The organism is Streptomyces sp. NPDC002889 (assembly GCF_042888425.1).
Lineage (GTDB): Bacteria > Actinomycetota > Actinomycetes > Streptomycetales > Streptomycetaceae > Streptomyces.
In genome coordinates this window covers 1-56,986 of record NZ_JBIAPT010000013.1, presented here as the reverse complement: position 1 = coordinate 56,986, position 56,986 = coordinate 1, and the positions used below count along the sequence as shown (strand labels likewise).

The 56,986-nt window shown below is 70.2% G+C and carries 52 protein-coding genes (1 of these 52 cut by a window edge); 29 read left to right on the top strand and 23 right to left on the bottom strand.

All coding sequences use genetic code 11. The features are described from left to right. Positions 1-246, bottom strand: partial view of a serine/threonine-protein kinase gene (locus ACFYWI_RS20765; RefSeq protein WP_389234835.1) — the 5' portion only. 1,104 nt of this gene lie to the left of the window's left edge; the window shows 246 of its 1,350 coding nt (coding positions 1-246); its start codon is at positions 244-246; the stop codon falls past the left edge of the window. Positions 247-433: 187 nt separating this feature from the next. Here ACFYWI_RS20765 and ACFYWI_RS20760 point away from each other — a divergent pair, with 187 nt between their 5' ends. Then, a complete protein-coding gene (locus ACFYWI_RS20760; RefSeq protein WP_389234311.1) occupies positions 434-1,774 on the top strand; it encodes a M14 family metallopeptidase in 1,341 nt (446 codons plus the stop codon). Positions 1,775-1,847: 73 nt separating this feature from the next. Here ACFYWI_RS20760 and ACFYWI_RS20755 read toward each other — a convergent pair whose 3' ends face one another. The 3 genes from ACFYWI_RS20755 to ACFYWI_RS20745 are packed head-to-tail and all read right to left on the bottom strand — an operon-like array spanning position 1,848 to position 4,197. Then, a complete protein-coding gene (locus ACFYWI_RS20755) occupies positions 1,848-2,252 on the bottom strand; it encodes a RidA family protein (protein ID WP_389234308.1) in 405 nt (134 codons plus the stop codon). Next, the gene (locus ACFYWI_RS20750) at positions 2,249-3,010 is read right to left on the bottom strand and encodes an IclR family transcriptional regulator (RefSeq protein WP_389234305.1); all 762 of its coding nucleotides are present in this window, start codon (positions 3,008-3,010) and stop codon (positions 2,249-2,251) included. Before ACFYWI_RS20750 ends, ACFYWI_RS20755 begins: the two co-directional genes overlap by 4 nt. Next, on the bottom strand, positions 3,007-4,197 hold the full coding sequence (locus tag ACFYWI_RS20745; RefSeq protein ID WP_389234302.1) for a sugar kinase: 1,191 nt from the start codon (positions 4,195-4,197) through the stop codon (positions 3,007-3,009). The genes ACFYWI_RS20750 and ACFYWI_RS20745 overlap by 4 nt, the downstream gene beginning before the upstream one ends. A gap of 89 nt (positions 4,198-4,286) precedes the next feature. On the opposite strand from ACFYWI_RS20745, the gene ACFYWI_RS20740 reads away from it, so the two are divergent. Then, positions 4,287-5,579 (top strand): amino acid deaminase, encoded by a 1,293-nt coding sequence (locus tag ACFYWI_RS20740; RefSeq protein ID WP_389234299.1) that lies wholly within the window; start codon positions 4,287-4,289, stop codon positions 5,577-5,579. 10 nt (positions 5,580-5,589) lie between these two features. After that, a complete protein-coding gene (locus tag ACFYWI_RS20735; protein WP_389234296.1) occupies positions 5,590-7,227 on the top strand; it encodes an amidohydrolase family protein in 1,638 nt (545 codons plus the stop codon). On the opposite strand, the gene ACFYWI_RS20730 is transcribed toward ACFYWI_RS20735, so the two are convergent. Further along, positions 7,224-7,853, bottom strand: a complete 630-nt coding sequence (locus ACFYWI_RS20730) for an alpha-ketoglutarate-dependent dioxygenase AlkB (protein WP_389234293.1) — start codon at positions 7,851-7,853, stop codon at positions 7,224-7,226. The genes ACFYWI_RS20735 and ACFYWI_RS20730 overlap by 4 nt on opposite strands. A gap of 110 nt (positions 7,854-7,963) precedes the next feature. On the opposite strand from ACFYWI_RS20730, the gene ACFYWI_RS20725 reads away from it, so the two are divergent. The 4 genes from ACFYWI_RS20725 (at position 7,964) to ACFYWI_RS20710 (ending at position 9,746) form a co-directional block, all read left to right on the top strand. Next, positions 7,964-8,470: a DinB family protein gene (locus tag ACFYWI_RS20725; protein ID WP_389234290.1), complete on the top strand. Its 507-nt coding sequence runs from the start codon at positions 7,964-7,966 to the stop codon at positions 8,468-8,470. 99 nt (positions 8,471-8,569) lie between these two features. Then, positions 8,570-8,818, top strand: a complete 249-nt coding sequence (locus tag ACFYWI_RS20720) for a chaplin (RefSeq protein WP_389234287.1) — start codon at positions 8,570-8,572, stop codon at positions 8,816-8,818. Positions 8,819-9,087: 269 nt separating this feature from the next. Beyond that, positions 9,088-9,342, top strand: coding sequence for a hypothetical protein (locus ACFYWI_RS20715; protein WP_389234284.1), 255 nt, complete (start codon positions 9,088-9,090; stop codon positions 9,340-9,342). Between the two features lie 107 nt (positions 9,343-9,449). Next, entirely contained in the window at positions 9,450-9,746 is a 297-nt protein-coding gene (locus ACFYWI_RS20710; RefSeq protein WP_389234281.1) for a hypothetical protein, read from the top strand. A 112-nt stretch (positions 9,747-9,858) separates the two neighbouring features. Here the strand turns inward: ACFYWI_RS20710 and ACFYWI_RS20705 are convergent, their stop codons facing one another. Then, complete coding sequence (locus ACFYWI_RS20705; RefSeq protein ID WP_389234278.1) at positions 9,859-10,098, bottom strand: chaplin; 240 nt, start codon at positions 10,096-10,098, stop codon at positions 9,859-9,861. A 629-nt stretch (positions 10,099-10,727) separates the two neighbouring features. Here ACFYWI_RS20705 and ACFYWI_RS20700 point away from each other — a divergent pair. Beyond that, positions 10,728-10,964, top strand: a complete 237-nt coding sequence (locus ACFYWI_RS20700; RefSeq protein ID WP_389234275.1) for a chaplin — start codon at positions 10,728-10,730, stop codon at positions 10,962-10,964. A gap of 98 nt (positions 10,965-11,062) precedes the next feature. Here the strand turns inward: ACFYWI_RS20700 and ACFYWI_RS20695 are convergent, their stop codons facing one another. After that, a complete protein-coding gene (locus ACFYWI_RS20695; RefSeq protein WP_389234272.1) occupies positions 11,063-11,854 on the bottom strand; it encodes a putative protein N(5)-glutamine methyltransferase in 792 nt (263 codons plus the stop codon). A gap of 690 nt (positions 11,855-12,544) precedes the next feature. Between ACFYWI_RS20695 and ACFYWI_RS20690 the strand changes: the two genes are divergently transcribed. From ACFYWI_RS20690 to ACFYWI_RS20665, 6 genes are all read left to right on the top strand, one after another. Continuing rightward, on the top strand, positions 12,545-13,756 hold the full coding sequence (locus tag ACFYWI_RS20690; protein WP_389234269.1) for a pyridoxal phosphate-dependent aminotransferase: 1,212 nt from the start codon (positions 12,545-12,547) through the stop codon (positions 13,754-13,756). Positions 13,757-13,841: 85 nt separating this feature from the next. Then, complete coding sequence (locus ACFYWI_RS20685; RefSeq protein WP_389234266.1) at positions 13,842-14,237, top strand: hypothetical protein; 396 nt, start codon at positions 13,842-13,844, stop codon at positions 14,235-14,237. A gap of 204 nt (positions 14,238-14,441) precedes the next feature. Then, on the top strand, positions 14,442-15,485 hold the full coding sequence (locus ACFYWI_RS20680) for a hypothetical protein (RefSeq protein WP_389234832.1): 1,044 nt from the start codon (positions 14,442-14,444) through the stop codon (positions 15,483-15,485). 12 nt (positions 15,486-15,497) lie between these two features. After that, positions 15,498-16,682 (top strand): toxic anion resistance protein, encoded by a 1,185-nt coding sequence (locus ACFYWI_RS20675; RefSeq protein WP_389234263.1) that lies wholly within the window; start codon positions 15,498-15,500, stop codon positions 16,680-16,682. Continuing rightward, complete coding sequence (locus tag ACFYWI_RS20670) at positions 16,679-18,376, top strand: substrate-binding domain-containing protein (protein ID WP_389234260.1); 1,698 nt, start codon at positions 16,679-16,681, stop codon at positions 18,374-18,376. Before ACFYWI_RS20675 ends, ACFYWI_RS20670 begins: the two co-directional genes overlap by 4 nt. Beyond that, a complete protein-coding gene (locus tag ACFYWI_RS20665) occupies positions 18,363-18,977 on the top strand; it encodes a hypothetical protein (protein ID WP_389234257.1) in 615 nt (204 codons plus the stop codon). Before ACFYWI_RS20670 ends, ACFYWI_RS20665 begins: the two co-directional genes overlap by 14 nt. Positions 18,978-19,143: 166 nt before the next feature. On the opposite strand, the gene ACFYWI_RS20660 is transcribed toward ACFYWI_RS20665, so the two are convergent. Next, positions 19,144-20,967, bottom strand: a complete 1,824-nt coding sequence (locus tag ACFYWI_RS20660) for a phosphoenolpyruvate carboxykinase (GTP) (protein ID WP_389234254.1) — start codon at positions 20,965-20,967, stop codon at positions 19,144-19,146. Between the two features lie 195 nt (positions 20,968-21,162). Here ACFYWI_RS20660 and ACFYWI_RS20655 point away from each other — a divergent pair, with 195 nt between their 5' ends. Further along, on the top strand, positions 21,163-21,831 hold the full coding sequence (locus tag ACFYWI_RS20655; RefSeq protein WP_389234251.1) for a hemolysin III family protein: 669 nt from the start codon (positions 21,163-21,165) through the stop codon (positions 21,829-21,831). A 133-nt stretch (positions 21,832-21,964) separates the two neighbouring features. Here ACFYWI_RS20655 and ACFYWI_RS20650 read toward each other — a convergent pair whose 3' ends face one another. From ACFYWI_RS20650 to ACFYWI_RS20630, 5 genes are all read right to left on the bottom strand, one after another. Beyond that, positions 21,965-24,421, bottom strand: a complete 2,457-nt coding sequence (locus ACFYWI_RS20650; protein WP_389234248.1) for a galactose oxidase-like domain-containing protein — start codon at positions 24,419-24,421, stop codon at positions 21,965-21,967. Positions 24,422-24,517: 96 nt separating this feature from the next. Further along, positions 24,518-25,759, bottom strand: coding sequence for a glycosyltransferase (locus ACFYWI_RS20645; RefSeq protein ID WP_389234245.1), 1,242 nt, complete (start codon positions 25,757-25,759; stop codon positions 24,518-24,520). Next, positions 25,756-27,492, bottom strand: a complete 1,737-nt coding sequence (locus ACFYWI_RS20640) for an ArnT family glycosyltransferase (RefSeq protein ID WP_389234242.1) — start codon at positions 27,490-27,492, stop codon at positions 25,756-25,758. Before ACFYWI_RS20640 ends, ACFYWI_RS20645 begins: the two co-directional genes overlap by 4 nt. Beyond that, a complete protein-coding gene (locus ACFYWI_RS20635; RefSeq protein WP_389234239.1) occupies positions 27,489-28,709 on the bottom strand; it encodes a glycosyltransferase in 1,221 nt (406 codons plus the stop codon). The genes ACFYWI_RS20640 and ACFYWI_RS20635 overlap by 4 nt, the downstream gene beginning before the upstream one ends. A gap of 274 nt (positions 28,710-28,983) precedes the next feature. Further along, positions 28,984-31,002: a thioredoxin domain-containing protein gene (locus tag ACFYWI_RS20630; protein WP_389234236.1), complete on the bottom strand. Its 2,019-nt coding sequence runs from the start codon at positions 31,000-31,002 to the stop codon at positions 28,984-28,986. A 125-nt stretch (positions 31,003-31,127) separates the two neighbouring features. Between ACFYWI_RS20630 and ACFYWI_RS20625 the strand changes: the two genes are divergently transcribed. Further along, on the top strand, positions 31,128-34,334 hold the full coding sequence (locus ACFYWI_RS20625) for a tetratricopeptide repeat protein (protein ID WP_389234233.1): 3,207 nt from the start codon (positions 31,128-31,130) through the stop codon (positions 34,332-34,334). A 155-nt stretch (positions 34,335-34,489) separates the two neighbouring features. Here ACFYWI_RS20625 and ACFYWI_RS20620 read toward each other — a convergent pair whose 3' ends face one another. Next, positions 34,490-34,735, bottom strand: a complete 246-nt coding sequence (locus tag ACFYWI_RS20620) for a hypothetical protein (protein ID WP_389234230.1) — start codon at positions 34,733-34,735, stop codon at positions 34,490-34,492. Further along, the gene (gene mca / locus ACFYWI_RS20615; RefSeq protein ID WP_389234227.1) at positions 34,728-35,609 is read right to left on the bottom strand and encodes a mycothiol conjugate amidase Mca; all 882 of its coding nucleotides are present in this window, start codon (positions 35,607-35,609) and stop codon (positions 34,728-34,730) included. The genes ACFYWI_RS20620 and mca overlap by 8 nt, the downstream gene beginning before the upstream one ends. Positions 35,610-35,759: 150 nt before the next feature. On the opposite strand from mca, the gene ACFYWI_RS20610 reads away from it, so the two are divergent. Continuing rightward, a complete protein-coding gene (locus ACFYWI_RS20610; RefSeq protein ID WP_389234224.1) occupies positions 35,760-36,164 on the top strand; it encodes a DUF4307 domain-containing protein in 405 nt (134 codons plus the stop codon). Positions 36,165-36,341: 177 nt separating this feature from the next. Next, entirely contained in the window at positions 36,342-36,839 is a 498-nt protein-coding gene (gene greA, locus ACFYWI_RS20605; RefSeq protein WP_389234221.1) for a transcription elongation factor GreA, read from the top strand. Positions 36,840-36,927: 88 nt separating this feature from the next. Here greA and ACFYWI_RS20600 read toward each other — a convergent pair whose 3' ends face one another. The 3 genes from ACFYWI_RS20600 to ilvA form a co-directional block, all read right to left on the bottom strand. Then, positions 36,928-37,779: an ABC transporter permease gene (locus ACFYWI_RS20600; protein WP_389234218.1), complete on the bottom strand. Its 852-nt coding sequence runs from the start codon at positions 37,777-37,779 to the stop codon at positions 36,928-36,930. Further along, positions 37,776-38,804 (bottom strand): ATP-binding cassette domain-containing protein, encoded by a 1,029-nt coding sequence (locus ACFYWI_RS20595; RefSeq protein WP_389234215.1) that lies wholly within the window; start codon positions 38,802-38,804, stop codon positions 37,776-37,778. The genes ACFYWI_RS20600 and ACFYWI_RS20595 overlap by 4 nt, the downstream gene beginning before the upstream one ends. Positions 38,805-38,988: 184 nt before the next feature. After that, a complete protein-coding gene (ilvA, locus tag ACFYWI_RS20590) occupies positions 38,989-40,218 on the bottom strand; it encodes a threonine ammonia-lyase (protein WP_389234212.1) in 1,230 nt (409 codons plus the stop codon). 147 nt (positions 40,219-40,365) lie between these two features. On the opposite strand from ilvA, the gene ACFYWI_RS20585 reads away from it, so the two are divergent. The 4 genes from ACFYWI_RS20585 to ACFYWI_RS20570 all read left to right on the top strand — a co-directional run bounded on the left by ACFYWI_RS20585 (position 40,366) and on the right by ACFYWI_RS20570 (position 41,940). Then, complete coding sequence (locus tag ACFYWI_RS20585) at positions 40,366-40,881, top strand: MarR family winged helix-turn-helix transcriptional regulator (protein ID WP_389234209.1); 516 nt, start codon at positions 40,366-40,368, stop codon at positions 40,879-40,881. Positions 40,882-40,934: 53 nt separating this feature from the next. Next, positions 40,935-41,411 carry a sigma factor-like helix-turn-helix DNA-binding protein gene (locus ACFYWI_RS20580; protein ID WP_389234206.1) on the top strand — a complete coding sequence of 159 codons (477 nt, stop codon included), beginning with the start codon at positions 40,935-40,937 and terminating at the stop codon, positions 41,409-41,411. Continuing rightward, positions 41,408-41,659 (top strand): hypothetical protein, encoded by a 252-nt coding sequence (locus tag ACFYWI_RS20575; RefSeq protein ID WP_389234203.1) that lies wholly within the window; start codon positions 41,408-41,410, stop codon positions 41,657-41,659. Before ACFYWI_RS20580 ends, ACFYWI_RS20575 begins: the two co-directional genes overlap by 4 nt. Positions 41,660-41,748: 89 nt before the next feature. After that, the gene (locus ACFYWI_RS20570) at positions 41,749-41,940 is read left to right on the top strand and encodes a DUF1059 domain-containing protein (RefSeq protein WP_389234200.1); all 192 of its coding nucleotides are present in this window, start codon (positions 41,749-41,751) and stop codon (positions 41,938-41,940) included. Between the two features lie 110 nt (positions 41,941-42,050). On the opposite strand, the gene ACFYWI_RS20565 is transcribed toward ACFYWI_RS20570, so the two are convergent. Further along, a complete protein-coding gene (locus ACFYWI_RS20565) occupies positions 42,051-43,205 on the bottom strand; it encodes a cystathionine gamma-synthase (RefSeq protein ID WP_389234196.1) in 1,155 nt (384 codons plus the stop codon). Positions 43,206-43,315: 110 nt separating this feature from the next. Between ACFYWI_RS20565 and ACFYWI_RS20560 the strand changes: the two genes are divergently transcribed. The 4 genes from ACFYWI_RS20560 (at position 43,316) to ACFYWI_RS20545 (ending at position 47,091) form a co-directional block, all read left to right on the top strand. Then, positions 43,316-44,419 (top strand): hypothetical protein, encoded by a 1,104-nt coding sequence (locus tag ACFYWI_RS20560; protein WP_389234193.1) that lies wholly within the window; start codon positions 43,316-43,318, stop codon positions 44,417-44,419. A gap of 115 nt (positions 44,420-44,534) precedes the next feature. Then, positions 44,535-45,248: a peptide-methionine (S)-S-oxide reductase MsrA gene (msrA, locus tag ACFYWI_RS20555; RefSeq protein WP_389234190.1), complete on the top strand. Its 714-nt coding sequence runs from the start codon at positions 44,535-44,537 to the stop codon at positions 45,246-45,248. Positions 45,249-45,311: 63 nt separating this feature from the next. Next, complete coding sequence (locus ACFYWI_RS20550; RefSeq protein WP_389234187.1) at positions 45,312-46,463, top strand: serine hydrolase domain-containing protein; 1,152 nt, start codon at positions 45,312-45,314, stop codon at positions 46,461-46,463. A gap of 31 nt (positions 46,464-46,494) precedes the next feature. Beyond that, positions 46,495-47,091, top strand: coding sequence for a hypothetical protein (locus ACFYWI_RS20545; protein ID WP_389234184.1), 597 nt, complete (start codon positions 46,495-46,497; stop codon positions 47,089-47,091). Positions 47,092-47,506: 415 nt separating this feature from the next. Here the strand turns inward: ACFYWI_RS20545 and ACFYWI_RS20540 are convergent, their stop codons facing one another. Together ACFYWI_RS20540 and ACFYWI_RS20535 are read right to left on the bottom strand one after the other, a co-directional pair. After that, on the bottom strand, positions 47,507-48,142 hold the full coding sequence (locus tag ACFYWI_RS20540) for an alpha/beta hydrolase (protein ID WP_389234180.1): 636 nt from the start codon (positions 48,140-48,142) through the stop codon (positions 47,507-47,509). A gap of 37 nt (positions 48,143-48,179) precedes the next feature. After that, a complete protein-coding gene (locus ACFYWI_RS20535; RefSeq protein WP_389234177.1) occupies positions 48,180-48,884 on the bottom strand; it encodes an alpha/beta fold hydrolase in 705 nt (234 codons plus the stop codon). A gap of 404 nt (positions 48,885-49,288) precedes the next feature. Here ACFYWI_RS20535 and ACFYWI_RS20530 point away from each other — a divergent pair, with 404 nt between their 5' ends. Next, the gene (locus ACFYWI_RS20530) at positions 49,289-52,096 is read left to right on the top strand and encodes a SpoIIE family protein phosphatase (RefSeq protein WP_389234174.1); all 2,808 of its coding nucleotides are present in this window, start codon (positions 49,289-49,291) and stop codon (positions 52,094-52,096) included. Positions 52,097-52,627: 531 nt separating this feature from the next. After that, positions 52,628-52,990 carry a hypothetical protein gene (locus ACFYWI_RS20525; RefSeq protein ID WP_389234171.1) on the top strand — a complete coding sequence of 121 codons (363 nt, stop codon included), beginning with the start codon at positions 52,628-52,630 and terminating at the stop codon, positions 52,988-52,990. Between the two features lie 379 nt (positions 52,991-53,369). On the opposite strand, the gene ACFYWI_RS20520 is transcribed toward ACFYWI_RS20525, so the two are convergent. Then, positions 53,370-53,831 (bottom strand): ATP-binding protein, encoded by a 462-nt coding sequence (locus ACFYWI_RS20520; protein WP_389234168.1) that lies wholly within the window; start codon positions 53,829-53,831, stop codon positions 53,370-53,372. A gap of 459 nt (positions 53,832-54,290) precedes the next feature. Here ACFYWI_RS20520 and ACFYWI_RS20515 point away from each other — a divergent pair, with 459 nt between their 5' ends. Next, a complete protein-coding gene (locus ACFYWI_RS20515) occupies positions 54,291-55,886 on the top strand; it encodes a hypothetical protein (protein WP_389234165.1) in 1,596 nt (531 codons plus the stop codon). 279 nt (positions 55,887-56,165) lie between these two features. Here ACFYWI_RS20515 and ACFYWI_RS20510 read toward each other — a convergent pair. Continuing rightward, positions 56,166-56,986, bottom strand: an 821-nt coding sequence (locus ACFYWI_RS20510) for a tetratricopeptide repeat protein (protein ID WP_389234161.1), incomplete at its 5' end; no start/stop codon positions are given.

Here is a 56,986-nt window from a genome sequence, read left to right as displayed (position 1 = left end):
GCCCTGCGCGGTGAGCAGCGCGGAGAGCGTCGGCCCGGGGACGTACGCGGTGGCCAGCCACGGCGGATCGGCGTCCGGGTCGGCGTCGACGACCGGCGCGGTGTGGAATCCGCCGACCTTGCGAGCTGCGGCGACCTCGGCCCGGAAGCGCTCACGGAAGGCGGGATCGGCGGCGAGTTCGGGGCGGGCCACCTTCACGGCGACCGCGCGGCCGCCTCGCGAACGGGCGAGATGGACCGTGCCCATGCCGCCTTCGCCGAGCTTGCGCTCCACCACGTACGTGCCGATGCGTTCCACGGACGACAGTATGACCGGCTGGCCGAAGGGCCCTCTTGACCAGAACATGCCATGGCTCGACGATGTCCGCCAACAACCTGCACCACGCATGTCGCAAACTGAGCCAACCCCCACAACTCCCGACCCAGGAGACAGCATGCGACTTCGCATCCGCGCGAGCGGACGGAAGGCCGCCACCCTTGCGGCCTTGCTGGCGCTCGCCGTGGCCGCGCCCCTCACGGCCAATGCCTCGACCCCCGACCCGACGGCCCCGGCCGCCGCCACGTCCGACGACGAGCAAGTGACGCAGTATCAGATCCACGGCCCGGCCGACGTCGCCGCGCGCACCGCCATCGCCGCGACCGGCGTGTCGATCGACGAGGTCGACGACCACACCGTCGTCGTCAGCGCCAACGCGGCGCAGGCCAAACGGCTGCGCGCGCTCGGCCACACCCTCAGGGCACTGCCCGCCCCCGCGGCCCGCAGAGCGACGGGCGAGGTCACGCCGTTCGACTTCCCGTCGGCCGACTCCCGGTATCACAACTACGCGGAGATGACCGCGGAGATCAACCAGCGGATCGCCCAGTACCCGAGCATCATGAGCAAGCGGGTGATCGGCAAGTCGTACCAGGGCCGCGACATCGTCGCCATCAAGGTCAGCGACAACGTGGCCACGGACGAGAACGAGCCCGAGGTGCTCTTCACCCACCACCAGCACGCACGCGAGCACCTCACCGTCGAGATGGCGCTGTATCTGCTGCGCGAGCTCGGCGAGGACTACGGCACCGATTCACGGATCACCAATGCCGTGAACGGCCGCGAGATCTGGATCGTCCCCGACCTCAACCCCGACGGCGGCGAGTACGACATCGCCACCGGCTCGTACCGCAGCTGGCGCAAGAACCGGCAGCCCAACACGGGATCGTCGTACGTCGGCACGGACATGAACCGCAACTGGAACTACAAGTGGGGCTGCTGTGGCGGCTCTTCGGGCTCCACGAGCTCCGAGACCTATCGTGGCCGCACCCCGGAGTCCGCGCCCGAGGTGAAGGTGATCGCAGACTTCGTCCGCGGCCGGGTCGTCGGCGGCAAGCAGCAGATCAAGACCGGCATCGACTTCCACACCTACAGCGAGCTGGTCCTGTGGCCGTTCGGCTACACGACGGCCAACACCGCCCCGGGCCTGACCCAGGACGACCGGGACGCCTTCGCCACCGTCGGCCAGAAGATGGCCGCGAGCAACGGCTACACACCCGAGCAGTCGAGTGATCTCTACATCACCGACGGGTCGATCGACGACTGGCTGTGGGGCAACCAGAAGATCTTCGCCTACACGTTCGAGATGTTCCCGTCCAGCTTCGGCGGTGGCGGCTTCTACCCGCCCGACGAGGTGATCGAGCGCGAGACCAGCCGCAACCGGGACGCGGTGCTCCAGCTGCTGGAGAACTCGGATTGCATGTACCGGTCCATCGGCAAGGAGGCCCAGTACTGCGCCTGATGCGCCTCACCCGCACATGAAGGGGCGCCCGGCCACTGCCGGGCGCCCCTTCCGCGCAGGCGATCGGGCGGTGTCAGCCGAGGACGGCCAGGGCGTCGATCTCGATGAGAAGGCCGGCAGGCAGGCCGACGTAGACCGTCGTACGGGCGGCGGGCGCCACCGTCAGGTCCTTGAAGTAGTCGTTGTAGATCTCGTTCATCTCGGCGAAGTGGTCCACGTCGGTGAGATAGACACGGATCATCATCACGTCGTCCCAGCCCGCCCCGCCCTCCCCGAGGATCGCCTCGACGTTGGCGAGCGTCTGCAAGGTCTGCTCGCGCAGCGTGGGACCGGCCGGGGTCGGCGCCCGGCCCTCGACGGCCGGGAGGAAGCCGACCTGTCCGGCGACCTGGAGGATGTTGCCCTTGCGCACTCCGTGGGAGAACCTTGCGGGCGGTGCGGTGTGGGTGGCGGGCGTGATCGCGATCTTCTCGGTCATGGATCTTCCTTCGGAGGTGTGCTGCCTGAGTAATCACGGCTGATGGCGTCGGCCGTGCGGCGCACCAGCGGGAGGAGGGCGAGGAGTTCCTCGGCGGTGACGACGACATTGGGCGCCGAGACCGACATGGCGGCGACGACCCGCCCGTCCGCGCCCCGGACGGGGGCACCGATGCAGTTGATGGACTCCTCGTGGCCGCCGAGGTCGGTGGCCCACCCCTGTTCGCGTACGACGGCGAGCTCCTTGAGGAACGCGGCGGCGTTCGGGATGGAACGGGATGTGTACATGGGGTAGTCGAGCTTCTCGGCGAGGTTCCGCCGCTCGGGCTCGGGGAGGTCGGCGAGCAGCAGCTTGGCGACGGCCGCGACGGTGATCGCGACGGGCTTGCCGATCCGGGAGTACATCCGTACCGGGTAGCGGCTCTCGACCTTGTCGATGTACAGGACTTCGCTCTCCTCGTACACGGCGAGATGGACGGTGTGCCCGATCTGCTCGTTGAGCGCCACGAGATGGGGGTGGGCGATCTCCCGTACGTCGAGGTTCTCGACGGCCTCCTGGGCGAGGGCGAAGAGACGGGCCCCCAGGCGGTAGCGCTGGTCCTGCTGACGGTAGACGAGGCCGTGCTCATGGAGCGTCCGCAGCAGCCGCAGCGCGGTGGACTTGTGCACACCGAGGCGTTCCGCGACCTGTCCGAGGTCGGCAGGCCCCTGCGCGAGCAGCGGCAGAATGCTCAGCGCGCGATCGACGGTCTGGCTCATGCGGTACGTACCTCCTCATCCGCGGCTGCTGTCCAGCCGGGGCCGAGGTGCAGTGTCCCCCAGGCGCCGTCGTCCAGGCCGGCGAGCCGGTCGGCGTGTGCGCGTGTCAGGGGCGCCGCGCGACGGCTCGCCGAGGGGTGGTGGTCGGTGGGGGCACCTCCCGGCGATAGCCGGGGGAGAGTGGGAGGTGCGGCGAGATCGTCGGCGACGGTGAGGACGGCGGCGGCCATGAGATGCCCGTGCCGCAACCGGTGACGCACACTCAGCCCGCGCAGGGTGGCGGACAGGAACCCGGCGGCGAAGGCGTCGCCGGCGCCGACAGGGGCGACGACGTCCACGGTGGGGGCGGGCATGTGCGTGACTGCGTCAGGGGGTCCACCGGTGCCGCCGGGCGGAGGGCTGGGGAAAGGCTCCGAGCGACGGGCGAACGCCGTCGCTCCGCGCGCGCCGCGCTTGACCACCACCACCTCGGGTTCGGGCAGCGCGGCCCGGATGGACCGGGCCCCCCGTACTCCCCATGTCTCCTCGGCCTCGTCCTCCCCCACGAACACGATGTCCGCCCCGCGCGCCAGCTCCAGCAGGACGCGGGCACCCGGGGCATCGCGCCACAGGCCGGGCCGGTGGTTCACGTCGAACGACACCAACGGCCGGCCGGGACGACGCGCGGTCAGGTCGCGCATCAGGGCGAGGCACTGCGGCGACAGGGCGGCCGTGATGCCCGAGACATGCAGCACTCGCCCCGACCACACGGCGTCCCCCGGGACGGTGGCCGCGGACATGGCGGATGCCGCCGACCCGGCCCGGTAGTACAGCACCTCGTGCGTGTCCGTCGCGCGGTCGGTCGCCGTGCGGAAGTAGATGCCGGTGGGGCGGTCCGGATCGCGCTGCACGGCCGAGGTGTCCACCCCGTACGCCGCGATCGACGCCACCAGGTGTTCGCCGAAACCGTCCGCGCCGACCCGGCCGATCCACCGCGCCCGGTGCCCCACCGCGGACAACGCGCACGCGACGTTGGACTCGGCTCCGCCGATGCCGCGCGCGAACGACGTCACTTCGGCGAGGCGTCCCTCCCGCGTGGGCAGGAACGTGACCATGGACTCGCCGAGACAGACGACGTCGACGGGTCCGTGCACGGTTGCGGTCACGATCGCATCTGCTCCTCGCCGGCGGGGCTCACCGGGCACCATTGACCCGGCGTGGCTCGGATGTTAGACAGCGATGAGCGATATACGCAATGGGCGTTGCAGACAACGCAACGCCTTCCCCAGGAGGCCATATGCCAGCCGACCACGCCGCCCCCGCCGTCGAGCGACTCGCGCAGTTGGCGGGCGAACGCGTCGACCACCGCTTCAAGGCACTTCCGCCCGACGCCGCGGGACTCACCGTCGGCGAACTCGCGGCCGCCCGCCGCAACCTCTTCACCGACGGCTTCACCACCCCCGTCCTCGCCCTGTCCGCCGAGTCCCTCGAGCACAATCTGGCTCTCCTTCAGACGTATTCCGAGCGCCACGGCCTCGCCTTCGCCCCGCACGGCAAGACCTCCATGGCGCCCCAGCTCTTCGCGCGCCAACTGGAGCACGGCGCTTGGGGCATCACCGCTGCGGTCCCGCACCAGGCCCGCGTGTACCGCGCGTACGGCATCCAGCGGATCTTCCTCGCCAACGAGGTCGTGGACGCCGCCGCCCTGCGCTGGCTCGCCCGCGAACTGGACACCGACCCCGGCTTCCGCTTCATCTGCTACGTCGATTCCGTCCGCGGCGTCGAGTTGATGGACGACGCCCTCCAGGGCTCCTCCCGCCTCGTGGACGTCGTCGTGGAACTGGGCGCCGGCGAGGGCGCCCGTACCGGAGTCCGTACCGAGGCCGAGTGCGCGGCCGTCGCCGACGCGGTCGCCGCCACGACCACCCTCCGGCTGGTCGGCGTCGCCGGGTACGAGGGAGAGGTGCCGCAGGCGGACGGCGACCGGGTACGCGCCTGGCTGCACCGACTGACCGCGCTGGCCACAGACTTCGACAAGGCCGGCCGCTTCACGGCGGTCGAGGAGATCGTGGTCAGCGCGGGCGGCAGCGCCTGGTTCGACGCGGTCGCCGACGTGTTCTCCGAGACCCCCGAGCTGTCCCGCCCCGTTCTGAAACTGCTGCGCTCCGGTGCGTACGTCTCGCACGACGACGGCCACTACCGCCACCTCACCCCCTTCACCCGCGTCCCCGGCGAGGGCGCGCTCGAGCCCGCGTTCCGGCTGTGGGCGCAGGTCATCTCGCGGCCCACCCCCGAGCAGGCGTTCGTGAACGCGGGCAAGCGGGACGCGGCGTACGACCTCGATCTGCCCGAGGCCCAGGTGGTCCGCGACGGGCGCACGGGCGAACTGCGCCCCGCGACCGGCATCTCGGTCAGCGGACTCTCGGACCAGCACGGCTGGGTCCGTACGACACCGGAGGCCGAGCTCGAGGTCGGTGACTGGCTCGGCATGGGCCTGTCCCACCCGTGCACGTCCTTCGACAAGTGGCAGCTGATTCCGCTGGTCGAGGCGGACGGGACGGTCACGGACTACATCCGCACGTTCTTCTGACCCCTGCGGGGTGCGGAAAAGAACCCCGCCGAAAGGCCCCATGGACCTCCTCATCCGCGGCGCCCGCGTCATCGACGGCACCGGCAGCCACTCCTACCGCGCCGACGTCGGCATCCAGGACGGCCGTATCCAAGCCATACGCCGCGAGGGCGACCCCTCCCTCGCCGGAACCCGGCGCACCCTCGACGCGCACGGCCTCGCGCTCTGCCCCGGCTTCATCGACATGCACGCCCACAGCGATCTCGCTCTGCTGCGCGACCCGGACCATTCGGCGAAGGCCGCGCAGGGCGTCACGCTCGAAGTGCTCGGGCAGGACGGGCTGTCGTACGCGCCGGTCGACGACGCCACCCTCACCGAGGTCCGCACGGCGATCGCCGGCTGGAACGGGGGTGCGCCCGGGGACGCGGGCGTCGAATTCGACTGGCGCACGGTCGGCGAGTACCTGGACCGCCTCGACCGCGGCATCGCGGTCAACGCGGCGTATCTGATCCCGCAGGGCACGGTCCGGATGCACGTGGTCGGCTGGGACGACCGCCCCGCGACCGGCGCGGAGCTCGCGCGGATGAAGCAGCTCGTCGCCGAGGGGCTGGAGCAGGGCGCGGTCGGCCTGTCCTCGGGTCTGACCTACACGCCCGGGATGTACGCGACCGACGCCGAGCTGACCGAGCTGTGCCGGGTGGTGGCGCGGTACGACGGCTACTACTGTCCGCACCACCGTTCCTACGGGGCGGGCGCGCTCGAGGCGTACGAGGAGATGGTCTCCCTGACCCGCCGGGCCGGCTGCGCGCTGCATCTCGCCCACGCCACGATGAACTTCGGCGTCAACAAGGGCCGCGCGCCCGAACTGCTGGCCCTTCTCGACGACGCGCTCGACGCGGGCGCGGACATCAGCCTCGACACCTACCCCTACACCCCCGGCTGCACCACACTGGTCGCGATGCTGCCGAGCTGGGCGGGCGAGGGCGGCCCGGACGCGGTGCTGGCGCGGCTGCGCGACGGGACCACCGCCGAGAGGATCCGCCACCACCTGGAGGACGTCGGCTCGGACGGCTGTCACGGTGTGCCCATCGAGTGGGACACGATCGAGATCTCGGGCGTGGGCGATCCGCGGCTGGCGGACCATGTCGGGCGGACGGTCGGGCAGTTGGCCGGCCTGCGTGGTGAGACACCGTGGGTCACCGCCCGCAGGCTGCTGCTTCAGGACCGGCTCGGCTCGACGATCCTCCAGCACGTCGGGCACGAGGAGAACGTCCGGCAGATCATGCGCCACCGGGTGCACACCGGCGGCAGCGACGGCATCCTCCAGGGAAACAAACCGCATCCGCGGGCGTACGGCACTTTCCCGCACTATCTCGGCCGCTACGCACGGGAGTTGGGCGTCCTCTCGCTGGAGGATGCCGTCGCGCATCTCACCTCGCGCCCGGCCGCCCGGCTGCGACTGCCCGACCGTGGCCAGGTCCGCGAGGGCTACCGCGCCGACCTGGTGCTGTTCGACCCCGACACGGTGGCGGCGGGCTCGACGTTCGACGCCCCGCGTACCCTGCCGGTCGGCATCCCGCATGTGATGATCGACGGCAGGTTCGTCATCGAGGACGGCATCCGTACGAACGTGCTGGCCGGTCGTTCCGTACGCCGCACGACCGCCTAACGCACTCCGCGCGGCCGGAACTGGATGCTGATGCGCGGTCCGACGGGACGCGCCGTCTTGGGGACGGCGTGCTCCCAGGTCCGCTGGCAGGAACCGCCCATCACGAGGAGATCGCCGTGCCCGAGCGGCCTGCGCACCAGCGTCCTGCCACCGCGGCGCGGCCGCAGCACGAGATCGCGCGGCGCCCCCACGGAAAGAATGGCGACCATGGTGTCCTGCCGGGCCCCCCGCCCGATCCGGTCCCCGTGCCAGGCCACGCTGTCGTGGCCGTCGCGGTAGTAGCACAGCCCGGCCGTGCGAAACGGCTCCCCCAGCTCGTCGCCGTAGTGCCGCGACAGCTCGGCGCGGGCCCGGTCCAGCACGGCGTGCGGCAGCGGGTCGTCCTCCCGGTAGTAGGCGAGCAGCCGGGGCACTGCCACCTCCCGCTCGTACATCTGCCGCCGCTCCGCCCGCCAGGGAACGGTACCGACGAGCTCGTCGAACAGCGCGTCCGCGCCGCCGAGCCAGCCGGGCAGCGCATCGATCCAGGCACCGTCACCGAGGATGGTCCGGCGCACACCGTCGAGCGGACCGAGGCGGATCTCGTCCGTCTGATCGAAGAGCGAACCCTGCAGATGTACTGCCATAGATCCAGGGTACCCCCAAAACCGAACACATGAACTATTTAGCGTGCCGGGAGCAGCGGGCGGTAGCGTCTGCCCGGCCCCACGCCGTCCCAGGCCGGAAGGACACCGCCGTGACCGTCGAACGAGTCGGCCCGCCCCCGATCGCGAGCGAACGCGAGATGCTGCGCGCCTTCCTCGACTTCCACCGGGACACCCTCGCCATGAAGTGCGAGGGCCTGGACGACGAGGCGCTGCGCCGCCGCTCCATGCCGCCGTCGACACTGTCGCTGCTCGGCCTGGTCCGTCATATGGCCGAGGTGGAGCGCAACTGGTTCCGCCGGACGATCAACGGCGAGGACGTCCCTCTGGTGTGGTCCGAGGAGGGCGACTTCCAGGTGGCCTACGACGCGAGCACGGCCACCGGGTCGGAGGCGTTCGAAGCCTGGCGCACGGAGGTCGGGCACTCCCGCCGGATCGAGGCCGCCGCCGAGTCCCTCGACATCACCGCCTATGCGCGCCGCTGGGAACAGGACGTGTCGCTGCGGCTGGTGATGCTCCACATGATCCACGAGTACGCCCGGCACAACGGACATGCCGATTTCCTGCGCGAGGGCATCGACGGGACCGTTGGGGTCTGAGTTTGCCCCGATCCGTTACCGGCCTTCCCTTTTCGCGTTGAACGGGGAGTGAAGGCCGCAAACCCTGCGGCTGACCTCTCATTTTTCAAGGAGAAGTTGATGTCCCGTATCGCGAAGGCTGTCGCTGTTGTCGCCGGTTCTGGTGCCCTGATCGCCGGCGGCGCCGGCATGGCCGCAGCCGACGCCGGCGCGCTGGGCGCCGCTTCCGGCTCGGCCGGTGTCGCCGCGGGCAACGTCCTGCAGGTCCCGGCCCACGTGCCGGCCAACGTCTGCGGCAACACGGCCAACGTGATCGCCCTGCTCAACCCGGCGTTCGGCAACCCGTGCCTGAACGGCGCGGACGCCTAGGACGCCTGAGCGTCACCATCCCGCACACTGTGGCCTCCCTTCACCACCTGGGGGAGGCCACCGTCATGTCCGGCCTGCCGGGCGCGGATCCGGTGCCGGTCGCCGCCCTGGCAGGTGGTCGGGCTCATGGACCAGGCTCGCGGGGAGCGCCGGCAGCGGCGCGGTCGGACCTCACCGCTGGGGGCGACCGGTTCGAAAGGCCGTTCCTCCCGTCCCCCACCACCCGATCCGGGCAGTGACTTCGCCGACGGGCGCGCGTTGGCGGTCGTATGGCAAGGATTTCCGCGCCTGCTCGATGGCAGCGCGTCCACACGAGTACGGCTCCGGCCCCGGCGACAGCGCCGCCCGGCAGCAGCCCGATCTATGAACAGCTGGCGCGGGAGTGGGCCGCCGCCGGGCGCACGCTGCCGGGCCGGCCGGACAGCGAATGGACCCGGCTCACCCTGTTCCCGCCGCCCCCGGTGGACGAGACCGTGCCCCCTGCGTCCCGCCGGGGCTGGCTGTACGACCGGCACACGGCCTGACCCGCGGGCCGCCCGGCCGTGCCGTGGGCGCATCGTTTCCCGTACGGTCACGGCTCGTTACCCCTTGCGACGGCGGAGAGCACCGCCGGAGAAAGGGATGCGAAACCATGAAGCACTCGAGGGCTGCTGCCATCATCGCCGGTTCCGTCGTGGCGATGGGGGTGGCCTCGCCCGCCTTCGCGGCCGGTACGACGCAGATGCCTCCCATGAGCCTGACCGGCGGCCTCGACCGGGCCCTGGCCTCGTCCCCCGCAGTGGATGCGCATGACGCGGGTTCCATGGTCGACTCGGCCGCCACGACCGCCACCGACCTGAACAACGCCAGGAGCAAGGCTCCGGAAAAGCTTCTCAAGCAGGCGGCGTCGGCCACCCCGATGCTGGGCGGCATCTCGCTCGCCAGCTGAACCGGCCGGAGCAGACAGCAGGGTGGCGCCCCCGGCCGGAACCCGGGGCGCCACCCTGCTGTGCAGTGCACCGGAGCGCCGTGGCGGCGGTGCGGGGTTCGGTGCTACGCGGTCAGCCGTTGACCGCCGCGTTGCCGGACGCCGGGTTCAGCGCGCCGATGACGTTCACCGTGTTGCCCGAGACGTTGACCGGGACGTGCGCCGGAACCTGGGCCAGGTTGCCCGAGGCGACGCCCGGCGACCCGGCGGCGTCGCCCTGCGCTCCGGCGTCGGCGAACGCGGAACCCGACGCGGCACCGGCGGCCAGACCGGCGGCGGCCAGCACCAGAGCAGCCTGCTTGACAGTCTTCATGGAAAAGCACCTTCTGTTCGATGTTCTGCCCCGTCCAGGGGCTCGCGGTAATCGCAACGGGATGAGCCACATGGATGGCACGGCCCACTCGCATGAGTGCCCCGTTCGGCCCAACGTCCGTAACAGTCACGCCACAGGTGAGCGAATTTCGGTCGCCGCGATTCTCATATTCTTATTTCCGCCCGGACCGCCCTTCGGTTTCACTTACCGGTCGCAATTGGCACGGGGTTCGGGGGAAGGATCCATTCCGCGCAAGCACCGCCGGTGCGGCATCCGGGTGAGCGTCCGCAACCAGTCCCGCATCGGCGGTGGTTGGCCGGGCATGACGTGCGATCGGGGACTCACGTGCCGCCGTACACACCGAGCAAAGGACATTTCAGAAGCACACAGGGGCCGGGATTCACATCCCGGGAAAATAGCCAGAAATAAATCCGACGAATCAGGTGCCGCCTGCGGGAGGATTACCCGTGAGGCATACGAGTGACTTTTCGGTTCAGCGGTCGCGCGCTGGTTTCCCTGTGGGAATGAAATCGTTACTAGTTCCGCAGAGGCACTCGCCGGCATGGAATGCGCGGCTGCGCAGCGCGATGGTCGCGGCTGCGTACGGTGCCACTGCTGAAAGGATCAAAATGAACCGCATGAAGGCTGCAGCCGTTGTCGCAGGTGTCGTCATGGCGCTCGGCGGCGCCGCCGCGCCCGCCATGGCCGACGCGGGAGCCGAGGGTTACGCCGTGGGTTCGGCGGGCGTCCTGTCCGGCAACGTCATCCAGGCCCCGATCCACCTTCCACTCAACGCCTGCGGCAACAGCCTGACCGTGATCGGCCTGCTGAACCCGACGCTCGCGAACACCTGCGGGAACGTCTGACAACACCTGACATTCTGCGGAACGGCCCCGAGGAGCGCATGCTCACCGGGGCCGTTCCATTGAATTCCGGTGATCTCGGAATTCAGGATGCGTGAGGACTAGAGCGGCCTCGTCCCGATCACGACGGTGGCATCCAGGTCCTCGCAGACGGCCACCCGCGGGTCGAGCCCATGATGGGCGAACGCGGCGACGGTGAGCGGCGCCTGACGCTCACTCGTCTCGATCAGCAGCACGCCGCCCGGCGCGAGCCACTGCCCCGCCCCGGCCGTCACCCGCCGCTGGACCCCGAGCCCGTCGGCCCCACCGTCCAGCGCGACCAGCGGTTCGTGGTCGCGGGCCTCCGGAGGCAGCAGCCCGATCTCCTCGGTCGGCACATACGGCGCGTTGGCGACGAGGACATCGACACGCCCGATGAGCGAGAAGGGCAGGGGTTCGTACAGATCCCCCTCGTACACCTGCCCGCCGGCCGAAGCGACATTGCGCCGGGCGCACCGGACCGCCGTGGACTCGATGTCGGCGGCGTGCAACTCGCCCCGCCCGAGGGCCGCGACGACGGCCGCCCCCACGGCCCCCGACCCGCAGCACAGGTCCACGACCACGGCACCGGGCGGGGCGAGCCTGACGGCCTGCCCGACAAGGAACTCGGTACGGCGGCGGGGTACGAACACCCCGGGGTCGACGGACACCCGCGTCCCGCAGAACTCGGCCCAGCCGAGGACGTGCTCGAGCGGCAGCCCGCGGACGCGCTGTTCGACCATGGTGGCGAGTTCGCCGGGGTCGCGTGCGGTGGAGATGAGGAGATCGGCCTCGTCCTCGGCGAAGACGCAGCCCGCGCCACGGAGGGTCGTGACGACGGCGGAGTAGGAACGGGACAACGGGGGAACGAGCATGGGAGCCTTCCGGGTACCGAAGGGCACCCTCGCGGTCACCTACGCCCGGTGGTCGACCGCTCGGCCAAGAGATGAGGGCACCCAGCCTGCTACTGCGGTAATGGGTCTCACCTCCAGGGCTCGTCGCTGCCGCACTTGAGCCCGCAACTCTACAGGACCCCGAGCCCGACGGCCCTGCGGATACCGCGAGTTCCTCCGGTGCGGGCCCTGCGGGCACCACGCCCGGCCGATCGGCCGACGCACCTCGTCGCGCACCTTCAGGGCCTTCCGCGCCGTCGCGTCGAGGCCGGCGGAGCCCGGGTCCGTCCGCGCGTCTGCCCCGGGGTGAGGAACGCGACGTGGCACCGTGTTCTCGTCGTCCCACGCGCACGCGGGGACGGGGGACGTTCCGTCCGTGGAGGAGTCCGATGAGGGCTGCTCCGGGTACGGCCGGGGCGGGTGGAGCCCTTGCGGGTGCGACGGCGGGCACTGCATGGCCATGACCACACGCCCTCCGCGCCCCAAAAGTGACCAGGACAACACACCCACCCGATCACCGCAGGAATCGCAGGCAGCCCGCCGCCCCCACAGCGCTTTCGAAGGATCCCCGCGACTCCTACCCCGAGAAGCAACAAAGCGGACATTAGTATCAGGGGCGTCGTGGCCCAAAACACGGAGCGATCACCGTTACGCGCCCGTAAGCTCGCGGACATGCAGGTGATCCAGTCCACGAAGCTCGCAAACGTCTGTTACGAAATCCGGGGCCCCGTCCTCGAAGAGGCGATGCGGCTGGAGGCTGCAGGTCATCGCATCCTCAAGCTCAACACCGGCAACCCGGCCGCCTTCGGGTTCGAGTGCCCGCCGGAGATCCTCGAGGACATCCTCCGCAACGTCGGCGGAGCGCACGGCTACGGCGACGCCAAGGGGCTGCTGTCCGCGCGGCGGGCCGTCATGCAGCACTACCAGACCAAGGGCATCGACCTCGACGTCGAGGACATCTACCTCGGCAACGGCGTCTCCGAGCTCATCCAGATGTCGATGCAGGCACTGCTCGACGACGGTGACGAGGTGCTCGTCCCGGCGCCCGACTATCCGCTGTGGACCGCGTCCGTGTCGCTCGCCGGCGGCACCGCCGTGCACTACCGCTGCGACGAGCAGGCCGACTGGATGCCCGACCTCGCCGACATCGAGCGCAAGATCACCGACCGCACCAAGGCGATCGTGATCATCAACCCGAACAACCCCACGGGCGCGGTCTACGACGACGAGATGCTGCGCGGGCTCACCGAGATCGCCCGACGGCACAATCTGATCGTCTGCTCGGACGAGATCTACGACAAGATCCTCTACGACGGGGCCACGCACACCCCCACAGCCACCGTCGCGCCGGACCTGATGGTGCTCACGTTCAACGGGCTGTCGAAGAACTACCGCGTGGCCGGGTACCGCTCCGGCTGGATGGCGGTCTGCGGACCCAAGGCCCACGCCTCCTCGTACATCGAGGGACTGACGATCCTCGCGAACATGCGGCTGTGCGCCAACATGCCGGCCCAGCACGCGGTGGCCACGGCGCTCGGCGGACGGCAGTCGATCGAGGAGCTGGTGCTGCCCGGCGGGCGGATTCTGGAGCAGCGGGACGTCGCCTACGAGCTGCTGACGCAGATCCCGGGCGTGACCTGCGTGAAGCCCAAGGGTGCACTGTATCTCTTCCCTCGGCTCGATCCCAAGGTCTACAAGATCAAGGACGACCGGCGGATGGTGCTCGATCTGCTGCGCGCAGAGAAGATCATGGTCGTGCAGGGCACGGGCTTCAACTGGCCCGATCCCGACCACTTCCGCATCGTCACGCTCCCTTCGTCGAAGGACCTCGCGGACGCGGTGACAAGGATCGGGGCGTTCCTCGACGGGTACGGGCAGCACTGACGTCACTTCGTAGAGCGACCAGGGTCAACTTTAGACTCGATCCAAGGTAGGATGGTCTCCTGTCAGCAAGCAGGAGGCCATTCCCATGTACGAACCGATCCGCGCCAAGTCGGTACACACCATGGCGCCTGCCACCGACGCCGCCGACTTTCCCCACCGGTCCCGGGAGGAGGAGCTGGACATCCAGCTCGCCGGGCATCTGGCCGCCCTGCTCGCCGTCACGGACGAGCTGGGGCTCGAGAAGCAGGGCGATCGCATCGCCGCGCAGGTCTCACGGCTGCGCGGGACGCCGCCGGTGCGCCATGCCGCACAGAGCCGCGCCGACGCCCCCGCACTGCACCGTCGCGCGCTCGCACTCGCGGGCCGTGCGCTCGTCGTCGCCGCGTCCCGCGCGGACACCGCAGCCGCGATCCTCGCCGCCGAGCGCATGGACGCGCACACCGCCGCCCTGCACGACACGCGGCTGGTCGGCGCCCCCTGACGGCCCCGGTCCGCGGGCCGACGAGGCGCGCGGACCGGGTGCCACCCACCCCGGGCGGCCAGGACGGCGTACCGGTGCCGGGCCTGCCTGTTGCGCCGGTGCTGCGCGGACTTCACCTCCCGTCCACCTGGTCCCGCCCGGAATGTGGGTTTCCGCGAGCACGCTGCACCCGTGAGACGCATCGCAGGAATCGTCCTGGCGGTGATGCTGATCGGTGGTGTGGCAGTCGCCGTGATCGCAGGCCGCGAAAGCCCGGACACAGGCACGGCAACGAAGACCGTGCAGGGAGTGATCGGATCGGAGAAGGCGGAGTTCTTCGCCGATCCACAGGTGGTGAAAGCCCTGGCTGCCAAGGGCTTCACCGTGCGGACGGAGACCTCCGGGTCCTGGGCCATGGACCAACAGGCCCTTGAGGGGCAGGACTTCGCGTTCCCGTCGTCCAAGGCACCCGCCGATGAGCTGCGGCGCCGGGCGAAGGTCCGGGGCGGCCCGATCCGCCCCTTCTACTCGCCGCTCGTCGTCGTCGCGCACCGCGCCGCCGCACAGGTCCTCGCGGACAACGGGCTCGCCACGCTGAGCGGCGCATCGACCGGGACGCTGCGGATGGAGCCGTATCTGAAGGCCGCGCGGGCCGACCGGACCTGGCAGCAGCTCAAGGGAGCAGCCGGGCATGCCGAGTTGACCGGGACCGTGTTCATCACCAGCACCGACCCCGTCGCGTCGAACTCCGGCGCGCTGTATCTGGCCGCGGCCTCGTACGTCACCGACGGCGGCAGGGTCGCAGCCGACGAGGCTGCCGTGGACCGGACCGCGCCGCTGCTGAAGAAGCTGATCAGCGTCCAGGGGGCGCAGCAGACCAGCAGCGACGCTCCGTTCCGGGACTTCATCAGTGGCGTCGGCAATCCACTGGTCCTCGTGTACGAGTCACAGGTGGCCTCGCTGCTGCTGCAGAAACAGGACCTGGGGGATCTCGTCGTCCTCTATCCGGACACCACCGTCTCCAGCGACCACACACTCGTCCCGCTGACCGAGAACGGGCGCGCGCTCGGTGAACTGCTCGGCTCCGACACCCGGTTGCGCGAGCTCGCCGTACGGCACGGGTTCCGGCCGCAGGGGGCGGCCGCGGAGTTCACCGCCGCGACCGCCGGCTACACCGACTTCCTCAACCAGAAGCTGACCGGGATCCGCCAGGCGCCCGTGCCGACCGCTGAGGTCCTGCACGCGATGGCCGAACGGACCAGGTCCTAGGGGGACTTCACCATGACCGCACAGCAGCACAGCAGTGAACCGCTGGTACTCACGGCGCCTGAGCCGGTCGCACCGGTCCGGGCCGAGCAGGCGTCCGGACTGGTCCCGCTCGACGACACCGTCCGTACGGAGATGACACGCCGCGCCGACGAGTACGTGTCGTCGCTCGCCGGACTCGACGCCCGCTCACCCGAGTTCGCGACCCGCATCGGCGAGATCGCCTCGCTCGGAGCGGGCGAGATCCGCAGCGCGGCCCAGCAGTCCAACCGGATGCTGGACCGCACCGTACGCTCCCTGTCCGAAGGCGGCGAGGACGCCCAGGCCCGCGTCGGATCCTCCCTCGTCGCACTGCGACGTACCGTCGAGGACCTCGACCCGCGTGACACGCCCGGAAAGGGGGCACGCCGGCTGCTGGCCAAGCTGCCCGGGGGCAACAAACTCCGGGACCATGTGGCCAAATACGCCTCCTCCCAGGCGACGCTCAACAAGATCGTGGGCGCGCTCCGCGGCGGCCAGGACGAACTGCGCCGCGACAACGCAGCGCTGCACACGGAGCGGGCGCGCCTGTGGGAGTCCATGGGCAAGCTCCAGGAGTACGCGGTTCTCACCGAGGCGCTCGACGCCGCGGTCGGTGAGCGGATCGCGTCGGTGGAGATGACGGACCCGGTCCAGGCCGACGCGCTGCGTGCGGACGTGCTCTTCCCGGTCCGCCAGAAGCACCAGGACCTGCTCACCCAGCTCGCGGTCTGCGCACAGGGGTATCTCGCCATGGACGTCGTACGCCGCAACAACGAGGAGCTCATCAAGGGCGTCGACCGTGCGGCGACCACGACGGTCTCGGCCCTGCGCATCGCGGTGATGCTGGCCTCCGCTCTGGACAACCAGCGCAAGGTGACCGAACAGGTCAACACCCTGCGCTCCACGACGGAGGACCTCATCCGCGGCAACGCCGAGATGCTGGCAACCCAGAGCGGCGAGATCCAGCGCATCGCGGCCGACCCGGCGGTGGGCGCGGAGACGCTGCGTACGGCGTTCCAGCAGATCTACCGGACGCTGGACGCGATCGACACGTACAAGGCCCGGGCGACCGAGTCGATGGCGGCGACCGTCGAGTCGCTGACCGGTGAACTCCAGGCCGCCGGCCGCTACTTGGAACGCACACGCACGGCCGAAGCGCTCGAGGGGGGCCTTTCATGAGCGGCTCCACCGCACGCCTGCGCCGTGCCGCGGCCCGCGCGATCGGCCACGGGCGGGGGTGGGCCACGCCCCGTGGACGCCGGGCCGCGGCCCCGTGGACCGGGCGGCGCCACGCGGCCGGAGCACGCGTGAAAACCGTGCGGGCCGTCGTAGGCGTGTCCCTCGGCCTGACCCTGATCGGCGGCTGCACCACGGAGGGGAGCGGCCGGGACAGGACCCTGCCCGTCAAGAGCCGCGTCACGCTGCGTGTCCTCGCCTCCAGTGAGCTCCAGGACATGCGGCCGGTCCTGGATGCGGCCCGTGAGGCCACCGGGATAGGCGTGGAGGCCACCTGGAGCGGGACGCTCGATGCCGTCGAGCAGATCGCGTCGGGGAAGGCCGACGGGGTCTACGACGCCGTGTGGCTGTCGTCCAACGACTATCTGCGGCTGCGGCCCGGTGTCGGCTCGCGCATCAGCTCCGAGACTCCGATCATGACCTCTCCCGTCGCGCTCGGCGTGCGGACGCAGACCGTGCGGCGGCTCGGCTGGCAGCCCGACGACGTCACCTGGACCCAGGTGCACAGGGCTGTCGCCGACGGCCGGCTGACCTACGGCATGACCGATCCGGTCCGCTCCAACTCCGGCTTCTCCGCCCTGATCTCCGTCGCGTCGGGCCTGTCCGGCGCGCAGTCCGCGCTCACCGACGCCGATGTGCGCACGGCGACACCGAAGCTCAAGGAGTTCTTCGCCGGGCAGCAGCTCACCTCCGGCTCCTCGGGGTGGCTGGCCACCGCGTACGCCCGCCGCACCTCCGTCGACGCGCTCGTCAACTACGAGTCCGTCCTGCTGTCCATGAACCGCGACAGCCGCGCCGGGCTCACCGTCATCCGGCCCAAGGACGGGGTGGTGACCGCCGACTACCCCTTCACCCTGCTCACCTCCGCCACGTCACAGGCACGCGCCGCCGGCCGGAGTCTGACCACGTATCTGCGCGAGGCCGAGGCCCAGCGCGCGATCACCGGGAAGACGCTGCGCAGGCCCGTGGTCGCCGGGGTGAGGCCGGCTGCGGCGCTCGCCGCCGGGACCCGCCGCGAACTGCCCTTCCCCGGCACCCGGTCCGTCGCCGACGGACTGCTGGAGGCGTACGACAACAGGTTGCGCCGGCCCTCGCGCACGGTGTACGTCCTGGACACCTCCGGCTCCATGGAGGGCGAGCGGCTGCAGCGCCTCAAGGACGCGCTCACCGAGCTGACCGAGGACTTCCGGGACCGGGAGGAGGTGACGCTGATGCCGTTCGGATCGGCGGTCAAGCGGGTCCGTACGCATACGGTCGACCCGGATGGCCCCGACGCCGCCCTCAGGGCCATCCGCGCCGACGCGGCCGCGCTGAGCGCCGAGGGCGAGACCGCGATCTTCAGCAGCCTTCAGGATGCCTACGAGCACCTGGGGCGCGCGGACTCCACGAAGACGTTCACCTCGATCGTCCTGATGACGGACGGCGAGAACACCACGGGCGCCCGGCCCGCGGCCTTCGACGCGTACTACGGGCGGCTGCCGGCCGGCCGCCGCCACACCCCCGTCTTCCCCATCCTCTTCGGCGACTCCGACCGCGCGGAGCTGGAGCACATCGCCACCCTCACCGGCGGCCGGCTCTTCGACGCGACGAAAGGTTCGCTGGACGGCGCGTTCGAGGAGATCCGTGGCTATCAGTAGAAGGGCGCTCGGCTATCTCGAGTCCACCAAGAACCTCACGGGCTGCGCTCTCGGGATCGGCGGACTCGCCCTCACCTTCACCGGATTCGCAGGCCTCTACTGGCCGCTCGTGATCGCCGGGCTGTACGGCGCGGGCGCGCTGATCGTCCCGCCCGAGCGGCCGCCGGCCCCGGACTTCCCCGACCCGGCCGAGCAACTCGACACCCTGCGCGCCGACTTCACCACCCTGCACGCCTATCTGGCGTCCGTGGAACTGCCGCCCGCCGCGGGTGGCCGGCTCACCGAGCTGACCGAGCTGCTCGCGGCCCTGCTCGAGACCGGCTGGGTGGCGGAGGTACTCGCCCAGGACCCGGAGGGCGTGCACGCCCTGGCCCGCACGATCCGGCAGGACATCCCGGAGTCCGTCGACACCTTCGTACGCACCCGCTGGTGGAGCCGCCTCGCCCCGGGTGCGGAGCCGCCGGAGCGTCATCTGGAGCGACAGCTCGGGGTGCTGCACGCGGAGGCGGACGCGCTGGCGGCGGAGCTCCGCGAGACGGAGTCCCGACGCCAGCAGACCCACACCCGCTATCTGGAGGAGCGGGGCGGGGTCGCCTCGTAGCGCGGCGCCGGACGGACACTGCCCGACGGACACTGCCGGAAAAGGGTCCGGCCCCCGAAGCCGGTGAGGTGGCCTCGGGGGCCGGGACGCGGCGGGTCGGGAATTGACCCCCACAGGTCAGGGCGGATGTCGGGCAGACCCGCCGCGTTGGCCGTACGGGGCCGGGTCAGCCGAGCCGGGCGACCAGCGCGCGGTACTCGTCCCACAGCTCCTTGGGCGTGTGGTCACCGAAGGTGTTGAGGTGCTCGGGGACCAGCGAGGCCTCCTCGCGCCACACCTCGGCGTCGACCTTGAGCAGGAAGTCCAGGTCGTCCTCCGCCAGCTCCAGGCCGTCGGTGTCCAGGGCCTCCTTGGTCGGCAGGATGCCGATGGGGGTCTCGACGCCCTCGGCCTTGCCCTCCAGGCGCTCCACGATCCACTTCAGGACGCGGCTGTTCTCACCGAAGCCGGGCCACACGAACTTGCCGGCGTCGTTCTTGCGGAACCAGTTCACGTAGTAGATCTTCGGCAGCTTGGACTGGTCCGCATCCTTGCCGACCTTGATCCAGTGGGCCATGTAGTCGCCCATGTTGTAGCCGCAGAACGGCAGCATGGCGAACGGGTCGCGGCGCAGCTCGCCGACCTTGCCCTCGGCGGCGGCGGTCTTCTCGGAGGCGACGTTCGCGCCGAGGAAGACACCGTGCTGCCAGTCGAAGGACTCGGTCACCAGCGGCACGGCCGAGGCGCGGCGGCCGCCGAAGAGGATCGCCGAGATCGGCACACCCTTCGGGTCCTCCCACTCCGGTGCGGCGATCGGGCACTGCGCGGCCGGGACGGTGAAGCGGGCGTTCGGGTGGGCGGCCGGGGTCCCCGACTCAGGGGTCCAGTCGTTGCCCTTCCAGTCGGTGAGGTGGGCCGGAGTCTCCTCCGTCATGCCCTCCCACCAGATGTCGTTGTCGTCGGTCAGCGCGACGTTCGTGAAGACGGCGTTGCCCCACAGGGTCTTCATGGCGTTGGCGTTGGTGTGCTCGCCGGTGCCGGGCGCGACGCCGAAGAAACCGGCCTCGGGGTTGATCGCGTAGAGGCGGCCGTCCTCGCCGAAGCGCATCCAGGCGATGTCGTCGCCGATGGTCTCCACGGTCCAGCCGGAGATCGTGGGCTCCAGCATGGCGAGGTTGGTCTTGCCGCAGGCCGACGGGAAGGCGGCGGCGACGTACTTCGACTCGCCCTGCGGCGGGGTCAGCTTGAGAATGAGCATGTGCTCGGCGAGCCAGCCCTCGTCGCGGGCCATGACGGACGCGATACGAAGGGCGTAGCACTTCTTGCCGAGCAGGGCGTTGCCGCCGTACCCGGAGCCGTAGGACCAGATCTCACGGGTCTCGGGGAAGTGCGAGATGTACTTCGTGGAGTTGCACGGCCACGGGACGTCGGCCTCGCCCTCGGCGAGCGGGGCGCCGAGGGTGTGGACGGCCTTGACGAAGAAGCCGTCGGAGCCGAGCTCGTCGAGGACCGGCCGGCCCATGCGGGTCATGGTGCGCATGGAGACGGCGACATAGGCGGAGTCGGTGATCTCGACGCCGATCGCGGACAGCGGCGAGCCGAGCGGGCCCATGCAGAACGGGACGACGTACATCGTCCGGCCCTTCATCGAGCCGCGGAAGATGCCCTGCTCACCGGCGAAGATGTCCTTCATCTCCGCGGGGGCCTTCCAGTGGTTCGTGGGACCCGCGTCCTCCTCCTTCTCGGAGCAGATGAAGGTGCGGTCCTCCACGCGGGCGACGTCACTGGGGTCGGACGCGGCGTAGTACGAGTTCGGGCGCTTGATCGGGTCCAGCTTCTTGAAGGTGCCCTTGGCAACAAGCTCCTCGCTGAGCCGGTCGTACTCGGCTTCGGAACCGTCACACCAGACGACGTTGTCCGGCTGCGTGATTGCTGCGATCTCGTCGACCCAGGAGATGAGTTCCTGGTGGGTGGTGGGAACGATGCCGGGAGCCGCGTTGTCGCGCGCCACGATTGCTCCTAAGTGAGGGGTTTATTGGTTGTTGCCCCGTGGGGGCTGCGACCCGGACGCTTCGTAGGCGCTCATCCGGTGCCGACCGCACTCATCTGATCATCGGTGCCAATCGCCCATATGTCCAGAGGAGCTCTCACGTGAGCATCGCCACTGTTGACTGCTACCTACGGTCGCGTAGGTAGCATTCCGACCATGACTGCTGCCGCGCCCGAAGTGACCGAGCTCGACCCGCCGCCGGTGAAGCCGAGACTGCGCGGGTGGTTGCACGCGGGGATGTTCCCCGCCGTACTCATCGCCGGAGTCGTCCTCACAGCGCTCGCCGACTCGACGCGCGGCCGCATCGCCTGCGGTATCTACGTGTTCACCGCCTGCCTGCTCTTCGGCGTGAGCGGGCTCTACCACCGGGGCACCTGGGGTCCGCGCGCCACGGCCGTGCTGCGCAGGCTGGACCACGCCAACATCTTTCTGATCATCGCGGGCACATATACCCCGCTGACGCTGCTGCTCCTCCCCATCTCCACCGGGAGGGTGCTGCTGTGGGCGGTTTGGGCCGCCGCGCTGGCGGGAATCGCATTCCGGGTGTTCTGGGTCGGGGCGCCGCGCTGGCTGTACACGCCCTGCTACATCGCGATGGGCTGGGCCGCGGTGTTCTTCCTGCCCGACTTCATGCGCGCCGGCGGGATCGCGGTGCTGGTCCTGGTGATCGTCGGCGGGGTGCTCTACAGCGTGGGCGGCGTGATCTACGGCCTCAAGCGGCCCAACCCGTCACCACGGTGGTTCGGCTTCCACGAGGTGTTCCACACCCTCACGCTCGCGGCGTTCATCGTCCACTACGTCGGCATCTCGCTGGTGGCCTACTAGGCCCTGTCCGGGCACTCCCGACAGACATACCCTCGCGACCCCGCCCCCCTCTGGAGCCGGTCACGCAGATGGTCCAGACCTGTCCTTCACAGGTCTGGACCATCTGTTTCGGGCCGCTGGTGCGGCACTGTCGTCAACGGGCCGTGCGCAGATCCCCCTTCGCGCACGCCAGCCCGTCCCGGTTCGGGTCGAGCCGCAGGGGGTCGTCCTTGCCGTTCACCTTCAGGCGACCGTAGTCATGCGCCTTCAGCCACGCGCACCTCGCCGCCGTCGTCGCCTTCACCTTCTTCGGGAACACCGTCGGGACACAGACTCCCGCCGCGCCGTAGTGCCGGTCGCAGCCCGCGATCTCCGGGCTGACGGGTACCGAACCCCGCTTCTTCTGCGCCTTCTTGGGCGCCTTCGCCAAGTCGTCCGCGAAATCGTGGACGTGCGCCGAAGGTGCCTCGTCGGACGCGGCCATCGCGGTGGGCCCGCCCAGGTGCACCCACTTCGCCACCGACGGGATGCCGTTCGCGTCCACCGCGAAGAGCATGTACCAGCCGGGCGGCGCGAGGTTCGGGTTGCTGGTGACATTGAGGTCGATGTTGTTCCCGTCGACCGTCATCGGCAGGTCCACGAACCGCTGGTTGGGGTCGGAGGAGTGCGTCACCGCCGCCGGACGGATCAGCTCCGCCTTGGCGATCGGCCGGTCGACCGTGATCCGCTGGGTGTCTCCGTACGTCCACTGGCCGTCGATGACCGAGGTGATCTGCGGCCGGGCGCCCTTGAGCAGGTACGGCGGGGTGTAGACCGACACATTGTGGTTGTACGTGCCGTTGCCCGGGTTGTCGCCCACGGACATCACCCTGCCGTCGGGCAGCAGGAACGACGAGGAGTGGTACGTCCGCGGGATCGGGTCGGTGGCGAGCCCCGACTCCCAGGTGTTGGTCGCCGGGTCGAAGAACGACGCCTCGTACACCGGATCGGCCCGGTCGTGCAGACCGCCTCCGGTCTCCAGCACCTTCCCGTCCGGCAGCAGCACCGCCGAGACGAACATCTTGCCCTCGGCCCCCGTCTGCGGCCGGCGGCCCTGACCCTGGTCGACCTCGCCCTGCGGCAGCAACGGGCCGTGCGTGTAGGCCGGGCTGGGCTGCTTCAGGTCGATGATGTCGGTCAGCCGGTTGGCGACGGGGTTGGTCTCGTTGTTGCCGCCGCCGACCGTGAGCACACGCTGCTCCTGGGCCGGCGGCAGCAGGACGCTCGCCGACTCGTCGCGCTGGTCCTTGTTCTGCAGGCCCGGCACATCGGTGATGGTGTTGGCGCTGTAGTCGTAGATGGAGGCGCCGCTGCCCTGGGTGCCGTTGCCGAAGACATGGCTGCCGGAGTAGAAGAGCCGGCCGTCCTGCATCAGGATCATCGACGGGTACAGGCCCCAGAACGACCACGTCTGATTGACCTGCCACAGCGGCAGCCACTTGTTCTGCGACGCGGAGAACAGCTCGGCGGTCACATTGCCGGTGGAGTCCTCCTTCAGGCCGCCGAAGGAGATGACGTCACCGTTGCCGAGGATCGTCGCCGACGGGTACCAGTGGCCGCCGTTCATGTCATTGGTGCGGGTGTAGGTCTCGGTCGCCGGGTCGAAGACGAAGGAGTCCTTCAGACCCTGGTAGCCGATGGTGCCGTCGGCGGACGGATAGCCCTTGTTGCCGCTCATGACCAGCACCTTGCCGTCCTGGAGCTGCACATGGCCGGCGCAGAACATGTCGACAGGGGTGGGGATCGTACGGAAGGTGCCGTCGGCCGGGTCGTAGATGGCCGAGGTGAACGTGCCCGCCTCGAACTGCGACTGGTCGTTGCCGGAACCCGCGATCACCAGCACCTTGCCGTTGTGCAGCACCACCGAGTGCATGGAGCGCACCGGGTTCTGTACGGGCAGAACGTCCCAGCGGCCCTTCAGACACTCCTCGGGGGTGCCGGTGCACTGCGGTTCGGGCGTGGGGAGGGCCACCTCTTCCATGACGTAGTCGTCGGTGGTGACCGAGCCGGTGCCGTACACCGACACACCCCAGGCGATCCGGTCGGTGCCCGGCGGCACGGCCGGGGTGCGGACCTCGGCGCGACGGTAGTCCGCGCTCATGTCCAGGGTCTTGAGGTCGGTCCAGTACTGCCAGCCGGCCGTCGTGTCGTGCCGGAAGAGGGTGACGGAGGTGTCCGGGGTGGTGGACTTGTACCAGAGCGAGAGGTCGTACTGCTTCTCCGGCGTCACTTTCGGCGCACAGACCGTGTCCTCGGTGATCAGCGCCTTGCGGTCGCCGTCGACCCGGCGGGTCAGGGACACCTTCATCGCCTTGGTGCCCGAGTGGGCATCGGCGACGGTCTGGAAGGTGAAGTCGTTGTCGCCCCAGCCCGACTTCTTCCAGCAGGCCGGCATGTCGTCCGGTCCCGGAGTCTCGAAACCGGGGTTGCTGATCAGGTTGGGCGGGCCGGCGGACGCCTGCGGCGCGGATATCAGCAGAGCCGTGGTCAGGGCGCAGACAGCGAGCAGGGCCGTTCTGCGGCGGCTGCGGCGGCTGCCCCGGGGGCGGCCTGTGCGGATCGATGGTGGCATGGGCGGATCCCTTTCCGTGCGGCTCTCTCCGTGCGGTGGTTCAGTGGCCGTCCGGCGGTGCGGCGGCCGTGGGGATGGTGTGCGGTGAGCGGTGGTTCAGTGGGCGGCCGGCCCGTTGCCCACCGCCTGCGCGGGCGCCTGCGGCGTACCGGCGCCCTCCGGACCGGGCCGCCGGACCTTCTTCTTGCGCGGCAGATAGACCAGCGCCTCCGTCGCCGCGAACCGCAGGACGAACGTGGTCAGCAGCGCCAGGGCGGTCGCGGGAAGCACCTCCATGTCGAGCCGTCCCACGAACAGCGCGATCAGCGGAATGCGCAGCAGCAGGTCGGCGTTGGCGAGCACCGCGAACCTGCCCACCCGGTCCGCCCAGTGCCGGTGGCGCCGGCGGTCGCGGAACAGCAGCACCTCGATGAGGAGGAAGTTCCAGATCACGCCGAACTGGTTGGCGACGATCTCGGCCGGGAGGTAGTGCATTCCGGCACCGGTCAGCAGATGCAGACCGAGGAGGTTCGGTACGAAGCCGGTGAGGCCGATCAGCCCGAACGCGAGCATCCGGGCCACCGGTGACGCCGTGCGCAGCCCGACGAGATGCCCGAGAAACCGTATCCCCTCCTTCGCCGTCGACTTCGACTCGCCCGCGAACCGGTCCTGGAACACGAACGGCACCTCGGCGACCGTCTCCGGCCGGCAGCGCACCGCGAGCTCGAGCAGGATCTTGTAACCGAGGGGCCGCAGTGCGTCGGCGGTCACGACACTGCGGCGGATCGCGAAGAACCCGCTCATCGGGTCGCTGATCCCGCGCAGTCTGCGCGGGAACAGCCCCTTGGTCAGCCAGGTCGCGCCGCGCGAGACGGCGATGCGGTAGCCGCCCGCGAGTCCTTCCCGGCTGCCGCCGCGGATGTAGCGGCTGGCGACGACGAGGTCCGCCGCCGAGCGCTCCCCCGCGGCCACCAACTCCGGCACAAGGGCGGGCGGATGCTGCAGATCGGCGTCCATGACGACGATCCAGTCGGATCCCGCGCTCTTCATTCCCTCGACGACCGCGCCGCCGAGTCCGCCGGCCGGCTCGTCCCGGTGGATGACCGAGACCGGAAAGGGGCAGTCCTGCGCGGCGCTGCGGATCACCTCGGGCGTGTCATCGGTCGAGTCGTCGACGAAGACGACCTCGCAGGGCAGCCGTGAGGGCACCGACTCGGTGAGCCTGCGCAGCAACTCCCGGATGTTTCCCGACTCGTTGAAGGTCGGGATGACGAGGGTGACGGCGCCCGGCTCGGGCACCTGGGTAGCACTCAGCTCCGGATCGCCGAGTTCTTCGGCTCCGGTACGGGGGGTGGTCACAGGTCGCCTCCAGCGATCCGGCGGATCTCGATGCGGTCGTCGCCCTCGCCGAATACGGCGACCGGCGTCGAATGCTCCAGTGCTGCCTTGACGTTGGGCAGATCGACGGCGTCACGCCGGACGGTCGGCGAGGAGACGACATAGTCGAGGTCCCGCCAGCCCCGCGGCATCGTCTTGGTCACCGCCGGGTCCAGATCCGCCTTGTAGAACCAGATCGCCCCGGTGCCGGGCTCGAAACCGTCGTGCACGAGATCCAGCCACAGGGCGTCGTCGACCAGGACGCGGGTGGATGCGGGGTCGGCGACCTCCTCCTGCATCCACGCGGCGGCGGAGCGGTAGGGGCCGTTGGCGTCCACGGTGAGAGCGTCGCGGTTGCCCTCGTACCAGCGCGGCAGGACATAGGCGGCAGCGGCGGCCACCAGGGTCGCGGCCACGGCCCAGCGCGCACCGCGCACCAGCCCCGCCCGCCGGGGGCTCCGGTCCGCGTCCGGTTCCTTGCCGGCCGCCCGTGACCGGACCTCTGGCACAGCGTTCCCGAAGGGGCGGCGCAGGACGGCATGGGACACGCTCGCCGCGCCGCCCGCCAGTACCAGGGCCAGGAACGGCAGCGCCTGGATGACGTACATCGCCGGCAGATAGCCCGAGGGGCGCATCGCGACGACCGCCAGGATCGCCACCGCGAGCGCGGGACCGGCCAGTGCCCGGGCCGTCACCGACCAGCGCAGCGTGAGCAGCAGCAGCGCCGCTCCGGCGAGACCGCCCAGCGGCAGGACCCGGTCGTAGTACAGCCAGGACCGGAACACCCCGTGCGAGCCCGAGCCCGCGTCGAAGATGGACCCGGATCCCTCGCGGCTCATCTGGTACGTGATCCCATCGATCAGCGACACATGGCCGGGGCCGGGGAACAGTTCGTTGTTGAGCAGCGCGAACAGCGGATACGACAGGCCGATCAGCGCACACGCGGTGACCGCGCCGGTGACCGCGAACTTGCGGGTGTCGCGATGGCTGTGGCGCCACATCGTCACCAGCAGCGCCGGCAGCACCACCAGCATCGTCTCCTTGGTGAGCACGGCCGTCGCCGCGGTGAGCCCGGCGGCGAAGTGGTGCCACAGATGACGGCTCGGCGACGCCGCGAGGCAGAACGCCAGCAGCATCCACATCACGGCGATGTTGTCGAGGAAGATCTCGCGCTGCAGGACGACGGAGAGAGGAGAGAGCCCGAACAGCAGCATGGCGAGTCCGGCGGTCCAGCGGGGCAGGAACATCCGCCGCGCCAGCACGTACAGCAGCACCGCGCACGCCGCGCTGATCACCAGCATCGCGAACCGCATCGAGGCGACGGTCATCGACTCGGGAGCGATCAAGGACGGGATCCAGGTCAGGAAGGCTATCTGGATCCAGCCGAGAGGCGGATGGTCGTACCAGTACGTGTAGTGCGCGAGCCCGTCACCCTGCTGGACCGCCCAGGCCTGGGCGAGGTACGTGCCCTCGTCGTCGCTGAGGGTCGGGAAGTGGGTGATGTTCCAGCCCTGCACGAGCAGGATCACGCACAACAACCCCACGCAGAGCAGCAGATCGGGGCGCGATCTGCGAAACCGTATGACGGGCCGGACGTGGCCGGGCGCCGGCTCGGCGGTCCGCCGCCCGCCCTCGGGGGCCTCGGTGGATGCGTCGGTGGCGGGGGCGGCCGTGTCGGCGGCCGCCTCGGGGGCCGGAGGCAGGGTCGTGGTCACCGGTGGGCGTCCTCTCGGGTCTCGGTCTCGGTGAGATGCGCGCCGACATGGCTGGTCAGCTCCCACTCGTTACGGCCCCGCTGCTCCCGCCAGACCGCGCGCACGGCGGCGCCGGCCAGCAGGACCTGGTAGAAGGGGCCGCCGACGATGAGCTTGAGGTAGTGGACGAAGCGCACGCGGAGGCCGTACTGCACACCGAAGTCGTGCAGTCCGACGATCTCGAAGACGAAGGTGACCATGGCCGTGATCAGCGGCAGGAAGGTCACGATGGCGACCCCGACCGGGACGTCGAGGAAGAGGGCGATGGCGACGTTGAGCGGGATGATCAGGCCGGAATAGGCCTGCAGGAACGGCGTCATCAGGGTGTAACGGGCGAGCATCCGCTGGCCGCGTCCCGGCAGTTGCTTCCAGTCCTTCTTCCGGTACACCTGCAGGAAGCCCTGGTTCCAGCGGGTGCGCTGTTTGAGCAGGCTCATCAGGCTGCCGGGGGTCTCCTCGCGGGTGACCATGTCGCTGTCGTAGGCGACGACGACCTTCTTGCCGACGGACGACAGCCGCACACCCAGGTCGCAGTCCTCGGCCAGGCAGTTCGGGTCCCAGCCGTCCGCCTCGCGCAGCACCTCGGTGCGGACGAAGACGGTGTTGCCGCCGAGCGGGATGAAGCCCTTCTGTGCGTGCAGATGGAGCCGGCTGCGGAACCAGAAGAAGTACTCCAGGCAGTTGCGCAGGCTGTACCAGCTGGAGTGGAAGTTGATCAGCTGGACGCCGCCCTGGACGACGTCGGCGCCGGTGGACGTGAAGGCGTGGTCGACATGGGCGAGAAGCTCCGGATGGACCTGGTCCTCGGCGTCGAACACGCCGACGATGTCGCCGCGGCAGTGCGGGAGTGCGGTGTTGAGCGCCTTGGGCTTGTTCTTGGCCTCGTGCGTGTCGGTGATGACCCGGACCCGCACCGGGTCGCGGGCAGCGGCCCGTTCGGCGACCGCCGCGGTCTCCGGGTCGTCATGGCCGACGATGACGATGATCTCGAAGTTGGAGTGGCTCGACTCCAGCAGCCGCTCGATGGTGTGCTCCAGCACCGCCTGCTCGTGCCGGGCGGGCAGCAGCAGCGAGAACGACAGTCCGACACCGCCGTGCGGCCGGTCGAACCGGGTCGCGGCAAGCGTCTCGGGCGTGCGCCAGGCGTGCATCTGCCACCACAGCGTGAACGCCGCCATCCAGAACAAAACAACAGAAATGGCAACAACAAACAGCGAAACCAGCACCGAAGTCCCCCCTTGGACCTGCGCCGTGGCAAGGACCCCCCTGGCCTACGGCACACAACTCCCCCACGCGGCACTCCCCAGTACGCGCGCCTGCTCTCGTTCGTTCAGGACAATAGAGGCGGAGGATTGCGTTCCGGTGCTCCTCGGATAAATTCTGCCGTTCCGGGCGCACTTCATGTGATACCGGGCAAGTCACGTTGCGTTTGTGGTACTTGGGGGCCGACTTTCAGCCACCCAGCTGCCGCGCGAGCTCCTCCGGGTCCGAGGTGGGGGCGTGACAGACGAAGTTCCGGCACACGTACGCCGCCGGACGCCCCTCCATCAGCGGCCGGTCACGCAGCAGCGGGAACTCCGCGCTGCCCGCCTCACCAGCCGCGACGGCCGCCCCGGGGGCGTTGGACAACAGCGCCGTACGGTGCAACTCCCGTGTCGCCGCGTCATGTTCGGGGCCGACAACGGCGACTTCACGCGGCCCGTCCAGCAGCGCCTCCGCGACCGCGAGGCCCCACCCGATGAAGCGCGGGGCACGCGGCCCGAGCGCCTTCACCACACCCAGAGCCCCTTCCGCGGCGCTGCGGTGCGCCTGGGAGCCGGTATGCGCCGCATACAAGAGCAGCGCTCCCGCCGCGGCCGACCAGCCCGAAGGAGTCGCGCTGTCCGTCGGGTCCTGCGGGCGGCGGATCAGCCTCTCGGCGTCATGGGCGGTGTCGTACAACGCTCCGCCCTCCCCCACAAATTGTTCGACAACAATGTCCAGAAGAAAACCGGCGAACTCCAGCCACGTACCCTCGCCGCTGACCGCCGCGAGCGCCAGGAAGCCCTCCGCGACATCCGCGTAGTCCTCCAGCACCCCCGCGTTGGCACCAACCTTGCCGTCCTTGGACGTACGGGCCAGGCGTACGCCGCCGGCCGAGAAGTCCATGTGGAGCCGCACCAGCAGATCGGCCGCCTCCGTGGCCCGCTCGATCAGGTCCGGCCGCTCGAAGCACGCACCGGCCTCGGCGAGCGCCGCGATCGCCAGACCGTTCCAGGCGGCGACCACCTTGTCGTCGCGCCCCGGCCGCGGCCGCTCCTCACGGGCCGCGAACAGTCGTGCCCGCAGCTGCGGATCGGCCTGCTCGCCCGGGAGCTGCAGCACCGATGCGCCTTCCTCGAAGGTGCCGTCCTCGGTCACCCCGAAGATCTCGGCCGCCCGCTGCCCGTCCTCGTCCCCGAGCACCTCGCGCAGCTGCTGCGGCGTCCACACGTAGAAGGCGCCCTCGACATGTTTGCGGGTGCGGTCCTCACTGTCGGCGTCGAGCGCGGACGCGAACCCGCCCTCGGCGGTGCGCAGTTCACGCACCATGAAATCCGCGGTCTCCAGCGCGACGCGACGGGCGAGGTCGGAGCCGGTGGTCCGCCACAGATGGGCATGGACCCGGCACAGGAGCGCATTGTCGTAGAGCATCTTCTCGAAGTGCGGCACGACCCACTCCCGGTCCACCGCGTAGCGCGCGAAACCGCCGCCGAGCTGGTCGTAGATCCCGCCGCGGGCCATCGCCTCACAGGTCTCGGCAGCCATCTGGAGCGCACCCTCGGCCCCGGCGCGTGCATGGTGCCGCAGCAGAAACTCCACGACCATCGACGGCGGGAACTTCGGCGCGCCGCCGAACCCGCCGTGCCGTTCGTCGTACTCCCTGGTCAGCCCGAGCAGCGCCTGCGCCAGCTCCGCCTCACCGGGCACGCCCTGCCCGCCGTGGGCGAGGGAGCGGCCGGCCAGATCACGGGTGATGTTCCCGGCGACCTCGGCGACCTCCTCCCGACGGTCGGTCCAGGCGGTGGCCACACCCTCGAGAACCTGCCGGAAGGAGGCCATGCCGTGCCGGGGCTCGGGCGGGAAGTACGTACCGAAGTAGAAGGGCTCGGCGTCCGGGGTGAGGAACACGGTCATGGGCCAGCCGCCGTGGCCGGTGGCAGCCTGCACGGCCTCCATGTACACGGCGTCGACGTCGGGCCGCTCCTCGCGGTCGACCTTGATGTTGACGAAGCGCTCGTTCATCTCGGCGGCAGTTTGTTCATCCTCAAAACTTTCATGGGCCATGACATGGCACCAGTGACAAGAGGAATACCCGACGCTCAGCAGCACCGGGACCCCGCGCCTGCGGGCCTCCTCGAAGGCCTCCTCCGACCAGGGCCACCACTCGACGGGGTTGTCGGCGTGCTGGAGGAGGTAGGGGGAAGTCTCATGGGCGAGGCGGTTCGGCATACTGCCATCCTCTCTCACGGGCGGATGATCGCCGGTCTCCCTCGCAATGGCGCGCCGCGCGCAGGACACTTGTCGCCGGAACCACGGGTACGGATCGGAACCGGAGCAATCGGAGGGGGACGTATATGCGGGACGGCCACCGGGCGGAAGCGGAGCGGCTGTTGGTGCGGGCCGTCGAGGAGGAGGTGCGGCGTTCGGGCGGGCGGTCGGACCCGGCGGTCCTGCTGACGCACGGGCGGGCGGCGCTGGACGCCATGGCCGCGAACGCGGGTGAGGAGTACGCCGCGTACGAACGGGCGCTGACGGAGGGCGAGGCGGGGCAGCAGCCTCCGGCGGAGCGGTTCAGCCGCGGGAATCTGTCGACTCCCCTCCTGGTGACAGCCGTTGCCGCGTTGGCCGCGACGGTCGCGGACCTCGCACTGGGCACGGCGACGGGCACAGCGCTGGGTGCGGGCGCGGTCGTTGCCGTCGCCGGGGCCGCGACGACCGTCGCCAAGGTGACCGCGGCGCACTGGCCGGCGGCGCACCGCAGGGCGGGGGCGCTGGGTCAGCCGGGCGGGGCGGAGCAGCTCAGGCTGCAGTGGCTGACGGCACTGGAGGTGCGGGGGATCCGCCCGTTCCTGGACCAGCAGCGGATGCTGGCCGCGTCCACGCGCCCCGCGAAGAAGACCGCGGCGTCGACGCCGTTGCGCGGGGTGGATCGCAGTGCCGCCGCGCGCCGCAGGTCGGTGCTGGAGCAGTCGTTCTCCCATCTGCCCGAGCCCGAGGGGCCGTTCGCGGGGCGACGGGAGCAGCTGGCGCAGATCGCACAGTGGGTGCACGCGGCGCGGGCGTCGACCGAGACCCGGCCGACGGTGGTGGTGCTGTACGGCGAGCCGGGCGCAGGGCGTACCGCGCTCGCGGTGCGTGCCGCCCACCATCTCAAGGACCAGTTCCGGGGTGCGTGCGTGGTGGATCTGCGCGGCGACGGCGAACAGCCGCTGTCCACGCGCGACGCGCTGCTGCATCTGCTCAACCGTCTGGGCGCGCCGCGTGAGCAGCTGCTGTTCAGGGAACGGTCGTCGGCCGAGCAGCAGGTGCGCCGGCTGGGCGAGCTGTACCACCAGCATCTGACGGGTCTGCCGGTGACCGTGGTCCTGGACGACGCGAGTGACGCGGCGCAGGTGCGGATGCTGGTGCCGGAGCGTTCGGACAGCCTGGTGCTGGTGACCGCCCGACGGCCGATCGAGCTCGGCGAGGGGATTTCCGCCTGGGTCCATCAGCTTCCGGTGGAGGCACTGGACGCGGCGGGGGCGGAGGAGTTGCTGCGTCAGTCCGCGCAACAGCCGTCGTCGGGACCCTACGACGCCCAATCGGCGGATACGGTACGGGAGTTGTGCGGCGGTCTGCCGCTGGCGCTGCGGATCGCGGGCTCGTCGCTCGGCGAACGCAGCGCAGACCGGCTTGCGGCGGATCTGGGGTCCTACGGTCCGGTGGACCCGGTCGAGCGGGCACTGTGGCTGCGCTACACCGACCAGTCCGATCAGGCACGGCGGCTGCTGCGCCGGCTGGCGCTGGCCGGGCGGGCGTCGCTGGGTGCGGCGGCCGCGGCCGCGCTGCTGGGCGCCGACGAGCAGGAGGCGCAGCGGCTGCTGGCGGATCTGGCGCGGGCGGGGCTGATCGACCATGTGCGGGCGAGCCGTTACCGGCTGCACGATGTGGTGCGGACGTTCGCCCGGGCGCGGCTGCTGGACGAGGAGGAGGCCAAGGATCGTTCGGCCGCGCAGGAGCGGCTGATCCACAACTACGCGGAGCTGGCCGGTGCGGTGATCCGGATGGTCGACGGCAAGATGTCGACGCGGGCGGGCCAGTTCGGGGCGCACGGCTTCTCGTCGCTGGACGCGGCGCTGCGCTGGCTGGACGACGAGTCGAGCTTCATCACCTCGGCGCTGCGCCATGCGGAGGGTGTGGACCAGCAGGCGGTGCTGGGGCTGCTGGGTGCTCTGTGCGACTACTGCCTGCTGCGGGGGGATCTGTACCGGCTGGGTGAGATCAGCGAACTGTCGCAGGCTGTGGACCAGGGGCTGCTGGAGCGTTCGGTGCGCTGGCGTACGGGGATCGCGGCGCGGCAGCTCGGTGAGCTCGACAAGGCACGTACGACGCTGTCGTCGGTGGTGGGCCTGTATCGGGAGGCGCACAACGACGCGGGGGCGGCGCTGGCGCTGTGCTCGCTGGGGATCACCCTGCACCACCAGGGCAATCTGCCGGAGGCGGCGGCGAAGCTGCACGAGGCGATCGAGCTGCAGTCCTCGGACGAGCAGGCCGAGGACCGGGCATGGTCACTGCACGCACTGGCGGCTGTGGAGCGGGACCGGGCGAACCTCGCGCAGGCGCTGACGCTGCTGGCGACGGCGCTGAGGCTCCACCGGGAGGGCGAGTCCCTGCACGGCGAGGCATGGACGCACTTCCAGCTGGGCCAGGTCTGTCTGCGGATGGGCGACGTACCGCGCGCCGAATCGGAGCTGCGGGAGGCGCTGGATCTGTACGGGCGTACCCATGACGGCCGTGGCGAGGCCTGGGCGCTGACCCAGCTGGCGCGGGCCCGGCTGGTGGACGGTGATCCGGCGCCCGCGGCCGACCAGCTGCGCCAGGCCGTGGCGCGCCACCGTGAAAACGAGGACGCGCGGGGCGAGGCGTGGTCGCTCTACTACCTGGGTCAGGCCCTGGAGGAGCTCGGCGACCGCGACCAGGCGGTGCGTGAGCTGGAGCGGGCGCGGACGATGTTCTCGCGGATGCGGGACGTGTACGGGCTGGCCTGCGCGCGTCACCATTCGGGCCGTGTCACCCGCGACCAGCGCGCGGCGCAGACGGGCAACCTGCGCAACTCGGGTTTCGCACGCCAGCTGCTGGTGGACGCCCGCGCGGACTTCGCCCGTATCGGAGTCGCCCATGGCGAGGCCTGGACGTGCCTGGAGCTGGCCCTGATCGACGCGGGCAACAACCGTCCGGTTCAGGCGCTGGCGCTGTGCGACGAGGCGACGGCGCTGTTCACGTCGTACGAGGACCGCCGTGGCGGCGACTGGTCGCGCTTTCTGCGCTGCACACTGCTGCCGTTCGCGTCCCCGGGCGGCATCGAGGTGGGCACGGTGGTGGCCCAGGAGGAGCTGTCCGAGCTGAGGGCCTCCTCGCACCCGTCCCGTGACGGCAAGGTCGAGGACTGTGCGGAGGCTCTGGCAGTGATGCTGGGCCGCGGTGTCCGGCTGGAGGACGGCTGGCAGGCCTGGGAGCTGGGCCTGGTCCCGAGCCGCCACGCCCGCGAGGTGATGGGGGTGCCGGTGGGGGCGCCTGCGTAGGCGCGTGCCTCGGACGCCGGAGGGGCTGATCTCCAGCCCGTCCGGCGTCCGGGGAGGCGGACCGCAACCTCCCAGGGGCCGGGGGCCTCACCGGGCCCCGGAACCCACGCGACTCCGCAGGTCACGCGGAGCCGGACGTCACGCGGACCGGGGCCTCACGCGGAGCCCGGTGTCGCCTTCTGTGCCGGGCCCTCGGACGCCGCCGGGTCCGGGGCCTCCTCGAAGTTGACCCGCCCCATGTGGCGGTTCATCGACTTCATCAGCAGCCACACGCCCACGGCCAGCGCCGCGAAGACGAGGAAGCCCAGGACACCGGGGGTGACCTTGTTCTCGTCGAGCTCCTTGGCGAGGGTGGCCGCGTGCGTCATTGCGAGGTTTGCGCTTGCGCTCATATCAGGCATTGTCGCGGATGCCCGCGAAGAGGTCGTCCTCAGGGAGGGAGGTATCGACGAGCGACGTGGCAAGTTCGTACTCCTCCGTCGGCCAGACCTCCTTCTGGATCTCCATCGGCACGCGGAACCAGCCGCCGTCGGGGTCGATCTGCGTCGCGTGCGCGATCAGCGCCTTGTCGCGGATCTCGAAGAAGTCCCCGCACGGCACATACGTCGTCAGGGTCCGTTCGGCGCGCTGGAACTCCTTCCAGCGCTCCAGCCACTCGCCGTACGGGGACTCCAGGCCACGGGCCAGGAGCGCCTCGTGCAGCGCGACCGTGCGGGGCCGGTTGAAGCCCTGGTTGTAGTAGAGCTTCTGCGGCTGGTACGCCGTGCCGAACTCGGACTCCGGGAACTTCTCGGTGTCGGCCGCGCCCTCGAAGGCCACCATCGTGATCTTGTGGGTCATGATGTGGTCGGGGTGGGGGTACCCACCGTTCTCGTCGTAGGTCGTGATGACCTGCGGGCGGAAGGCGCGGATGCTGCGCACCAGTTCGCCGGCGGCCTTGTCGATGTCCTCCAGCGCGAAACAGCCCTCGGGCAGCGGGGGCAGCGGGTCGCCCTCCGGCAGGCCGGAGTCGACGAAGCCGAGCCACTCCTGCTTGACGCCGAGGATCTCGCGCGCCTCGTCCATCTCTTTCTTGCGGACCTCGTGGATGTGCTCCTCGATATAGGCATCGCCCTGGAGCTTGGGGTTGAGGATGGAGCCGCGCTCGCCTCCCGTGCAGGTCACGACCAGCACGTCCACCCCCTCGGACACATACTTGGCCATCGTGGCCGCACCCTTGCTCGACTCGTCGTCGGGGTGCGCGTGAACGGCCATCAGTCGCAGCTGCTCGGTCAAGACTCGATCCTCAATGATTCGTCGCGAACAATTGGGTGCCGACCCACAGGGACATCGGTGTGGGGCGGCGGTCGGGTGGCCCGCGGGCGGCTTCTATAGTGACCGAATCGGGGGACGGAAAATTCCCTCCCCCTCCCGAGAGGAACGATCATGGCGGCTGTCCGCGAGGACCTTCCGCGGGGGCGCTACGGCCGCTCCGCGGACGAGCGCGCCGACCGCACGCTCCGGGTCGTCGGGGCCGTGCTCGCAGTCGCACTGAGCGCGATGGTCGGCTGGTTCGGCTACGACTACATCGCGGGCCAGAAGATCAGCGCCGAAGTGATCAAGTTCGATGTCACGACGGACAGCGAGGTGCAGGTGCACCTGGAGGTGCGCAAGGACCGTGAGGCCACCGGCACGTGCACGGTGCGCTCCCTCGCGGAGGACGGCGGCGAGGTGGGCCGGCTGGACGTCCGTATCGACGGGCGGGACGTCGAGCGCATCGACCAGGTCGTGAAGGTGCGTACGACGCAGCGGGCGACGAGCGCCGGGCTGGTGGGCTGCACCGCACGCTGACACCCCGGCCCCGGACCCACCCATATGGGGGCTGACCTGCACCGACGTGATCCGGATGCTTTACGTCCTCCCCCTTTCGCCCCGAAATTGTTAGGCTCGTGGTTTCGCCCGCCCATGGAGGCACATCCTTTTGGGTAGGGCGATGCTTTGTATTCCCAGCACCTACGAGGAGCAGCTGTGACCCAGACCAGTGACAACGCCACCTGGCTCACCCAGGAGGCGTACAACCAGCTCAAGGCCGAGCTGGAGTACCTGTCTGGTCCGGCGCGCACCGAGATCGCCAAGAAGATCGAGGCAGCGCGCGAGGAGGGAGACCTGCGGGAGAACGGCGGGTACCACGCGGCCAAGGAGGAGCAGGGCAAGCAGGAGCTCCGTGTGCGCCAGCTGACCCAGCTCCTGGACAACGCAAAGGTCGGCGAGGCCCCCGCGGACGACGGCATTGTCGAGCCCGGCATGGTTGTGACGATCGCCTTCGACGGCGACGAGAACGACACCGTGACGTTCCTGATGGCCTCGCGTGAATACGCGAGCACGGACATCGAGACGTACTCGCCGCAGTCGCCGCTGGGCGCCGGTGTGAACGGCAAGAAGGTCGGGGACGACGCGGAGTACGAACTGCCGAACGGCAGGAAGGCCTCGGTGAAGATCCTCGCGGCCAAGCCCTACACGGGCTGAGCGCACACCACAGGCTGCGCCACGGCATACGGCAGGGGCCGGACCGCTCGAAGCGGTCCGGCCCCTGCGTCGTTGCCGCGCGCTCGGGTCAGGCGGTCGCCGAGCGGTACTTGCGGACCGCCAGCGTCCGGAACACCACGATGATCAGGACCGACCAGAGGATCGATGCCATCACCGGGTGCTCCATGGGCCAGGCGTCCGACGTCGAGACACCGGGGTTGCCGAACAGTTCCCGGCACGCCTGCACCGTGGCGCTGAAGGGGTTCCAGTCGGCAATGTGCTGCAGCCACGAGGGCATCTTGCTGGAGTCCACGAACGCGTTCGAGATGAACGTGACCGGGAAGAGCCAGATCAGACCGCCGGAGGTGGCCGCCTCGGGCGTCCGCACCGAGAGGCCGATCAGGGCGCCGATCCAGGAGAACGCGTACCCCAGCAGAAGCAGCAGCGCGAACGCGCCGAGCGCCTTGGGGAGACCCTCCTCGATCCGCCAGCCCACCAGCAGCGCGACGACCGTGAGGACGACGACGGTCAGCGCGGTCTGCACCAGGTCGGCGAGCGTACGGCCGGTCAGGACCGCGCCGCGTGCCATCGGCAGGGAGCGGAACCGGTCGATGAGGCCCTTGTGCATGTCGTCGGCGATACCGGCGCCCGCACCCGCTGTGGCGAAGGTGACGGTCTGAGCGAAAATGCCCGCCATCAGGAAGTTCCGGTAGACGACGGGGTCAGTGGAGCCCCCGATGTTCATGGAACCGCCGAACACGTAGCTGAACAGCACCACGAACATGACGGGCTGGATCATCCCGAAGATGATCATCTCCGGGATGCGGGTCATCCGGATCAGATTGCGCTTGGCGACGACGAGCGAGTCGTTGACCGACTGCGCGATTCCGCCGCGCGGCTTGGGGGCCGCGATCTCGACGACGTCCGTTGTGGTGGTCACTGCGCGGTCTCCTTCTGCTGCTGCCGGGATTTCGCACCCTTGCCGCCCTTGGCGTCGGCCGGCTCGACGGCGTCCTCGGACCCGGTCTCGGCGGCATGGCCGGTGAGCGAGATGAACACGTCGTCGAGGGTGGGGCGGCGCAGCCCGATGTCGTCGATCTCGACGCCGCGGACGTCGAGCTCGCGGATGACCTCGGCGAGCAGTTTCGCGCCGCCGGTGACCGGGACGATGAGCTTGCGGGTGTGCTCGGCGACGGTGACCTCACCCTTGCCGAAGCGGAGCAGCACCTCGCGGGCGGGGCCGATCTGATCGCGCTCGTGCACGACGACCTCGACGCGCTCGCCGCCCGTCTGTGCCTTGAGCTGGTCGGAGGTACCGCGGGCGATGACCTTGCCGTGGTCGACGACGCAGATGTCGTCGGCGAGGTGGTCGGCCTCTTCCAGGTACTGGGTGGTGAGCAGCAGCGTCGTACCGCCACCGACCAGTTCCTGGATGACCTCCCACAGCTGCTGGCGGTTGCGGGGGTCGAGGCCCGTCGTCGGCTCGTCCATGAACATCACGGGCGGCGAGACGACCAGGGCGGCGGCGAGGTCGAGCCGCCGGCGCATGCCGCCGGAGTACGTCTTGGCGGGGCGGTCGGCGGCGTCGGCGAGATTGAAGCGCTCGAGCAGCCGGCCCGCCCGGGCCTTCGCGTCGCGCGCGGTCATCTGGTAGAGCTGCCCGACCATCTGAAGGTTCTCCCGGCCCGTCAGATACTCGTCGACGGCGGCGAACTGGCCGGACAGGCCTATGGACCTGCGCACCTCGTTCGGATGCTTGAGGACGTCGATTCCGGCGACGACGGCCCGGCCGCTGTCGGGCTGCAGAAGGGTGGTCAGGACGCGGACGGTGGTGGTCTTGCCGGCGCCGTTGGGGCCGAGAAGTCCCAGGACCGTGCCTTGGGGGACGTCGAGGTCGACGCCGTCCAGTGCCCTTACGTCGCCGAAGGTCTTGACGAGACCTTCGGCGTAGATGGCGCCTGGCATAAGGGGTTCTCCCAGGGTGGCGGGGGTGGATGGGGTAACAGGTGCGAAGGACTGGATTCGCCCGCTCTTCCGCGCCTGGCGGGGGCATGGCAGAAAGAGAGTAACGCGATACATCGCGTTACTCAAGACTGTGTCGCGTCTTCCGTACGCGTCGTCCTCCTCGATGCGCACGGCCGCCGTGGGCTCAGGCCATGATCGTGTAGCCCGCCGCCCGCAGCGTCGTCGCGACCTGCTCGCAGTGCTCGGGGCCCTTGGTCTCCAACTGCAGCTCCACCTCCGCCTCCGTGAGCCCGAGTCGCGGGTCCGTTCTTACATGGCTCACGTCGAGGACGTTAGCGTCGGCCTCTGACAACGCCAGGAGTAGTGCGGCCAGCGCACCCGGACGGTCCGTCAGACGCAGCCGCAGCGAGAGATACCGCCCCGCCGCAGCCATGCCGTGCCGCAGGATGCGCTGCATCAGCAGCGGATCCACATTGCCGCCGGACAGCAGAGCCACCACCGGACCCTCGAACGCCTTCGGCTCGCTCAACAGCGCGGCCACCGTACTCGCCCCGGCCGGCTCGACGACCAGCTTGGCCCGCTCGAGACAGAGCAGCAACGCGCTGGAGAGCGCGTCCTCGGAGACCGTACGGACCTCGTCGACAAGATCGCCAATGATTTTGAACGGCACATCGCCCGGCCGCCCCACCTTGATGCCGTCCGCCATCGTCGACGGCGCATCGATCGAGACCGGATGCCCGGCCGCCAGCGACGGCGGATACGCGGCCGCTCCCTGCGCCTGCACTCCGATCAGCTTCACGTCCGGGCGAACCGACTTCACCGCGACCGCGACACCCGCGAGCAGCCCGCCTCCGCCGACGCCCACGAGGATGGTCCGCACCTCCGGACACTGCTCCAGGATCTCCAGGCCCACCGTGCCCTGGCCGGCGATGATGTCCGGGTGGTCGAAGGGGTGGATGAACACCGCCCCCGTCTCGTTCGCATAGTCCTGCGCCGCCGCCAGGGTCTCGTCGATCACGTGGCCGTGCAGCCGCACATCGGCGCCGTACTCCCTGGTCGCGGCGACCTTCGGCAGCGGCGCCCCGACCGGCATGAACACGGTGCAGCGCACCCCGAGCAGCGAGGACGCCAGCGCCACGCCCTGCGCGTGGTTGCCCGCGGACGCAGCGACGACACCGGCCGCACGCTCCTCCTGCCGCAGCCCCGCGATCCGCACATACGCCCCCCGCAGCTTGAACGAACCGGTGCGCTGCAGGTTCTCGCACTTGAGGTGCACGGGGGCGCCGACGAGCTGCGAGAGATGCCTGCTGCCCTCCATCGCAGTCATCCTGGCGACCCCGGACAGCATCTTCTGAGCCCCCCGGATGTCGTCCAGGATGACGGACCGCAAGGAGCCAGGCGTACGGAAGCTCATGACAGCCAGTCTCGCAGCTCACCGCGGGCCCGCTCGTCCGGATCCCGGGCTTCCCCACCGGTTTGTGCAGCGCCGGTACGCGCCGCCTTCCAGCCGCGTACTCTGTCCCCCACCAACCGACCACCGCACGAGAGAGCCCCCGTAGCCATGCCCACTTCTCAGGACATGACGACAGATCTCGGCCCCGGCCTCCTCGATGCCCTCCAGCACCAGGTCGCCGTCTTCGCACGCCGAGCGGAACAGACGCGGCTCGGCGGCGTCGGCCAGGTCCGGAACTCGATGGACCGAGCGGCGTACCTGCTGCTCAACCGGCTCGACCACGAGGGCCCGATGGGCGTCAAAGCACTGGCCGCGGGGATGGGCATCGACTCATCGACCGTCACCCGCCAGGTGGCGCCGCTCGTCGACACCGGCCTGGTCAAACGCACCTCCCACCCCGAGGACGGCCGCGCGGTCGTGCTCCAGCTGTCCCCGCGCGGGCAGGCCAGGCTCGAGGAGGTCCGCTCGTCGCGGCGCGAGCTGATGGCACAGGTGACGGAGGGCTGGACCGAGACCGAGCGCGAGTCCTTCTGCACGCTGCTCACCCGTTTCAACATGGCTCTGTCCGCCCGGCAGGCGGGTCTGCCGGCCATCGATGCACAGGCGCCGACCGCCCACTCCTGACCCGGGCGTCCTACCTCTTGACCGGGGCGTCCTCGCTGCCCAGTAATGAGGACGTGAGCGAGCGGCATTCAGCCATGGATCGCCGCCGCGCCCGGGAGTTCGAGGCCTTTGTTGCGGGCGCGGCCGGCCGGCTGCTGCACGCCGCGACACTGCTCACGACCGAGCAGCCGGGCGTCAATCCGCAGGCGCAGCGCCTGCTGACCGGCGCGCTGGCCCGTACGTACGCGGACTGGGACCGGCTGCGCGGCGAGGACCCGTACGACCGCACCCGGCAGGAGCTCGCCGCCCGCTTCGCCCGCAGCGCCTGGCGCTACCACAAGGTGCGCGGCGGCGTGCTCGACCGCCTCGGCCCGCAGGAACGTCTCATCCTGGTGCTGCGACTGCACGAGGGGGTGGCGGAGGAACAGACGGCCGCGCTGATCGGACTGCCGGCGGAACGGGTCCGGGCGATCTGTGCCCGAGCGGTCGCCACCCTGCGCAGCGCCCCGCCCGCGCCGCCGCGCCGTGGCCGCATGGAGGCGCTGTCATGAGCAGCGCCGACCGCAAGGAGGACGAGGTCCGCCGGATGCTGGAGACCCGGCACCCCACGCTCCCGCCCGATCTGCTGCTCCGCGCCACCCTGCAGGGCAGCCGGCTGCTGCGCCGCCGTCGCGCACTGCGCCGGGCCGGCCGGCTGCTGCTCGTCCTCGCGGTGATCGCGTTCCTCGTATGGGCGACGGTGGCCCAGCCCTGGGTCGTACCCCCGTCGGACACGACGCCCCCACTGGAGGGCTGGTAGTACGAGGTCCGGTGGTACGAGCGGTGCCGGTCCGGTTCCGGATCTACCCTGGAATGAGCGGCGCATGCGGAAAGGCCGAGGAGGTCCCCATGACCAGAAAAGTTGCCGACTGCCGCAAGTCCCCGAGCGTATCGGGCTGCACGCTGACCATCTCCGGTGAGGAGAACGAAGTCGTACGGGCGGCCGTCGAACACGCCGTGTCCGTCCACGAGCACGCCGACACCCCCGAGCTGCGCCAGCAGATCCGCGAATCCCTCGAGGACGAGAAGGTGGGCGTCTGAGACGTTGAGCGCTCTCCCGCGCGTGGGGGTCCCCGGCCGGCCGGGGACCCCCAGGTGTGTGCGCAGACCCTCACGGATCCCCTGCGCGCACACCCACCGGATCGTTTCTCCTAGCCCAGCGCCTGCTTCAGGTCCGCCAGCAGATCGTCGACCGCCTCGATGCCGACGGACAGCCGGATCAGATCGCCCGGCACCTCCAGCGCCGAGCCCACCACGGACGCGTGGGTCATCCGGCCCGGGTGCTCGATCAGCGACTCCACGCCGCCCAGCGACTCGCCCAGCGTGAACAGCCTGGCGCGGTTGCAGACCTCGACCGCCGCCTCCTCGCCGCCCTCGACCTGGAACGACACCATGCCGCCGAACGCCTTCATCTGCTTCGCCGCGACCTCGTGACCCGGGTGCTCGGGCAGACCCGGGTACAGCACCTTGGTGACCTTCGGGTGCGTGGTGAGCATCTCGGCAATACGCGTGGCGTTCTCGCTGTGCCGGTCCATACGGACGGGCAGCGTCTTGATGCCGCGCAGCACCAGCCAGGCGTCGAACGGCCCGGCGACCGCGCCCATCGCGTTCTGGTGGTACGCCAGCTCCTCGCCCAGAGCATCGTCGTTGGCGATCAGCGCGCCCCCGACGACGTCCGAGTGGCCGCCCATGTACTTGGTGAGGGAGTGCACGACAATGTCCGCGCCGAGCGCGATCGGCTGCTGGAGGTAGGGGCTGGCGAAGGTGTTGTCGACGACGAGCCTGGCGCCCGCCGCGCGCGCCACGTCCGCGACCGCCGCGATGTCGGTGATACCGAGCAGCGGGTTGGACGGGGTCTCGACCCAGATCACCTTCGTACGGTCGGTCACCGCGGCACGCACCGCGGCCGGGTCGGAGGTGTCGGCCACCGACCACTCCACGCCCCAGCGCGAGACGACCTTGGCGAAGAGCCGGAACGTGCCGCCGTAGGCGTCGTTCGGGATCACCACATGGTCGCCGGGCGTCAGCAGCGCACGCAGCAGGCAGTCCTCCGCCGCGAGACCGGACGCGAAGGCGAGGCCGCGCCGGCCGCCCTCGAGGGCGGCGAGGTTCTCCTCCAGCGCAGTACGCGTGGGGTTGGCGCTGCGGCTGTACTCGTAGCCGCCGCGCAGTCCGCCCACGCCGTCCTGCTTGTACGTGGACACCTGGTAGATGGGCGGTACGACCGCGCCGGTCAGCGGATCGGCTGTGTTGCCCGCATGGATGGCGCGGGTCTCGAAGCTGCGGTAGCTGTGCTGGTCACTCATGAGGACCGAGCGTAGTCCCGCAGGGCCCCGCCCGCGGTCCGGGGCGTGGACGCGGCGCAATGCCGACCCGGGCGTGGCCTGTCCCGATCGGCGTCCGGGACAATGGAGCCATGGAGATTCTCTGGTTCCTGATCGCGATGTGCATGCTGGTGGCGGTGATCGGCCCTCTCGTGAGGCGCCACCGCTCCGGCATCCGCCTCGCAGCGCCCGGTTCGCCCGACGCGGCCGACCCGGACACCTACGGCTTCGTCCGCGAGGAGGAACAGGACGTCCGGCTGCCCGGCCCGGACCAGGACCTCCTCGACGTACTGGACGTCGTCCAGCGCACCCAGGACTGGCGTGCCGCCGCCCAGTTGCTCGCAGGTACGCCCAAGGAGGGCGAGGTGCGCTGGCAGCGCGTCCAGGCCTTCGCCGGGGCCGCCTCGCTCGAGCTGCAGCAGCAGCCCGGCGCCGGCGGTGCGTGGCTGCGAGCCTGGCGCTCGGAGTCCCCCAAGGACGCGGGCGGCGCGCAGGTGCACGCCGAGTTCCTGGTGCAGCAGGCCTGGCGGTCGTCGACCGCGGGCACGGACGACTTCCGGATCATTCTCGAAGAGGCCCGTACCGTCTGCGCCGAGGCGGCGCTGCTGGCGCCCGGCGACCCCGTCCCGTACATCGTGGAACTGGCGATCGCCCGCGGCCTGGGCTACACCCACGAACAGTTCGACCAGGTGTGGGCGAAGGTGATCGACCGCGCGCCGGAGCACATGGGCGCGCATCTGGCCGCGCTGCACCACCTGTGCGAGAAGTGGCACGGCTCCCGCGAGGAGGCGGACCACTTCGCGACCACGGCCGCGGCACGCGCCCCGCAGGGCTCACTGCTGGCCGCGCTCCCGCTCTTCGCGGTGTACGAGCATCTGCCCGAGGTCAATCTGGTGCAGACCTTCTACCGGAGCGCGGTGGTCACCAAGGCGATGGAGGGCGCGCTGTTCGCAGTGCACGCGGCCCGCCCCGACGACCCGATGCTCGCGCATGTGCGGCATCTGCTGATCTTCTTCCTGGTGCGCGGCGAGCGCTGGGCCGAGGCGATGAACCAGGTGGTGCAGGTCGACGGCCACGTCGGCGCGCTGCCGTGGACGCACAGCGACGACCCGGCAGCGGCGTACACGATCCACCGGAACCTCGCGGTGGCGGGTTACGAGGCGAACGGCGGCAGCCCGGCGACGCTGCCGCACTGAATCCGGCCGGACCCGGTGTGCCGAGCCCACGACAAGAGGGGCCGGTGGATCGTGGAATGCCTGAGCGGGTCCGTACGTTGCCCTCGTACGGACCCACTCGCCGAGGAGAGCCCGCATGTTCCTGAACCGCCGTGCCCCCGAGATGCCCACCGCCACCGAGGCCCTGCACGGCCGCGAAACCGCGGCCTTCGAGGTCCCGTCCGTCCACACGGTCCTCGGCAACCCGCTGCTCGGCCCCTATCCCGAGGGCCTGGAGATCGCCGACTTCGGCCTTGGCTGCTTCTGGGGCGCGGAGCGCAAGTTCTGGCAGACGGACGGCGTCTGGACGACGCTGGTCGGCTACCAGGGCGGCTACACACCGAACCCCACGTACGAGGAAGCCTGCTCGGGCCTGACGGGCCACACGGAGGCGGTCCGGGTGGTCTTCGACCCGAGGATCGTGTCGTACGAGTCCCTGCTCAAGGTGTTCTGGGAGTCCCACGATCCGACCCAGGGCTTTCGCCAGGGCAACGACGTCGGCACGCAGTACCGCTCGGCGATCTACACCCACTCCCCCGCCCAGGCGGCCGCGGCCGCGGCGTCGCGGGACGCGTACCAGCAGGTCCTGAAGGCATCGGGCCACGGCACGATCACGACGGAAATCGGCTCGGCGAAGGACCGCCCGTTCTACCCGGCGGAGGCGTACCACCAGCAGTACCTGGACAAGAACCCGGCGGGCTACTGCGGCATCGGCGGGACGGGCGTCAAGCTGGATGCCCCGTCCGAGACGAACTGGGGCCGCTCCTGCCCGACGGGCATCGCGCCTGCGACGGAAGCCACTGAAAGATAGCCGCCCCTAGCGGGCCGGGAATTCAGTTGCCTCGCGTCACCCCGAGCTGGCTAGATTCTCAGCATGGCGGACATTCAGGGATCGTACGATGATCTGTTCACTGCCGTGCCCAGCGCGCTGGCGGCATTGCTGGACGAGGGAGACGCCGGTGGCTCGGTGGCCGTCTTCGTGGACGGCCGGCCGGTGGTGGACGTCTGGGGCGGATTCACCGACGCCGACCGTACGATCCCGTGGCAGCGCGACACGATCGTCAACGTCTGGTCCGTCACCAAGACGATGACCGCGCTGTGTGCCCTGGTTCTCGCCGACCGCGGCGAACTCGACCTGGCCGCGCCGGTCGCCCGGTACTGGCCGGAGTTCGCCGCGGCGGGCAAAGAGAAGGTGCTGGTACGCCACCTGCTCGCGCACACGGCTGGCCTGCCCGACTGGGACGGGCCGGTGGCGGAGCTGTACGACTGGACGTCCGCCACGGCACGACTGGCCGCGCAGGCTCCGCAATGGGAGCCGGGCAACGAGGCCGGATACCACTCGCTCACCCAGGGATTCCTCGTGGGCGAGGTCGTACGCCGCATCACCGGCCGGACTCTGGGCGCGTTCTTCGCCGACGAGGTTGCCGGCCCGCTGGGCGCGGACTTCCACATCGGCCTGCCCGCCGAGCACGACCACCGGGTGGCGCTCACGATCCCGCCACAGTCCCGGGACGACGGCTACGCCGCGAGTGCCCCCGCCGGCGGCGCGACTCCCGCCGCCGGGACCCCGATACGGGTCCACGACGGGAACAGCGTGGCCTGGCGCCGTGCGCAAATCCCTGCGGCGAACGGTCTCGGCAACGCCCGCTCTGTCGCCCTCGTCCAGTCCGTGATGGCCTGCGGAGGATCGGTGCGGGGGGCGCGGCTGCTGTCGCAGGCGGGTTGTGACCGTGCCCGGGAGGAGCAGTTCCACGGCGATGACCGCGTCCTGGGCATGCCGATGCGCTGGGGCCTGGGCTACGGACTCTTCGGCAACACCTACGGGTGGGGCGGTTGGGGCGGCTCACTGGTCATGATCGATCCTGACGCCCGTATGGCAGTGGCGTACGTGACACATCAGATGCGCGAACCCGCGGACGACAATCGGGGACTAGAGATCGTCACGGCCGCGTATGACGGGCTCACTGGTCTGCGCGCCCGATCCAACGGGTCACATGGCAGCACGGACTCGTCGAGGCGGGCGTGAGCTGCCCGATCGGCGTCGCCAAGGCGGACGGGTGAGCGCTGGCCTCACCCCGGAGCTGCTGGCGGGGCTGTGGCAGGAACGGCGGCCGTCGGGTCCGCCCCTCGCCCACACGTTCCGCGGTATGTACGCCGACCGCTGGGTGCGCTTCCACAGCCTCCCCGACTCGAAGCGCTACCCGGAGTCCGATGCCGAGTACGCAATCGTCCTGGACCGGTACAACACGATCCTCGACAAGCTGTTCGCGGGCACGGACGTGTTCGTGGTGACCACGGACTGGTCGAACACGCCGACCGGGCCAGCCGGCTGCCCGACACCACGACAGACACTGCACCCCGAAGGCATCCGCTGGTGGACAGAGTCGGAGGAGGACGACCCCGACCCGGATCTCCACCACCACACACGCCTGTACGCCGACCGCCGGCCGTGGGAACGCGGCTGCGTCGACGAACTGCTGCGCGCCGTCGCGGACGAGGAACTCTTCGACGTGTTCTTCACCGACACGGAACTTCGACACATCCACCACCCGTACGACGGCGGCGCAGACGTCATCCTCACCACGTCTGCGGAGCGAGACCGGCTGCGCGGCCAGCACACCGACTGGCTCTCCAGCCACCCAGCGGGGCTCTGACACACGCAGTACCTGGACAGAAACCCGGCGGGCTACTGCGGCATCGGCGGGACGGGCGTCAAGCTGAGTCGTGGTTCGTCATCGGACCTGACCACCAGGAACGCCATCAGCTTTGGAGCCTCCTCCGCAGGCCTTCCGACCTCCGGCTGCCCAGAGTTCGGAGGCGGAATGCTTCGCTGACGCTGAAAGCGGGCCACGCGCCTGCGTCGGTCATCGGTGAGCGCCCTCCCACGGCCCCTGAAAGGCCCCGGGAGGGCGCTTTGCTGTGCCGGTGACGATGACCTGTTTGCATGACAACTTCGGCGGATGCCGGCTGATGCCCCCGCCAGCCACCGGAATTCAGCGACGACACCGCCGCGGCACTGGTGGAAGGACTGTTCAAGGGCCATTTGGCAAAGCAAGGTGGACGTCGGCCTCAGGCTTCGGCGCGTTCGCGAACCCACGACGCGGCCAAAGCCGACCAGGTCGCCACATCCCCCGCACCTTCGGCCAGGCCGAGACTGTGCGGCCCGTGCGCGAACACGTGAACGGCGTGGGGGATGTTGTGGGCTGCAAGCGCCGCAGCGAAGCGGTAGGTGTGCTCGGGAGGGACGTAGCTGTCCTCCGCGGTGTGCCACACGAAGAATGGTGGTGATTCAGCCGTCACCAGCGCGTCCAGAGACGTCGAGTGCCGCAGCGCCGGGCCGGCATCCTCCCCCAGCAGGATCAGCCTGGCGGGGCGGTAGGTCTCGGTCTCCATCGACGTGATCGCATATCCGAGAACCGCGAACTGCACGGCTTCCTGCGCCTCGTTACCGGGTGCGAGCGCCGCAAGGCCGGCCAGGTGGCCGCCCGCGGAGAATCCCATCAGACCGATACGGTCCGCCCCACGCGCGCGGCGGCGCCGGATCTCGGCACGGAGCGCATGGAGCGGTACTGGGTGCCTGGCGTTGAGCGGATAGCGGAAGACGCTCGCCTGCACCCCAAGCCCGCTGAGCCAATCGACGATCGGTTCCGCCTCGTGTGGCGCATGCTCGGCGTACCCACCGCCCGGGAGGACGATCACGTGCATTCTTGCCACTGGCGGTCCCTCGCTTCAGCAGCTGCGGCTACTGCGCCGCGGCCACCGCGGCGGACGCGGCAGCTTGTTTGATGAGGTCGGCCACTGCGGCCGGTTGTGACACGTAGACGGAATGGCTCCCCGCCGCCTCGAGGGTGGTCGAGCCGGCTCGCCCGGACATGGTGCGCTGGGCAGGCGGGGGGATCATCTTGTCGTCGGTAGTGATCAGGTACCAGCTTGGCTTGGTCCGCCAGGCGGGCTCGGTGACCGGCTGGCCGAGGGCGTCCACGCCCCAGGGGACCTGTGAGTCGGCCATGAACGCGGCCAGGTCGGCGGGTGGGTCACCGGCGAACGCTGCGGGGAATTTGTCCCGGTCGAGGAAGAGGAAGCCGTCCTTGGGCGGCAGGATCGGCGGTCCGGGAATGTCGGTGGGGAAACCGGCGAGGAGCGTGTCGACCGACTCGCCCGCGTCCGGTACGAATGCCGCGACGTACACCAAGGCCGCCACGTTCGGGTTGGTGCTGGCTTCGGTGATGACCGCGCCGCCGTAGGAGTGACCGACCAGCACGACGGGGCGGTCTTGCGCGTCGATGATCAGCCGCGCTGCGGCGGCGTCGCCCCGGAGCGACATGGTCGGGTTCTGCACCACGCCGACACGGTAGCCGTCGCGGGTGAGCAGGTCGTAGACCGGTCGCCAGCCGGACCCGTCAACGAAACCACCGTGCACCAAAACGACTGCGGGCTTGTCAGCCATGGGACTGGTGCCCTTTCAGTGGAGCCAGGGGTGTCTGACTCACCAAGCAGACCTCAGCCCGGCGGCCACCGCACGCCGAACCCCTGGGGTCACCTGGAAGGTGCATCTCACCCGGATCAACCGGCGCCGTTCGCCGACGATCGCGCTCAGGTCCGGCTCGGACCGGTCGTGCTCTGACTCGGGCTGGTCATTCCCTGGCTCGGATGGGGTGCTCCGCATGGCCGGAGCCTCGCTTCCTGACGCTCTGAGCTGCGTTGTCGCGGATTTCCCCGGCCTGGGCGGATGCCGGGAGAGCAGCCCTGCTTCCACGCGGATTCTCGGCGAGAGGGCGGGGCGGCGCCGGGGCGGACGACCTCGCCGGTCGAGTCCGTCTGGGCTCGCACAGTGGGTGTTATGAATGAGTCATGAGGGAATCTTTTCGGCCATTTCGGACGCCGTCGCGTCCGGTCGGCGAGCGGCCGCGTGATCGTCGCGAGTCCCTGCTCAATCCGCACAGTATCGCCGGGCAGGTGTTCCTTCTCCAGATCCTGGTCATCCTGCTGGCGGTCGCGGGCGGGGTGACGACCCTGCTCCTTCAGTCGGCACGTGACGCCCTGCAACAGGGGCGTCAGGAGTCGGTCGTCGCGGCACAGTCGTTCGCAAATGCCCCGGGCACGGCCCAAGCGCTGAAGAGCCCGGACCCGACGGCGGTGCTGCAGCCACGCGCGGAAGCGGCCCGGAAGAAGGCGGGCGTGGATTTTGTCGTTGTCATGAACACTAAAGGGATTCGTTACACGTACCCCTTCCCGAAAGAGATCGGGAAGAAGTTCGTCGGCAACATCCAGCCGTCGCTGGAAGGTCGCACCACCGTCGAGCAGGCAGGCGGACCGCCCCTGCCGGCGGGCCGGGGAACGGCCGTCCAGGCGGTGGTCCCGGTGACCGACGCCCGCGGCAAGGTCGTCGGCCTGGTGTCCGCCGGGATAACGGTCAAGAACGTGGCGAAACGGTGGATGCCTCAGCTGCCGATCATCCTGGGTACCGGCGCGGCCGCGCTGGCGGTGGCCACCGTCGGGACAGCGCTGGTGTCCCGACGGCTGCAGCGGCAGACCCATGGCTTGGGCCCGGCGGAGATGACGCGGATGTACGAGCACCACAGCGCGGTCCTGCACGCGGTGCGGGAAGGGGTGCTGATCACGGACGCCGACGGGCGACTGCTGCTGGCCAACGACGAGGCGAAGCGTCTGCTGGGCCTTCCCGCGGACGCGGAGGGGCGGCCTGCGCGGGAGCTGGGACTGTCGGAGGAGATCACACGCGTGCTGACGTCGGACGAGCCGGCCACGGACGCGGTGCATCTGGCGGAGGGCCGATTGCTGGTGGTGAACCAGCGGCCCACATTCCCGAACGGGGACCAGGGGGGCAGCGTGGTGACGCTGCGGGACACCACTGAACTGACCGCGGTGTCGGGGCGGGCGGAGACGGCGCGGGAGCGGCTGAAGCTGCTCTATCAGGCGGGGGTACGGATGGGGACGACGCTGGATGTGGTGCGTACGGGACAGGAACTGGCCCAGGTGGCGGTACCGCGGTTCGCCGACGTCGTCACGGTGGATCTGCTGGATGCGGTGCTGCGAGGGCAGGAGCCGAATGCGAAGAAATGGGGGCATATGCGGCGAGCGGCGGTCAGCGGCGGCGAGCAGCAGATTCTGCCTCTGTTCCCGGTCGGCGAACGGATCACGTTCTCCCCGGCGACGCCGCACATGCGGGCGTTGGAGTGGGGGCGGGCGATGCTGGAAGCGGACCTGCGACAGGCTCGGGGGTGGCAGGAGCAGGATCCGGATCGCGCCCGGATTGCACTGGAGCACGGGTTGCATTCGCTGGTGACTGTGCCGCTGCGGGCGCGGGGGGTGCCGCTGGGCGTGGCGAACTTCTACCGGACGGGGGATTCACCGGCGTTCGAGCAGGAAGACCTGTCCTTCGCGGAGGAGTTGGCCGCGCGGGCGGCGGTGGCCATCGACAACGCACGGCGGTTCACCCGGGAGCATGCGATGGCGGGGACGCTGCAGCGGAGTCTGCTGCCGCGGGGGCAGCCGGATCAGGACGCACTGGAGGTGGCCTGGCGCTATCTCCCCGCGGATCCAGGGGTGGGGGTGGGTGGGGACTGGTTCGATCTCATTCCGCTGCCGGGGGCACGAGTGGCGCTGGTGATCGGCGACGTCGTCGGTCACGGACTGCACGCGGCGGTGACGATGGGCCAGCTGCGCACCGCGGTGCAGAACTTCTCTGCGCTGGACCTCCCCGTGGACGAGGTGCTCGGGCACCTGAACGAACTCGTCGTGCGCATGGACAGCGAGGAGGGCACGGGCGAGGCCGGGCAGGCCGACGAGGTGGAGGGCGTGACAGGAGCGACGTGTCTGTACGCGATCTACGACCCGGCGGCGGGGACGTGCACGGTGGGCAGTGCAGGACACCCCGACCCGGTGGTGGCGTACCCGGACGGGACCGTCACCTGCCCGGACGTGCCCACCTCGGCTCCGCTCGGACTGGGTGGCTACCCCTACGAGACCTGCGAGCTGCGCCTGCCCGAGGGCTCACGCCTGGTGCTGTACACCGACGGGCTGGTGGAGGACCCGACCCGCGACATCGACGTCGGGCAGGTCGAGCTGCGCCGGACGTTGGAGCGAGCCGGGGGGCGCACTCCCGAGGAGACGTGTCAGCGGGTGATCGATGCGATGATGCCGGCGCACCCCTCCGATGACATCGCCCTGCTGGTGGCACGTACCCGGTTGCTCCCGCGCTCGCACGTGGCGGAGTGGGACGTGCCGCCGGACCCGGCGGCGGTGGCCTCGGTGCGGGCGCGCTGCACGGAGAAGTTGCGGGAGTGGGGGCTGGAGGAGCTCGAGTTCACCACGGAACTGATCGTCAGCGAGTTGGTCACGAACGCGATCCGGTACGGATCGCCTCCGATCAAGGTGCGGCTGCTGCAGTGGCGCTGTTTGACCTGCGAGGTGTCGGACGGCAGCAGTACCTCGCCGCGGCTGCGGCGGGCGGCGATCACGGATGAGGGTGGGCGTGGTCTGTTCCTTGTGGCGCAGCTCGCTCAGCGCTGGGGGACGCGGTACACACCCGGTGGCAAGGTCATCTGGGCCGAACACCCCCTGGACGACGGCGCGTCCGCAGCCATGGCCGGTACACCGGCCGACGTTCTCCTTGAGCAGTTCGATGATCCCACCCTCTGAGCTTTGACGGTGCAGCCCGCTTGTTGTGTCATTCCGGGACCAGTCCCGTCGAACCGCGGCCACGGTGGGCGACGCCTTCACCATCCCCCGCGGGGTGGGGCCCGGTCGGCCCTCGACCGCCGGGCGGCGACAGGGGCCCCGGCCGAGGCAGTCGGGCAGCCCGCCCGACGAAGGCGATCCCTTGAGCTCATGTGCAGGCAGTCCGGCCATTGAAGCCGCCCATGGTGATCGTCACGGCGGTGTGTGCGTGCCGCACACCGGAACGCGCCCGCAAACCTCGGCGATGCCGATCGGAAAGGATCACGAAGTCGTAAGTCGCGGTCCTCTTGAGGAATTCTCTTAGCCGTCGATATCGGACGTATCGCGATGACCGTGTAACGCGCAATCCGCGCGCGACGCAGTTCCCCGTAGGGACGCGGAACAGCGACCCCTATGCGGCCGCGGCCGGAATTTCTCTCTGGGGAGGTAACGCCGCGCGGTGGCCGCTCTTCCGCGCCGTCAAGGCGGTGTACGCGTCAGATTGGGACTCCAGTGAGTAACACCGAACCCCTGCCGGACAACCAGCGATACGACTACAACCAGGGCGGCAACCACCGCTACGCACACGGCGGGGACGGCTCCTCCGCACGGCGTGCAGCCCTGGTCATCCACACGATCGCGGACATCGCCGCAGTGTTCCTGGGCCTGTGGATCCTGCTCTACCTGCTCGGGGCCAACCAGGCGAACGTCTTCGTCGAGTTCGTGGAAGGCGTGGCGGACTGGCTGGCCTGGTGGTCACAGGATATTTTCACGATGGACACAGGCGGCCTTCGCGTCTTCCTCAATTACGGCCTGCCTGCCGTGATCTACCTGCTGATAGGACACGGTATATCCACACGGGTACGCCGCCTCTGAAGGTCCGTGAAGAATCGGCAACCATGCAGCACGGGAATTGAAACCGGATCACTCACAGGGTCACCACAATCCTGAAATCCCCCTGCCCGGCCTGCACAGGCCAGGGCAGGGGCAGGACCGGACGGCTACGCATTCCGACGCAACCGCCTCACGGCAACGCACCGCCAGGGATCGCCGAGCCGCGCCGACGCCCCGCGCGCGTGGTGTGGCCCAGCAGGCCGGCCTGCTCGCTCTTCAAGCGCGAGGCGATGCTGACGACCTGGGCCGTCCGGGCTCCAAGGTGGACGGTTCCCGGGCTCTGCCTTCGGGGACGGTATCCGCCGAGAACAGGAGGCCTGCGGACTGCGGACTGCGGGCTGCGGGCTGCGGGCGCGGTGGGTCAGTTGGGCATCGCGCGCTGGAAGTGCATCACCGGGCACGCATCGGCCAGGCATGCCGCGAGGTCCGCGAGGTCCGCACAGACGGCGGCGGGGAACACCGCCCGGATCTCCTTGCCGCGCGCCGGCACCGGGCATACCTGCAGTGCGCCGCCCGCCTCGCGGGCGAGGCTGTCGACGATCAGCAGGCCCCGTCCGCAGTCCTGCCCGGGGTCGGCCGTGGGCAGCGGCTCCGGCAGGAAGGGGTGCTCGTCGTGCACGGCCAGCGCCAGCGTCGTCCCGGTCCTGGTGAGCGTCACCGTGGTCCTGGCCGCGTGCGGGACGGCGTGCCGTGCGACGTTGCCGACGAGCTCGGAGATCACGAGCGAGGCCGTGTGCAGCCCGTCCTCGTGCAGTCCCCAGTCCCGCAGCACGCGTGCCGCCCGCTTGCGGGCCACGGAGACCTCGGCGGGTATCGCGGGCACGGTGAAGGCGTAGACGGAGACGGCATGTCCCGGTCGGCGCCGAGAGCGCGGGACACGAGGTGCATAGGCACCGCACCTCGTCGTGGACGGATTCGAGACGGTGGTTCGCATGGCGATTCCCGATTGGTTTGCCCGGCAGGGTTGCCAGCTCTCTGACCAGCGGCGGCGTCCTGTGCGTCGACCGCTGCACGCGATCGGTTCCACCGGAGTGGAGCATCGACCGCCGTTCGACATTGCCGAACTCTAATCAGATTTCGGGCACGTAAACAAGGGGTCAGGTCGACCCAAATGGTGTGGAGACGACCTTCGCAGTTCCACCCGCGGGCCGGCCGCCCCGCGCACCGCGGGCGACTGGAATGCATCGGCGCCGGTCAGCGGGCCGCAGCCCGACGGGGACGTCACCCACGAGCAGTTGTTCACCTCCGAGCCGGACGTGTGGCGCCTACTAGGGTTTGCGCCGTGGGGATCAGTGAGCAAGTCGAGACGGCACGGACCGGCGCCGTCGAGCGGGACGCGGCACCCTGGTGGCGCGTCCCGCTCGTCGCGACCGCCGCTGTCGTGCCGCTGTACGTCCTGTGGGCGTTCTGGCTGGCGACCGGCGGCGGCGATCTGGCCGCCCAGCTGGCATGGGCGGGTTTCATGCAGCGGAATCCGGGCTCGGCGTACAACCTCTCCTGGTACGGCGGTATGCACACCGCCAACTACAGCGTGCTGACCCCGCCCCTGATGGCCGTCTTCGGCGTGCGCGCGGTGTCGGTGGCCGCCGGTCTCGCCGGGACATGGGTGCTGGCCTGCGTGTTCGTACGCCGTGGAGTACCCGTACCGGTGTGGCCGGCCCTCGCGGGGGCTCTCGCGCTGTGGTGCAACATCGCCTCCGGGCGCACCACGTTCGCGCTGGGTGTGGCGATCGGTCTGCTCGCGGTGCTGTACGCGGGCAGGACGGCTGTCGCGGCCGTCTGCGCGGCGCTCGCGGCCCTGGCGAGCCCCGTCGCCGGACTGTTCCTGCTGGTGGCGGGCACGGCGTATGCGCTGGACCGGCAGTGGCGCAAGGGCGCTGCGCTCGTGGTGCCGCCGGTTGTGGTGGTGGGGACGGTGGCGCTGATGTTCCCGTTCCGGGGTGAGCAGCCGATGGCGAGCGGCAAGCTGTGGCTGCCGCTGCTGGTCTCGGCGGCGGTGGCGATCGCTGCCCCGCGCGAGTGGCGCGTGGTGCGCTACGGGGCCGGGGTGTACGGGATCGGGGTGGTCCTCACGTATCTGATCGCGTCCCCGATCGGCACGAACGTCGAGCGTCTGGCGGGCCTGGTCGGGCCGCCGCTGCTGCTGGCCGCGGTGCTCGCGGGCGGCCTCGTCCTGCTCCAGCAGGCCGTGCTCGCCGCGGCCCTCGTCGTGAACTCGTACTGGCTGGCGGACAAGACCGAGGACGACCTGGTCGTCTCGAACAGCGTGCCCACGTGGGCGGCGCACACCGACGGTCTCGTACGGGAGCTGGAGCGGCTGGGCGCCGACCGTACGCGCGTCGAGGTGGTCCCCGCCCGCAATCACCGTGAGGCGACCGCGCTCGCCCCGCACATCAACATGGCCCGCGGCTGGAACCGCCAGCTGGACGTGGAACGCGGGCGGCTCTTCTACGACGGCTCGCTGACACCGGCGACGTACCGGCAGTGGCTGGACCGCTGGGCGGTCGGTCTGGTGGTGCTCCACCACGGCAGGCCGGACGGACCCGCGGAGGCCGAGGCGGCGATCGTCCGGAGCGAACCGGACTGGCTCGACCGGGTGTGGCAGGACGACGGCTGGACGGTCTACCGGGTCCGGGACGCCGTCCCCCTGGCCTCGCCCCCGGCGAGGGTGGTGCGCTCCAGCGACGCGGACCTGGTCGTGCGGATGCCGGCGGCCGGTTCGGTGACGGTCAGGCTGGCGTACTCGCCGTGGCTGCGGGCCCAGGGGGCGTGTCTGCGCCGGGAGGGCGAGTGGACGCGTCTGACGGTCCCGCGGGCGGGCGAGTACCGCCTGGACTCGGCATACCGGCCGACGCGCTCGGGCGCGGGCTGCGACTGAGGGAGCGACGGCACGGGCCCTGGTGGCGGCCGGGCGCGTGAAGCGGAACTGACTGACACGGCCTTGACCCGCTGGCCACGCGGCAAGCTCCACGATGACGCCACCGTGGTCTACGTCCGCCCGTAGCGGGGCGCCGCGCTCCCCCTCAGCGCACCACTACTGGCGGAGAACGGCGGGAGAGGGCGGGGCTTCACGAGTGCTGATCGGCGGCAGACGTAGTCCGGGTTGTGCCCTCCCTCAGTCTTGGCTGTTGAGCGTCTACGGCGGGCAGGGCGGGAGTCAGGCATCGCCGCGCAGACCATTCATGACGCCGGCGGTGCGCAGGGTGTCGGGGTGGTCCTCGCCCAGCACCCGCCGCTGCCGCTCCAGCGTGTCCTCACCCAGCGCCCGGGCAGCCTCCACCTCCCCCAACGCCGCCAGGTCGACGGCCAGGTTGGAGGCGGTGCGCAGGGTGTCGGGGTGGTCCTCGCCCAGCACCCGCCGCTGCCGCTCCAGCGTGTCCTGCGCCAGGGCCCGGGCAGCCTCCACCTCCCCCAACGCCGCCAGCCGGATAGCCAGGCCGGTGGCGGTGGTCAGGCTGCTGGGGTGGTCCTCGCCCAGCACCCGCCGCTGCCGCGCCAGCGTGTCCTGCTCCAGCACCTGGGCAGCCTCCACCTCCCCGAGTGCAGCCAGGTCGACGGCCAGGCTGGAGGCGCTGGTCAGGGTGTCGGGGTGGTCCTCGCCCAGCACCCGCCGCCGCCGCTCCAGCGTGTCCTCACCCAACGCCCGGGCAGCCTCCACCTCCCCCAACGCCGCCAGGTCGATGACCAGGCGGGTGGCGGCGATCAGGGTGTAGGGGTGGTCCTCGCCCCGTACCCGCCGCTGCCGCTCCAGCATCTCCTCCGCCAACGCCCGGGCTCGGGTGTGGTTCTGAGTGTCGCTAAAGGCGCGGGCCAGGTAGTTGGCAGCCCACAGAGTGTGTTCGTGATCGGGACCCAGGTGTCGGGCCCAGGCGTCATGGAGATCTTGCAGGCGGGGCAGGGCGGTGGGGGCGTTGGCGCGGTCCATGAGGTACCAGCAGGCCTCACACGCCGCAAACCGGCCGTCGCCGGTGGTCAGGT

Bases quoted from the DNA above. Each gene is read 5' to 3' on its own strand.
- ACFYWI_RS20760 (WP_389234311.1), top strand. From the start codon at position 434: ATGCGACTTCGCATCCGCGCGAGCGGACGGAAGGCCGCCACCCTTGCG.
- ACFYWI_RS20755 (WP_389234308.1), bottom strand. From the start codon at position 2,252: ATGACCGAGAAGATCGCGATCACGCCCGCCACCCACACCGCACCGCCC.
- ACFYWI_RS20750 (WP_389234305.1), bottom strand. From the start codon at position 3,010: ATGAGCCAGACCGTCGATCGCGCGCTGAGCATTCTGCCGCTGCTCGCG.
- ACFYWI_RS20745 (WP_389234302.1), bottom strand. From the start codon at position 4,197: ATGGTGCCCGGTGAGCCCCGCCGGCGAGGAGCAGATGCGATCGTGACC.
- ACFYWI_RS20740 (WP_389234299.1), top strand. From the start codon at position 4,287: ATGCCAGCCGACCACGCCGCCCCCGCCGTCGAGCGACTCGCGCAGTTG.
- ACFYWI_RS20730 (WP_389234293.1), bottom strand. From the start codon at position 7,853: ATGGCAGTACATCTGCAGGGTTCGCTCTTCGATCAGACGGACGAGATC.
- ACFYWI_RS20720 (WP_389234287.1), top strand. From the start codon at position 8,570: ATGTCCCGTATCGCGAAGGCTGTCGCTGTTGTCGCCGGTTCTGGTGCC.
- ACFYWI_RS20715 (WP_389234284.1), top strand. From the start codon at position 9,088: ATGGCAAGGATTTCCGCGCCTGCTCGATGGCAGCGCGTCCACACGAGT.
- ACFYWI_RS20710 (WP_389234281.1), top strand. From the start codon at position 9,450: ATGAAGCACTCGAGGGCTGCTGCCATCATCGCCGGTTCCGTCGTGGCG.
- ACFYWI_RS20705 (WP_389234278.1), bottom strand. From the start codon at position 10,098: ATGAAGACTGTCAAGCAGGCTGCTCTGGTGCTGGCCGCCGCCGGTCTG.
- ACFYWI_RS20700 (WP_389234275.1), top strand. From the start codon at position 10,728: ATGAACCGCATGAAGGCTGCAGCCGTTGTCGCAGGTGTCGTCATGGCG.
- ACFYWI_RS20695 (WP_389234272.1), bottom strand. From the start codon at position 11,854: ATGCTCGTTCCCCCGTTGTCCCGTTCCTACTCCGCCGTCGTCACGACC.
- ACFYWI_RS20690 (WP_389234269.1), top strand. From the start codon at position 12,545: ATGCAGGTGATCCAGTCCACGAAGCTCGCAAACGTCTGTTACGAAATC.
- ACFYWI_RS20685 (WP_389234266.1), top strand. From the start codon at position 13,842: ATGTACGAACCGATCCGCGCCAAGTCGGTACACACCATGGCGCCTGCC.
- ACFYWI_RS20680 (WP_389234832.1), top strand. From the start codon at position 14,442: ATGCTGATCGGTGGTGTGGCAGTCGCCGTGATCGCAGGCCGCGAAAGC.
- ACFYWI_RS20675 (WP_389234263.1), top strand. From the start codon at position 15,498: ATGACCGCACAGCAGCACAGCAGTGAACCGCTGGTACTCACGGCGCCT.
- ACFYWI_RS20670 (WP_389234260.1), top strand. From the start codon at position 16,679: ATGAGCGGCTCCACCGCACGCCTGCGCCGTGCCGCGGCCCGCGCGATC.
- ACFYWI_RS20655 (WP_389234251.1), top strand. From the start codon at position 21,163: ATGACTGCTGCCGCGCCCGAAGTGACCGAGCTCGACCCGCCGCCGGTG.
- ACFYWI_RS20650 (WP_389234248.1), bottom strand. From the start codon at position 24,421: ATGCCACCATCGATCCGCACAGGCCGCCCCCGGGGCAGCCGCCGCAGC.
- ACFYWI_RS20635 (WP_389234239.1), bottom strand. From the start codon at position 28,709: ATGGCGGCGTTCACGCTGTGGTGGCAGATGCACGCCTGGCGCACGCCC.
- ACFYWI_RS20630 (WP_389234236.1), bottom strand. From the start codon at position 31,002: ATGCCGAACCGCCTCGCCCATGAGACTTCCCCCTACCTCCTCCAGCAC.
- ACFYWI_RS20625 (WP_389234233.1), top strand. From the start codon at position 31,128: ATGCGGGACGGCCACCGGGCGGAAGCGGAGCGGCTGTTGGTGCGGGCC.
- ACFYWI_RS20620 (WP_389234230.1), bottom strand. From the start codon at position 34,735: ATGCCTGATATGAGCGCAAGCGCAAACCTCGCAATGACGCACGCGGCC.
- ACFYWI_RS20610 (WP_389234224.1), top strand. From the start codon at position 35,760: ATGGCGGCTGTCCGCGAGGACCTTCCGCGGGGGCGCTACGGCCGCTCC.
- ACFYWI_RS20595 (WP_389234215.1), bottom strand. From the start codon at position 38,804: ATGCCAGGCGCCATCTACGCCGAAGGTCTCGTCAAGACCTTCGGCGAC.
- ilvA (WP_389234212.1), bottom strand. From the start codon at position 40,218: ATGAGCTTCCGTACGCCTGGCTCCTTGCGGTCCGTCATCCTGGACGAC.
- ACFYWI_RS20585 (WP_389234209.1), top strand. From the start codon at position 40,366: ATGCCCACTTCTCAGGACATGACGACAGATCTCGGCCCCGGCCTCCTC.
- ACFYWI_RS20575 (WP_389234203.1), top strand. From the start codon at position 41,408: ATGAGCAGCGCCGACCGCAAGGAGGACGAGGTCCGCCGGATGCTGGAG.
- ACFYWI_RS20570 (WP_389234200.1), top strand. From the start codon at position 41,749: ATGACCAGAAAAGTTGCCGACTGCCGCAAGTCCCCGAGCGTATCGGGC.
- ACFYWI_RS20565 (WP_389234196.1), bottom strand. From the start codon at position 43,205: ATGAGTGACCAGCACAGCTACCGCAGCTTCGAGACCCGCGCCATCCAT.
- ACFYWI_RS20560 (WP_389234193.1), top strand. From the start codon at position 43,316: ATGGAGATTCTCTGGTTCCTGATCGCGATGTGCATGCTGGTGGCGGTG.
- msrA (WP_389234190.1), top strand. From the start codon at position 44,535: ATGTTCCTGAACCGCCGTGCCCCCGAGATGCCCACCGCCACCGAGGCC.
- ACFYWI_RS20550 (WP_389234187.1), top strand. From the start codon at position 45,312: ATGGCGGACATTCAGGGATCGTACGATGATCTGTTCACTGCCGTGCCC.
- ACFYWI_RS20540 (WP_389234180.1), bottom strand. From the start codon at position 48,142: ATGCACGTGATCGTCCTCCCGGGCGGTGGGTACGCCGAGCATGCGCCA.
- ACFYWI_RS20535 (WP_389234177.1), bottom strand. From the start codon at position 48,884: ATGGCTGACAAGCCCGCAGTCGTTTTGGTGCACGGTGGTTTCGTTGAC.
- ACFYWI_RS20530 (WP_389234174.1), top strand. From the start codon at position 49,289: ATGAGGGAATCTTTTCGGCCATTTCGGACGCCGTCGCGTCCGGTCGGC.